The sequence below is a fragment of the uncultured Planococcus sp. genome, from assembly GCF_947501725.1.
Lineage (GTDB): Bacteria > Bacillota > Bacilli > Bacillales_A > Planococcaceae > Planococcus > Planococcus donghaensis_C.
In genome coordinates, this window is the sequence record NZ_CANMXD010000012.1 from 56,134 (window position 1) to 113,804 (window position 57,671).

Annotated in this window: 52 protein-coding genes and 1 other annotated feature (1 of these 53 running past the window's edge); of the genes, 7 read left to right on the forward strand and 45 right to left on the reverse strand. The window is 45.9% G+C overall.

Annotation, left to right across the window (positions count from 1 at the left end; all coding sequences use genetic code 11):
• Nucleotides 1-588: 588 nt before the first annotated feature.
• The 11 genes from Q0785_RS16670 to murB form a co-directional block, all read right to left on the reverse strand.
• On the reverse strand, nt 589-1,410 hold the full coding sequence (locus Q0785_RS16670) for a ChbG/HpnK family deacetylase (RefSeq protein ID WP_298832531.1): 822 nt from the start codon (nt 1,408-1,410) through the stop codon (nt 589-591).
• A complete protein-coding gene (locus tag Q0785_RS16675) occupies nt 1,410-2,177 on the reverse strand; it encodes an alpha/beta hydrolase-fold protein (RefSeq protein ID WP_298832534.1) in 768 nt (255 codons plus the stop codon). The genes Q0785_RS16670 and Q0785_RS16675 overlap by 1 nt, the downstream gene beginning before the upstream one ends.
• 49 nt (nt 2,178-2,226) lie before the next feature.
• Nucleotides 2,227-3,912, reverse strand: a complete 1,686-nt coding sequence (locus Q0785_RS16680) for a hypothetical protein (RefSeq protein ID WP_298832537.1) — start codon at nt 3,910-3,912, stop codon at nt 2,227-2,229.
• A gap of 18 nt (nt 3,913-3,930) precedes the next feature.
• A complete protein-coding gene (locus Q0785_RS16685) occupies nt 3,931-4,863 on the reverse strand; it encodes an alpha/beta hydrolase (protein WP_298832541.1) in 933 nt (310 codons plus the stop codon).
• 30 nt (nt 4,864-4,893) lie between these two features.
• The gene (locus Q0785_RS16690; RefSeq protein WP_298832544.1) at nt 4,894-5,715 is read right to left on the reverse strand and encodes an MBL fold metallo-hydrolase; all 822 of its coding nucleotides are present in this window, start codon (nt 5,713-5,715) and stop codon (nt 4,894-4,896) included.
• Nucleotides 5,716-5,751: 36 nt separating this feature from the next.
• Nucleotides 5,752-7,185, reverse strand: coding sequence for a serine hydrolase (locus Q0785_RS16695; protein ID WP_298832547.1), 1,434 nt, complete (start codon nt 7,183-7,185; stop codon nt 5,752-5,754).
• Nucleotides 7,186-7,247: 62 nt separating this feature from the next.
• Nucleotides 7,248-8,234 carry a carbohydrate kinase family protein gene (locus Q0785_RS16700; protein ID WP_298832550.1) on the reverse strand — a complete coding sequence of 329 codons (987 nt, stop codon included), beginning with the start codon at nt 8,232-8,234 and terminating at the stop codon, nt 7,248-7,250.
• The gene (locus Q0785_RS16705; RefSeq protein WP_298832553.1) at nt 8,224-9,618 is read right to left on the reverse strand and encodes an MFS transporter; all 1,395 of its coding nucleotides are present in this window, start codon (nt 9,616-9,618) and stop codon (nt 8,224-8,226) included. Before Q0785_RS16705 ends, Q0785_RS16700 begins: the two co-directional genes overlap by 11 nt.
• A gap of 219 nt (nt 9,619-9,837) precedes the next feature.
• On the reverse strand, nt 9,838-10,812 hold the full coding sequence (locus Q0785_RS16710) for a LacI family DNA-binding transcriptional regulator (RefSeq protein WP_366522844.1): 975 nt from the start codon (nt 10,810-10,812) through the stop codon (nt 9,838-9,840).
• Nucleotides 10,813-11,182: 370 nt separating this feature from the next.
• Nucleotides 11,183-13,549, reverse strand: coding sequence for a penicillin acylase family protein (locus Q0785_RS16715; protein WP_298832559.1), 2,367 nt, complete (start codon nt 13,547-13,549; stop codon nt 11,183-11,185).
• A gap of 134 nt (nt 13,550-13,683) precedes the next feature.
• The gene (gene murB / locus Q0785_RS16720) at nt 13,684-14,601 is read right to left on the reverse strand and encodes a UDP-N-acetylmuramate dehydrogenase (RefSeq protein ID WP_298832562.1); all 918 of its coding nucleotides are present in this window, start codon (nt 14,599-14,601) and stop codon (nt 13,684-13,686) included.
• A gap of 202 nt (nt 14,602-14,803) precedes the next feature.
• On the opposite strand from murB, the gene Q0785_RS16725 reads away from it, so the two are divergent.
• Nucleotides 14,804-15,325, forward strand: coding sequence for a YceI family protein (locus Q0785_RS16725; RefSeq protein WP_223637012.1), 522 nt, complete (start codon nt 14,804-14,806; stop codon nt 15,323-15,325).
• 375 nt (nt 15,326-15,700) lie between these two features.
• Here Q0785_RS16725 and Q0785_RS16730 read toward each other — a convergent pair whose 3' ends face one another.
• The 4 genes from Q0785_RS16730 to Q0785_RS16745 all read right to left on the reverse strand — a co-directional run bounded on the left by Q0785_RS16730 (nt 15,701) and on the right by Q0785_RS16745 (nt 20,410).
• Nucleotides 15,701-17,254 (reverse strand): FAD-dependent oxidoreductase, encoded by a 1,554-nt coding sequence (locus Q0785_RS16730; protein ID WP_298832567.1) that lies wholly within the window; start codon nt 17,252-17,254, stop codon nt 15,701-15,703.
• A gap of 250 nt (nt 17,255-17,504) precedes the next feature.
• Complete coding sequence (locus Q0785_RS16735) at nt 17,505-18,143, reverse strand: FMN-dependent NADH-azoreductase (RefSeq protein ID WP_223637015.1); 639 nt, start codon at nt 18,141-18,143, stop codon at nt 17,505-17,507.
• Between the two features lie 108 nt (nt 18,144-18,251).
• On the reverse strand, nt 18,252-18,962 hold the full coding sequence (locus Q0785_RS16740; RefSeq protein ID WP_223637018.1) for a DsbA family oxidoreductase: 711 nt from the start codon (nt 18,960-18,962) through the stop codon (nt 18,252-18,254).
• Nucleotides 18,963-19,483: 521 nt separating this feature from the next.
• On the reverse strand, nt 19,484-20,410 hold the full coding sequence (locus tag Q0785_RS16745) for a manganese-dependent inorganic pyrophosphatase (RefSeq protein WP_223637021.1): 927 nt from the start codon (nt 20,408-20,410) through the stop codon (nt 19,484-19,486).
• Nucleotides 20,411-20,619: 209 nt separating this feature from the next.
• Here Q0785_RS16745 and Q0785_RS16750 point away from each other — a divergent pair, with 209 nt between their 5' ends.
• Nucleotides 20,620-21,429, forward strand: a complete 810-nt coding sequence (locus tag Q0785_RS16750; protein WP_223637025.1) for a GNAT family N-acetyltransferase — start codon at nt 20,620-20,622, stop codon at nt 21,427-21,429.
• Between the two features lie 73 nt (nt 21,430-21,502).
• On the opposite strand, the gene Q0785_RS16755 is transcribed toward Q0785_RS16750, so the two are convergent.
• From Q0785_RS16755 to Q0785_RS16860, 21 genes are all read right to left on the reverse strand, one after another.
• Complete coding sequence (locus Q0785_RS16755; RefSeq protein WP_298832574.1) at nt 21,503-22,798, reverse strand: arsenic transporter; 1,296 nt, start codon at nt 22,796-22,798, stop codon at nt 21,503-21,505.
• A gap of 14 nt (nt 22,799-22,812) precedes the next feature.
• Complete coding sequence (locus Q0785_RS16760) at nt 22,813-23,142, reverse strand: metalloregulator ArsR/SmtB family transcription factor (RefSeq protein WP_298832577.1); 330 nt, start codon at nt 23,140-23,142, stop codon at nt 22,813-22,815.
• Between the two features lie 164 nt (nt 23,143-23,306).
• Nucleotides 23,307-23,828, reverse strand: a complete 522-nt coding sequence (locus tag Q0785_RS16765) for a type 1 glutamine amidotransferase domain-containing protein (protein WP_298832580.1) — start codon at nt 23,826-23,828, stop codon at nt 23,307-23,309.
• Between the two features lie 69 nt (nt 23,829-23,897).
• A complete protein-coding gene (locus Q0785_RS16770) occupies nt 23,898-24,488 on the reverse strand; it encodes a DNA-3-methyladenine glycosylase (RefSeq protein WP_223637035.1) in 591 nt (196 codons plus the stop codon).
• Between the two features lie 20 nt (nt 24,489-24,508).
• Nucleotides 24,509-25,279 carry a tryptophan synthase subunit alpha gene (gene trpA / locus Q0785_RS16775; protein WP_223637037.1) on the reverse strand — a complete coding sequence of 257 codons (771 nt, stop codon included), beginning with the start codon at nt 25,277-25,279 and terminating at the stop codon, nt 24,509-24,511.
• Nucleotides 25,276-27,072 carry a tryptophan synthase subunit beta gene (trpB, locus tag Q0785_RS16780; RefSeq protein WP_317851919.1) on the reverse strand — a complete coding sequence of 599 codons (1,797 nt, stop codon included), beginning with the start codon at nt 27,070-27,072 and terminating at the stop codon, nt 25,276-25,278. The genes trpA and trpB overlap by 4 nt, the downstream gene beginning before the upstream one ends.
• Nucleotides 27,069-27,842, reverse strand: a complete 774-nt coding sequence (gene trpC, locus Q0785_RS16790; protein ID WP_298832589.1) for an indole-3-glycerol phosphate synthase TrpC — start codon at nt 27,840-27,842, stop codon at nt 27,069-27,071. Before trpC ends, trpB begins: the two co-directional genes overlap by 4 nt.
• Nucleotides 27,839-28,831 carry an anthranilate phosphoribosyltransferase gene (gene trpD / locus Q0785_RS16795; RefSeq protein ID WP_298832592.1) on the reverse strand — a complete coding sequence of 331 codons (993 nt, stop codon included), beginning with the start codon at nt 28,829-28,831 and terminating at the stop codon, nt 27,839-27,841. The genes trpC and trpD overlap by 4 nt, the downstream gene beginning before the upstream one ends.
• 62 nt (nt 28,832-28,893) lie before the next feature.
• Nucleotides 28,894-29,129, reverse strand: a binding site (T-box leader).
• A gap of 529 nt (nt 29,130-29,658) precedes the next feature.
• Nucleotides 29,659-31,275, reverse strand: a complete 1,617-nt coding sequence (locus Q0785_RS16800) for a long-chain fatty acid--CoA ligase (protein ID WP_223637043.1) — start codon at nt 31,273-31,275, stop codon at nt 29,659-29,661.
• Nucleotides 31,272-32,255 carry a CaiB/BaiF CoA-transferase family protein gene (locus tag Q0785_RS16805; protein ID WP_298832597.1) on the reverse strand — a complete coding sequence of 328 codons (984 nt, stop codon included), beginning with the start codon at nt 32,253-32,255 and terminating at the stop codon, nt 31,272-31,274. The genes Q0785_RS16800 and Q0785_RS16805 overlap by 4 nt, the downstream gene beginning before the upstream one ends.
• Nucleotides 32,256-33,404: an acyl-CoA dehydrogenase family protein gene (locus tag Q0785_RS16810; RefSeq protein WP_298832599.1), complete on the reverse strand. Its 1,149-nt coding sequence runs from the start codon at nt 33,402-33,404 to the stop codon at nt 32,256-32,258. It lies immediately after the preceding gene.
• Nucleotides 33,405-33,418: 14 nt separating this feature from the next.
• Nucleotides 33,419-34,189 carry a 3-hydroxyacyl-CoA dehydrogenase gene (locus Q0785_RS16815; RefSeq protein WP_298832603.1) on the reverse strand — a complete coding sequence of 257 codons (771 nt, stop codon included), beginning with the start codon at nt 34,187-34,189 and terminating at the stop codon, nt 33,419-33,421.
• Between the two features lie 27 nt (nt 34,190-34,216).
• Nucleotides 34,217-35,365 carry a thiolase family protein gene (locus Q0785_RS16820; protein ID WP_298832604.1) on the reverse strand — a complete coding sequence of 383 codons (1,149 nt, stop codon included), beginning with the start codon at nt 35,363-35,365 and terminating at the stop codon, nt 34,217-34,219.
• Nucleotides 35,366-36,087: 722 nt separating this feature from the next.
• Nucleotides 36,088-36,990, reverse strand: a complete 903-nt coding sequence (locus tag Q0785_RS16825; protein WP_298832610.1) for a glycine betaine ABC transporter substrate-binding protein — start codon at nt 36,988-36,990, stop codon at nt 36,088-36,090.
• Between the two features lie 12 nt (nt 36,991-37,002).
• Nucleotides 37,003-37,641, reverse strand: coding sequence for an ABC transporter permease (locus Q0785_RS16830; protein ID WP_298832613.1), 639 nt, complete (start codon nt 37,639-37,641; stop codon nt 37,003-37,005).
• Complete coding sequence (locus tag Q0785_RS16835; protein WP_298832616.1) at nt 37,638-38,606, reverse strand: ABC transporter ATP-binding protein; 969 nt, start codon at nt 38,604-38,606, stop codon at nt 37,638-37,640. The genes Q0785_RS16830 and Q0785_RS16835 overlap by 4 nt, the downstream gene beginning before the upstream one ends.
• 87 nt (nt 38,607-38,693) lie before the next feature.
• Nucleotides 38,694-39,542, reverse strand: a complete 849-nt coding sequence (locus Q0785_RS16840; RefSeq protein WP_298832619.1) for a GNAT family N-acetyltransferase — start codon at nt 39,540-39,542, stop codon at nt 38,694-38,696.
• Between the two features lie 143 nt (nt 39,543-39,685).
• Nucleotides 39,686-40,903 carry an MFS transporter gene (locus Q0785_RS16845; RefSeq protein WP_298832623.1) on the reverse strand — a complete coding sequence of 406 codons (1,218 nt, stop codon included), beginning with the start codon at nt 40,901-40,903 and terminating at the stop codon, nt 39,686-39,688.
• A gap of 150 nt (nt 40,904-41,053) precedes the next feature.
• Nucleotides 41,054-42,001, reverse strand: coding sequence for a DUF4003 family protein (locus Q0785_RS16850; RefSeq protein ID WP_298832626.1), 948 nt, complete (start codon nt 41,999-42,001; stop codon nt 41,054-41,056).
• 53 nt (nt 42,002-42,054) lie between these two features.
• Nucleotides 42,055-42,864 carry a zinc transporter ZupT gene (gene zupT, locus Q0785_RS16855; RefSeq protein ID WP_298832629.1) on the reverse strand — a complete coding sequence of 270 codons (810 nt, stop codon included), beginning with the start codon at nt 42,862-42,864 and terminating at the stop codon, nt 42,055-42,057.
• Nucleotides 42,865-42,964: 100 nt separating this feature from the next.
• Nucleotides 42,965-43,609: a uracil-DNA glycosylase gene (locus Q0785_RS16860; RefSeq protein WP_298832632.1), complete on the reverse strand. Its 645-nt coding sequence runs from the start codon at nt 43,607-43,609 to the stop codon at nt 42,965-42,967.
• Between the two features lie 119 nt (nt 43,610-43,728).
• Here Q0785_RS16860 and Q0785_RS16865 point away from each other — a divergent pair, with 119 nt between their 5' ends.
• Together Q0785_RS16865 and Q0785_RS16870 are read left to right on the forward strand one after the other, a co-directional pair.
• Entirely contained in the window at nt 43,729-44,070 is a 342-nt protein-coding gene (locus Q0785_RS16865; protein ID WP_298832635.1) for a P-II family nitrogen regulator, read from the forward strand.
• A gap of 12 nt (nt 44,071-44,082) precedes the next feature.
• Nucleotides 44,083-45,372 (forward strand): ammonium transporter, encoded by a 1,290-nt coding sequence (locus Q0785_RS16870; protein WP_298832638.1) that lies wholly within the window; start codon nt 44,083-44,085, stop codon nt 45,370-45,372.
• A 27-nt stretch (nt 45,373-45,399) separates the two neighbouring features.
• Here the strand turns inward: Q0785_RS16870 and Q0785_RS16875 are convergent, their stop codons facing one another.
• The 6 genes from Q0785_RS16875 to Q0785_RS16900 form a co-directional block, all read right to left on the reverse strand.
• On the reverse strand, nt 45,400-46,038 hold the full coding sequence (locus Q0785_RS16875; protein WP_298832640.1) for a phosphatase PAP2 family protein: 639 nt from the start codon (nt 46,036-46,038) through the stop codon (nt 45,400-45,402).
• A gap of 239 nt (nt 46,039-46,277) precedes the next feature.
• On the reverse strand, nt 46,278-47,237 hold the full coding sequence (locus tag Q0785_RS16880; RefSeq protein ID WP_298832642.1) for a siderophore ABC transporter substrate-binding protein: 960 nt from the start codon (nt 47,235-47,237) through the stop codon (nt 46,278-46,280).
• 21 nt (nt 47,238-47,258) lie between these two features.
• On the reverse strand, nt 47,259-48,020 hold the full coding sequence (locus Q0785_RS16885; protein WP_146558308.1) for an ATP-binding cassette domain-containing protein: 762 nt from the start codon (nt 48,018-48,020) through the stop codon (nt 47,259-47,261).
• Nucleotides 48,017-48,967, reverse strand: coding sequence for an iron chelate uptake ABC transporter family permease subunit (locus Q0785_RS16890; RefSeq protein ID WP_298832645.1), 951 nt, complete (start codon nt 48,965-48,967; stop codon nt 48,017-48,019). Before Q0785_RS16890 ends, Q0785_RS16885 begins: the two co-directional genes overlap by 4 nt.
• Nucleotides 48,960-49,910, reverse strand: coding sequence for an ABC transporter permease (locus Q0785_RS16895; protein WP_223637098.1), 951 nt, complete (start codon nt 49,908-49,910; stop codon nt 48,960-48,962). The genes Q0785_RS16890 and Q0785_RS16895 overlap by 8 nt, the downstream gene beginning before the upstream one ends.
• 270 nt (nt 49,911-50,180) lie before the next feature.
• Complete coding sequence (locus tag Q0785_RS16900) at nt 50,181-51,044, reverse strand: DUF6612 family protein (protein WP_298832649.1); 864 nt, start codon at nt 51,042-51,044, stop codon at nt 50,181-50,183.
• Between the two features lie 206 nt (nt 51,045-51,250).
• Here Q0785_RS16900 and Q0785_RS16905 point away from each other — a divergent pair, with 206 nt between their 5' ends.
• Nucleotides 51,251-52,975 carry an ABC transporter ATP-binding protein gene (locus Q0785_RS16905; RefSeq protein ID WP_223637104.1) on the forward strand — a complete coding sequence of 575 codons (1,725 nt, stop codon included), beginning with the start codon at nt 51,251-51,253 and terminating at the stop codon, nt 52,973-52,975.
• A gap of 63 nt (nt 52,976-53,038) precedes the next feature.
• The gene (locus Q0785_RS16910; protein ID WP_223637107.1) at nt 53,039-53,296 is read left to right on the forward strand and encodes a hypothetical protein; all 258 of its coding nucleotides are present in this window, start codon (nt 53,039-53,041) and stop codon (nt 53,294-53,296) included.
• Nucleotides 53,297-53,522: 226 nt separating this feature from the next.
• Here the strand turns inward: Q0785_RS16910 and hflX are convergent, their stop codons facing one another.
• Both hflX and Q0785_RS16920 read right to left on the reverse strand, forming a co-directional pair.
• Complete coding sequence (gene hflX / locus Q0785_RS16915) at nt 53,523-54,794, reverse strand: GTPase HflX (protein WP_298832653.1); 1,272 nt, start codon at nt 54,792-54,794, stop codon at nt 53,523-53,525.
• Nucleotides 54,795-54,872: 78 nt separating this feature from the next.
• On the reverse strand, nt 54,873-55,586 hold the full coding sequence (locus Q0785_RS16920; protein WP_298832656.1) for a VOC family protein: 714 nt from the start codon (nt 55,584-55,586) through the stop codon (nt 54,873-54,875).
• A gap of 190 nt (nt 55,587-55,776) precedes the next feature.
• Between Q0785_RS16920 and Q0785_RS16925 the strand changes: the two genes are divergently transcribed.
• Nucleotides 55,777-57,327: a BCCT family transporter gene (locus tag Q0785_RS16925; RefSeq protein WP_298832660.1), complete on the forward strand. Its 1,551-nt coding sequence runs from the start codon at nt 55,777-55,779 to the stop codon at nt 57,325-57,327.
• Between the two features lie 69 nt (nt 57,328-57,396).
• Here the strand turns inward: Q0785_RS16925 and putP are convergent, their stop codons facing one another.
• Nucleotides 57,397-57,671: the 3' portion of a sodium/proline symporter PutP gene (gene putP / locus Q0785_RS16930; RefSeq protein ID WP_298832662.1), read on the reverse strand. Its footprint extends 1,246 nt past the window's final position; the window shows 275 of its 1,521 coding nt (coding positions 1,247-1,521); its start codon lies off the right edge, out of view — the gene reads right to left on this strand; it ends in the stop codon at nt 57,397-57,399.

Sequence of the window (57,671 nt, forward strand, 5' to 3'; positions counted from 1 at the left end):
GCCTTTAAATTATTATAGTAAATTTATATTAAAACCAAAGGAAAGATTTCTCCAGTAAGTAGGAATAATATGGAACCGAATTTAAGCATGTTTTCGGTATACTTTGAAGGTGGATTGCCCTTTTAGCTCTCTTTTTTTTTGCAGCTGTTCATACATTTTTTTAGCACTTAAAAAAAGGAAAACTATTCATAAAAATACACTTTTACCGAAAAAAGAGAAAGAAATCGGCTTTGATTAGCCGCTTCTCTCCCTTGTGTTTAAACAACTTCCGATAATCCCTCATATGTTAACTGTTCATAGAATAAAAATTGCAACCACCAGAGAATTGATTTCTATGTAATTTTCATACAACATCTTCTCCCGGAATAGCACAAAAAGGCCAAAACTCCACAAGGGATAAACGTTTTGGTCTTTTTTGTATATTGGCAGCTAGCAATAGCTACGGAATAGATAGTTAATTAAACATATGGGAAGGTTGAGCATCCATTACTGCTATTCTCCCCAACTATACTAGCCTCTTTTCCTGTAACAGCAACTATCGCATATAGCTCTTAATCCCGCAGCTTCTTTATATCGCTGACAATGCTTTCAAAGATTCAATAACTGCCTCAATGCGTTATTACTTCCAATAGCGACTGCCTCAGAATATCGTAGCACTTGAATATTCCAATTTTTTAACCACTCTTTCCAATTACTAGAAATGACAGATTGGTATTCCAGCTCTCTTTCCTTTTCGACAATGCCGGGCGGAAAATGTTCATTCGATAATAAATGTGTTTCATCACTTTTCTTTGTTGGATGCATGAAATACATATATTGATGATTCTTTTTAAGTGCATTCAACCAAATTTCAATATTTTTGAAGTATGCTTGTTTACTGTCTCCCCAAATAGGCAGAATCGGATCAGCAAAATTGTAATACTTGCTTGCATCTATCAAACCTTTACTGGAAATCCACTCTTCTAATGCCTTTTCAAGCCCAGGGATAAACAGTTCCGGTACCATATGGCTGTCAACATAGTTCACTTTCAATCCCAATTTCGTTAAACGAGCTAATTGTGCTTCGTATTCTACTAATATCTCATCTAATTTGGGTTGTGCTGAAGCCAGTTGCTGCTGCGACTGATAAAAATCACCATTTTTGTTCAGTAACGATGGAATTTTCTCTTTAGGTGCAACTGGTTTCCATTTGATCAAATCCCATTCAGAAATCAATGTCAGATGGAGACCAATATCGATATTCTCACAGTTTTTCAGCAACCGAGCGCCGTCTTCGAGTGCCGGACCTCCAGCCATGCAGGATACATTCTTTATCAAGTATCCGTTTGTCACAGCCTGAAGAATTGCCTGATTTGCTGCTTGGAGGGAACCAAAATCATCTGCGCGTGTTATGACGGAGGGATGTTTCATTATCCTTCCTCTTTAAGAAGGAAATCCACTCCGGAACCCAAGACCTTGTTCCAGTAGACGATATCGTGCAATCCATCTTCTTCTTCGTACTGTACAGGAATCCCGTTTTCTTTCAGCTGGTTGACGAATTTTACAGTAGGTTCATAGACAAGCTCATCCTGTTTTCCGCAGCAGACGAACAGGTCCGGTATGTCTTCGTTCGATTGTTTGGCGTTTATAAACTGAGTTGTCGGATCGTAATTGTCAAAATAATTCTTTTCATTTTCAAAAAGGTGATTGAAGAGACCCCGGGGGAAACCAGGAAACTCAAGTACCTTATTCAAACCGAGCGCAGGAGACATGGTCATAATTTTACTGAATGTCTCTTTATAGCGCATGCCCAGCATCATGGCACCAAAGCCGCCCATGGAAATGCCGCCGATGAATGTATCTTCCCGTTTGTCCGACAGGGGGAATAATTTACGGGTGACTTCCACTAATTCTTCGCCTATCAATTTGCTGTAGTAAGCATTCCATTCCGGCCGGTCCATATAGAAGGAGTTGTCTCCATCAGGCACTACAATAGCAATGCCTTTATAGAGGGACTGCTCCGTCAGATTTATCGCCGTACTTATGTCTGTCGCACTTGCACTGTATCCCGGCAAAAAATATAAAGTCTGGAATGGTGCTGTCTTTTGGGCAAGATTTCCGTCAAAAGGCAAAAACACATTCAATTTTACACTTCTGCCCATACTTGCTGATTGATAATTCATGGTAATAAAAGCCATCTTACGCCTCCCAATAAACCGTTTTTTTTACTGTCGCCTATTCTGCTTTTTAACAATTTTCCGTTTGTATCGTATAGCTGTATTCTTTCAGATTACCTTTCAGGATGGCCTTGCAACTACCATTTTCCCATTGTAACTTTAAGATATGCGGCTCAGATTCCAGTACAGTAAGCTTTGCCCCATACCCGAAAGCAGGACAGGTATTCCTGAATCGAATAAGTTCCAGCTGTTCCAGCACAACCTCTTTTTGGAGATTTTCTTGCACTTGTTCCAGACCGAGATTTGTACGGTTAATTTCTTTATGCCCTCCGGATCCTGCTTTTTCCACTGCCTCGTAATTGTTTTTTCCGACAAAAAGATCCAGATACCAGATCTGCGGTTTTCCTGGCATGAACAGTTGGATGGTGCGAGCCAACAGAAGCTTTTGTTCGTCTTCACCCAATGCACTGAAGTAAGTGGCATTCACTTGGTAGTACATCGTTTTTTGTCCATGAAGATCTTTCACATAGCCGCCTCTGCCTACCACAGTTTTGATAAGGCTCTCTATCTCTTCATCCGATAATAATCCCTTCAGATCAAGAAGCGGTATCCCGTCATGGCTTCCCAGCATATTCACAGTTTGAATCCCTTTTCTCTCGATATCACCGATCCATACAAGTAATTTCTCGTTTGTATTTCGTTCAAACGCATCAATGATTAATCCAGGCAAAAAGAAATCGTAAGTCAAATATCCTTTTTCCGCTATTTTTTCATGGATTTTTTCTTCATATTTCGAGTGGATTTCAGGCAATAGCATAACATCGTGTTCGTCCGCCATTTCCCTGACACGATCCAGAAGTTGCCACGTGCCGGGATCATTAAGAAAGTTCTTTTCCCCGGGCTCCTTGGGCGCATAAGCAAATGCATCCAATCGGACGATTTCTGCCCCGTAGCCTGCCAGTTTTTTCAGCGTATCCGCGTAAAAATCCCATACCAGCGGCGACTTGATATTCAAATCCATCTGTCCCAAGTATTTACGCCGTGATTCGAGTAATTCGATAATATTTTCCTTGTATTCCGTAAACTTTCCAAAGTCTATTTCTGCAGGCCGCTTACCCGCATGAACCGCGCTGTTCACTAAATTGGCAACAGCTTCAGCAGAAGCATATTGAATATCGAAGGTCTTCATCAAGTCCTGGGCATCGACCCTTTCATATTTCACTTCCTGATAAAAAGTGTTCCAGTAAGGAACTTCTTTTCCATCCGGCATTCGCACCATCAGAATTGGAAGTCCGGGCTTTCTGAAGAACATCTCTTTGATCAATCCCGCATTGGGCTCTATATAACCCTCTGGCGTCATCTCTCCATGGCCTTCCCAGAATTGATTCCAGTTGATGAAAAAATCTTTATATTTAGAAACCTCACCGTTTTTCAGAAGATCCTGGAACTGCTTCGAAAGTACGGATGCATGATTTAATATGAAGTCAAACTTAAATCCAAGACCGGCTTCTTTCAATTCCTCTAAATCCTTTAAGGAAGCAAACATCTCATTCAATTCATAGTCGATGACTGAGAAACCTCTGTCCAAATCAGTATTGAAAAGACTCGGCAATATATAAAAGGATTCGAAGGCATCTTTCAGCTGAGGGTACTGTATGAATTCAACCATCCCCTTTAAAGAACCGCCGATACTGTCCGGATATGCATTTAACATGGGACCATTTTTAACCGCTTTTAGTTTTGGAGTGTTTACCAACAATATTTCCTCCTTCCATTAACCTAAGGAAACGGGTTGGGACTTGTCGCTTGTTTTTCTTTTCATAAAATCTGTCAACGCATCCAACGCTTCCATAGCAGTTTTTCTTTTTGCGAATATATGAAAGCCGTGGGAAGCTTCCGCGACAGTGCCGTCATATAACAGCTCTTCATGCTCTACACCTTGACTGTCCAGCTTTTGAATCATTGCCATTGTCTGTGATTTATGAAGCGGATCTACTTCTCCTGAAGTTAAAAATACGGGAGGATAGTTTTCTGTTACATGATGCAGAGGAGAAACCTGACCCGCAAGTGGATATTTTTTAAGGTCAGTTGATCCTGTATATCCCATAATGCTTTCTTTTACTAATGGAAAGCCTGATTCCAGTGCCGTATCAAAATCAAACGCTCCGCAAAAAAGCACCGCTCCTTTTAATTGTTCACGTGTTAACGGGGCTACTGCGTCGATATCTTTCTCCAATTTTTCATTGGTGCAAATGCAGGTGATAAGGCTTGCCAGATGCGCTCCCGCTGATTCGCCGGCCAGGAAAAATTTGTTCGGATCTCCGTTATATCGTGCACAATTCTCTTTTATCCAATCAATCGCAGCAATAATATGATGTAAAGGATCAGGATGTGTATATTTCGGACCCAAACCATAATTTACATTAAAAACGAGGTAGCCACTATCCGCCAGTTTTCGGCAATAACCTCTTGTTGAAGACTTATCGCCGATGACCCACCCGCCACCGTGGATATACACAACGATCGGCAATGGGCCAGAAGCATTTTCAGGATAATGGATATCCAGTTTATAGTGATTGCCCTTAAGATTGGAATAGGATACATTCATTACATCTTTCACACTATTTGAGATGTTGAATTTTCTCGTTGACGGATTCAGAAAAAGCCAAAGGACTTTAGAATATGCTTTTATGAGGTGTAATTTCATTATTGATCCCCCTGTTTTAATTAATTGCCGTTACTTCGCTTTCTCATTTAGATCCGACTCTTTAAAAGCGATGCTTACCCTTTTATGCATGGCCAGATAGCCGCTTCCTAATACACTTTCAGGCAGTGGAACAGCAGCAGCTTCACCGCTCATGATCAAATCTGCACACTCAATATACTCTCTGATATATTCTGCATCAATAGGTACGTCGTGGTGTCCTGGATAGATAGCATCGAATTCATCTTTTCTGCTGTACAGCTTATTTAAGGATTCCTTAAAACTTGCAACAGGTTCAGAATGATTCAGGTGCAGGAGAACTCCTTGCGCACACACCGTATCTGCGCCAAATAACTGACGGTTCTCTTTATCCAACAGGCAAACAGACCCGGTTGAATGTCCGGGAGTCCAGATGGTTTCCAGTTGTCTTTCCCCCAAGTCAAAAATATGGCCTTCTTTTATAAAATGAAGGTTTTTATTTTCCGGAAGAGAGAGCAGTTTTGGGATTGCCGCCTTTACTTCCTCTGAATCAATGTTTCCCAGCAGTTCGGTTATAACCGTTTTTTTGAATTCCAAACTCGTATGCTCTTTGAGTGTTTCTTTGTCCATTTCCGGAATATATACTTTATCGAACAGATAATTCGAGCCTATATGGTCTATATGGCCATGGGTATTCATCACTTGGGCCGGTTTTACCGTTAAGCTGTGGACAAGAGTGTCCAAGCCGTCAAATCCCGTCCCTGTATCGATTAATAATGCCGACTCCGTGCCCTCCACCAGGTACATATAGACTTTTAACGGATCCTCAATCCGCCACGTATGGTCATCAATTTCAACTACTTGAAAATAGCTCATTTCCGCTTTCCCCCATTCCTTCTAATCTTCCTTGCTTCAAGATGAAGTTCCATAAATCAAAATATCCTTATAGGCAATCGGAATGGAACTCAGAGCTCCATTTGCTTCCAAAAGTTTTTTAAGACCGCTGATAATTCTCATCTCAACTGCATCTTCGCTGAATTTGAGTTCGAGCTGTTGTCTATGCGCGGTTTCCGTATAATACACATGGATGACCAGTGTTTCATCATTCTGCCATTCATGAGAAGCGGCATATTTCCACCTTCTGTTTGAACGGTCGAAAAATTTTATAAATGTCACTGGAGCAATTTCACAATCCATCACTCCTTTTTTAAATGACACTTTGGAACTTTCGATTACTTGCGTCTCTCCGATTGAAATTTTCAGGTCACTGCCGCGGAAATCAAAAGTTATGGGCATATCTTTACCAGTGAGACGGATCGTATATACTTTCTCATTCACTCTTCTTTCCATATAAGAAGTTGTGGCATCATATACGAACGGTTTTGACTTATTACTTAACATTCTTGAGAGTTCATCCTGTAAATCACTGTTGGCAAATAAGTTGCTGTCTTTTGCCTTACTGACAATATTTCCGTAGAATGCTGAAAGCAGTTCCTGGGAATCCGCATCTTCGCAAGTCATTACTGCCACAAGGTTTTTATCCGGTGCTATGACACAGAATTGGCCGAATGCACCGTCTGCTCTATACGTATTTTCGCTGCCCCTCCACATTTGAAAACCGTACCCTTGCGCCCAGTCTTCCCGAATCTCAATATTGGATGTCGCTACTTGTTCGGATGATGCCAGTTCTATCCAGGATTCATCAAGGATTCTTTTGCCATTGAACTCGCCTTTATTCAGAAACAGCATGCCCAGTTTCGCAAAATCTTCAGGTTTAATCATCAGACCCCATCCGCCAGTTGTGACCCCGTCCTTGCTGTCCCATTCATAGTCCGTTATCTCCAACGGTTCAAACAGTCTCGGTTTAAGGTACTCTTCCAACGACATACCAGTCGCTTTGGAAATGATCGCCGAAAGCATGAATGTTGCTCCCGAATCATATAGGAATTCGGTCCCCGGCTCGTTTTTTAACGGCGCTTTTATAAATGCTTCTATCCAGTTTTCTTTGTCGGCAATAGTGAAAAGAGAATCCCCGCTATGACCTGTCGCCATCTCAAGAAGATGCTTCACTGTCATCAGGGGGAATTTCGCGTCCATTTCAACATCTTTATATTCAGGAAAAAAGTCGATCACTTTGTCTTCCAGTGTTAATCGTTTTTCGCCCGTCGCAATTCCTACTGCAACAGCAGTAAACGTTTTGCTTCCTGAATGGAGCAGCCTTACCTGCTCCGGCTCATAAGGATAGTGATAGCCTTCTGCGATAACGGCTCCATCTTTCAGGAGAATGAAGGAATGCAGATGGCTCTTGATTTCTTCTGTGGCGTTCAGGAATCTGATAATATCCATAGAACTTATACCATGTTTTTCAGGGACTTCTCTCTCAAAATATTGCATTGATAATCATCCTTTTATACTTGTGTTTTATATAGTTCCTTTATAGTTTCAAGTTTCGGCAAATTCACCAGCGCGCCAACATGTTTTAATTTATAAGCACTTACTGCAAAGCCTAGTGATAGAGCGTCTTTTAATGTATATCCTTTTACAGCAGCCGTATAAAAGCCTGACCAAAAAGCATCTCCTGCCCCAGTCGTATCGGCAATTTCGGTTGCCAGCGTATTGAATTTGATCGTTTCCCGTCCATTAGAGACGATGGCTCCTTCACTTCCTAGGGTCATGATGACAAGTTTTGCGCCAAGCTCGATGAACTTGGCTACTTGATTTTCATGGGTATCCTGGCCAAACAGTCTTTCTGCATCCACTTCGGATGGTTTCACGATATCAACTTTGCTTATCATTGATTTGACATATGAAATTCCATCCTCATCTTTTGGCCAGATTGAATGATGATAATTTGGATCAAAACATACCAAACAATCATTCCTTCTGCCCGTTTCAATAATCTTTTCTATCGTATTCCGAGCGGGCATTCTTGAAACCGGCCAGCAGGAAAAATGAACGATTCTCGATTTCTTTATCGCTTCTTCCAGCTTATCACTATAGGCTAAATGATAATCGGCATCTCTGTAAAAAATAGGGATAGGCGTACTTTTACTTTTCGTGATCATGACCATACTCGTTGAATAATCACTTTGCTGGATAAGATCTGTATCCAAGCCTTCTTTTTTTAATTGATTTATCAGAAATTGCCCTAATCCGTCTTTCCCGACAGTCGCTGCAATCAGCGATTTGCCACCTAATCTGCTTACATTCACCGCAATATTTGCAGGGGCTCCGCCAAAAAACTTGTTATAAGTCTTGCTCTCGAAGCTGTCACTATACTCTGTGGCGATCATGTCAATCAGAAGTTCACCTACCGATAAGACATCCACCTCTTTATTATTAAATGGAATGCTCTTGTTGTAATCAAACAGTTTAGCCACTTCCTTAACGTTCATTTTTTGCCTGCAATCTGCGTTCTGCTAATTCTTCTTGTATTTCCGGATAGATTTTATCCAATTTATAGAACCACAGTAATAAACATGCCAGTGCACCGCATAGCATCGGGATATAATTGTGGCTTATGTTAATAGCCATTAGGGCACTTTGGGATTGCAGAACCGCTATCGGATCATATTGTCCCAGTTCAATCAGCCAACCTATCAGAACAACTGAAAAACCTTGCGCAACTTTTGTCGCAAACGTTAAAGCTGCCATACCCACACCTTCGGATTTGATGCCGCTTTTCCATTCTCCGTAGTCAATGGTATCTGCCACTAAACCATATACACTGCCGGCTGCAACTCCAGCACCGACTCCTTTTAATGCACTAAAGAAGATGATCAATGCCAACGTATCGCCAATAAGTCCTTGCAGTAAACTGGCAACTGTAAGAATTGCCATCCCTGCTAACATGGTATTTCTCTTTCCATACTTTTTGATAAAAATAAACGAAGTTATCAAAGTTAAAAGCTGGGCAATTGTAATGGCGTTTGCAAAGGAAGCATAGTAGGAAGTATCACCGAGCAGCCCTTTTGCATAATACATTCCAGATCCTCCAAGCATACTGGTAGCAAATAAAGCTAAAAACACAACCCCTATAGCGATCAGCCAGTATTGATTGGTGAAAAGTGCTTTTAAAACAGGTTTTACTTCTACCTTTTGCTTATTTTTTAGACTTTCAGGGGTTTCCCCACTTCGCTCTCGTGTAAAGTAAAAGCAAATTAAGTGTCCGATTAGGCCACATAGTGCATAAATCGCTATTACAATCTGCCATGCTGTCGTATCACCGCCAAGTGCTTTCGTGGCGGCATCTATCGTCGATTGAACCAACATCGTACCAATCCCTGCTCCCATCATCGCAAAAATTCCGAGCAATCCTCGCTCATAAGGATTGCTTGTAATATTAACAACCAAGGCATTGAATGGGACGTAAAGTGCAGTCAAAAATATAGAGTTGAAAAGATTGTATGTGATGAATACATAAATATATTGAATAAGTTCTGTAGACCCTGCCGGTACTGTCACCAAAAGAATGCCACTTATCGCAAATGGAACACAGGCACGTATAATCCAAACTCGTGCATTTCCGTGTTTAGAATATGTCCGGTCTACGATGAAACCCATCAAAATGTCAGTTACTCCGTCCAGTAATCGTGAAACCAATATGATTGTTCCGATAATTCCGGCGTTCAGCAATAATACATCGGTATAGTAGAACATAATAAAAGAAGCTACAACCGTGTTAATGAATGCGATACCTATATTCCCGCTCATGTAGGCGCTTCTTTCGACTACACCAAGTTGTGCAGTAGGGTCAGCTGAATTTGTTAAAAGTTTCATTTTGTCCTCCATTCTACTTTTCGTCGTTTCGAAATGTGCAGTTGTATTTGTAAACGCCTTCATTTTTCCAAAATCAGTTCGAAAGCAGAATGAAGTAACCGTTTACATTTCTTAATATGTTAACCGGTTAACATATATGTGTCAACCGGTTAATATAATGAATATTAAAAAATACTTAAGATTTTGAAATCTTAAGTATTTAATATAATTGTATCTTTTTTAAGTGGTTTCTCTTTCCACTAATTCTACAGGCAAAATATTTTCCAAGGTTACTTCCTTGCCCTCTATTTTATTGAGCAATGTTTTCACAGCCAATTCTCCAATTTTTTCAATGTCCTGTTTTATTGTGGTTATCGGAGGAACCGTCATGGCTGCCATGTCAATATCATCATACCCGACAATTTTGATATCTTCGGGAATGCTTTTCCCATTCAATCCGGCGACATGTATCACTGAAGCTGCTATTATGTCACTGCTCGCAAAAACCCCGTCAATCTCCGGATGTTCTTCAAACATTTTGATCACTGTTTTTTTATATTCATCAAACCTGGACAGTTTTGACTCTTCAAGTACACTGTTTATATTTTGTTTTTTCGTTACATTAATAAAAGCCTTGCTCCGATTATTTGCTAAAATATCGATTTCTAAATCACCACATATGTGGGCAATTTTTTTGCAGCCCCGATCTATCAGAAAATTGGTTGCTATTTCTCCGCCATTGTAATGATCCGAAGTAATATAAGGCAAACCATTAATGTTCATATCCAAAGTTACAAGAGGCATGTCCGGCTTAATGTAGTCATCCGAATTGGAAGTATAGATGGCCCCTATAAAACCATCTACCTGGTTACTGCTGATCATCTCTAAGTACTCTCTCTCTTTACCGTTATCGGCATAGGAATTGCAAATTAACACTTTATAACCAGCCTGATAAGCAAAATACTCGATATGGCCTACCAACTCAGAAAAAAATGGATGGGATACGCTTGGAACGATGACCCCTAGAATATTTGATTTTTTTCTGAATAAGGATCTTGATATTTCATTTGGCTTATAGTTCAGCCGTTCCATCGCTTCATAAACCTTTTTTCTGGTTGAATCACTTAAATATCCTCTGTTATTCAAAACCCTTGAAACAGTGGCTACTGCAACTCCAGCTTCTTTAGCTACATCTTTTATAGTCGTCAATAGCATTCTTTCCTTTCGAATTCCTAATTCATTTCATGATAGCCGCCTTTTCGTAAGTTGTCCAAAAAAAATATTATTAGAAATGTTGAGTCGTGACTGTTTATACTTACAATTCATCAATTCATATACAGCAACTAATAAATTTTCTTCATCTTCGATATATTTCAAATCGTAACAGTTGGAAATGAAACTGAATAAGGTTTAATCCATTTTATGTAAAAAAATCAAGAAGAAATAGCGTTCGTTAAAGTACACATTTACGAACGCTTCAAAAAACAACTAAAAAACACAAAAAGAACGTTCGTAAAAGTATCAAAACACTTTACGAACGTTCGCGAGTTTACATAGACGTTTACAAACGATTTTTGAATCTATCTTATTGAGCCTTCAGCGTTAATGTTGATCCTTCCACTTCGTCTTCAATTTCTGTTTCGTGGAAATCGCCCTCCGCCCAATCGTCCACTTGATTATGGAAGTAGTCCGATTTCAAATGTCCGCTCAAACCAGGGCCGACAATGTGATAGGCACTCGATAAATCAGCGAGGTCCGCCACAAACCGCCAGGATGCCCCGTGATTCACATTGCCTTCTGATGTAGACGCGGCTGCTTGTACTGTAATATTGGAGCCTCCGATCGGTACAGGATCCGGGTTCAAGAATTCGGCAAATATCGGGGACGCTCCTGCAAGTGGATGCGGGAAGGTCAATTGATGATGTTCGCCCCATGTCCAGTCGGCCAGGTCGTTTCCTTGCTCATCATCAATTTCGGCGACCGCTGCCTCGAGAGCATCCACAAGCCATTTTTCCACGCCACCGTATTCCGTTACCCACACACCTTCTTCACCAGCGAAAGCACCCCGCATCATTTCATCGGTAATGTGGTTCTTGCCTGACAGCATGTCAAAGACATCCTCCGGAAATTCCTCTGCCAATAACGTCTCAGGCAATTGTTTTATCCATTTATGGAATACCAAAGGTGCGGCCTGTTCTTGGCTGTCGACCTGATCCCACTTCTCCAGCATCGTGAGCACTTCATCATGTTCGTCAGTTTCACTGCGCACAGCTGCAATCATTTCGTCCAAAAATTCCGCTGCATACAAATTCTTCTGATCCATCTGCAAGTCCATCATATCCTGTGCCGTCAAATCGTCCGATGCTTCCAAAACTTCGGCAATCCGTTCGTAGCGATATGGCTGCGCCCAGAAATCTGTGATGTGATACGGATAGGAATCATCGATGACTTCATTGTTCGCAGTGGCAATGAACCCGCTTTCCGGATTGACTGACCGCGGCAATTCATCAAAAGGCACATAGCCCTCCCACCCATATTCCGCCGAATCTCCCGGAACCGGCAGCTGGCCATCTCCGGATTTGCGGATTGGGATGCGGCCATTGGCTTTATAGGCGATGGTTCCATCAGTGGAGGCAAAGACAAAGTTCTGTGCAGGCGCCTGGAAGTCCTCCAGCGCCAATTCGAATTCTTTCCAATTGGATGCTTTATTGAAATTTAGAACCGCCTGCAGCTCTAAAGTCGGCTCGAGAGCCGTCCATTGCATCGAAAACACGGCTCCCGGCTCTTCTTCATCGTATAAGACGTTCGAAACGACAGGGCCATGCCTCGTCACCAGTACTTCAAAGTCTTCCGTTTCTCCGTCCTTGACCTTGATCGGCTCTTCTCTTACCTCTGCCTGTTCCCATTCACCTTCATACCGGAATTGTGTCGGATCTTCCGGATTTGGGGTTTCGATATAGAGATCCTGAACGTCTGGCCCCACATTGGTGACGCCCCACGCGATTTCTTCGTTATGGCCGAGGATGATTCCTGGAATGCCGGCAAAAATGACGCCGCTGACATTTTGTTCAGGGGATTCCAAATGCATCTGATACCAGATGGACGGTGTACTGAGCCCGAGATGCGGATCGTCCGCAAGCAGTGGTTTGCCGCTCGCCGTTTTGTCTCCTGCCACCACCCAGTTGTTGCTGCCATTAAATTCAGGCGGAATGACAGAAGCATCAAACTCACCGGCCACTTGGACGGGCTGCTTTTTGTTCGCCGCCAAAATCGACGGCGCCGTTTCCGGATATTCGATAAACAGCTCACGGGCCTTGTCTTCAGGAAATTCATTTAATGCCCAGTGGCGGACGGCAAGTGTATTCCAATGCCCCCCAAGGTCATAAGCCATAAACTTTCCGATCGTCAAAGAGTCGACAGGCGTCCATTCGGTAGGCTCGTATCCGAGCAAAGCGAATTCGAAGCTGAGGCCGCCATTTTCTTTCGCTTCTTCCATATAGGCATTGACGCCTTCTGCGTACCATTCCAGAACTTGCTTGGCTTCCGCGTCATAGCCATCCCACGACTTTTCAGCAGCATTCCGCAAACTGAAGGTCCGGAAAAACTTATCGGTATCGAGCGCATCCGCTCCAATCACTTCCGCCAATTGCCCGCTGGCCTGCCTACGGGATAAATCCATTTGGAACATGCGATCCTGCGCCTGTACATATCCTTGTGCCCGGTAAAGGTCGGCATCTGTGTCCGCCTGTATATGCGGAACCCCGATGTCGTCACGGATGACGGTAACATCGCTGTCCAGTATCGCAACTGCCGCTTCTCCTTCAATGAGCGGTTTGGACTTCCCTATGTAAACGTTTACAAAAATCAATCCAGCAACCGCAACTGTGACAAGAACACCCAGTACAGCCAGAAGCCATTTCAACCACCTTTTATTTTTCACTTTCCCCCTCATGGTCTTGCCCCCTTTTTCCTAATGATGTTTATTCGACTGGCGAAGGATAAATCCCTTTTTTGAGAATAAAATAATCCCTCTGCCCCTTCCATCCGCATAAAAAAAGATGTCCCAGAGCTGGGACATCTTTCTGATTAAACTTGGTCTTCTCCTACAATCTTCACTTCAAGCTCTAAATCAATTCCGAACTTCTCCTGGACCGCCGCTTTGACCATCTCGATTGTCTGGATATAATCATTCGCGGATGCATTATTTTTATTGACGATAAATCCAGCGTGTTTAGTGGAAACTTCCGCTCCGCCAAATCCGCGTCCCTGCAAACCGCTGTCCTGAATCAATTTACCGGCGAAATTACCAGGCGGACGTTTGAAGACACTTCCTGCAGAAGGAAATTCCAAAGGCTGTTTCGTTTCACGCTGATAAGTCAGTTCACTCATTTTCGCATCAATGACTGTTTGTTTGCCGACTTCCAACTCAAACTCTGCCGACAAGACGTAAAATCCTTTTTTGGTGATGATGCTCTTGCGATAGCCGAGCTCCAAATCTTCTTTGGATAAAATCAGTTTCTCTCCTTCTTTCGAAAGAACTGTCGCTTGTATAATGATGTCTTTAATTTCTCCGCCATAAGCGCCAGCATTCATCGCCATGGCTCCACCGATGGAACCTGGGATTCCACAAGCGAACTCAAATCCGGTCAGTTGTTTCGCTGCAACAGTTTTCGAGACTTTCTTGATGTTCGCCCCGCCTTGCGCATAAACTCTCGTCCCTTCTATTTGAATCGCCTGCAAACTCTTCAAAGTTAGGACGATTCCACGGAATCCTCCGTCACGAACGACCATATTGGATCCATTCCCAAGAAGCAGCAATGGTATATTGTTTTCATATGCGTATTTAACTGTATATGCAGTTTCATCTTCAGTAGTCGGTGTCACAAAAATATCAGCTGGCCCACCCATTTTAGTTAATGTATGAAGGTGTAGCGGTTCATCCATTTTGACGTGATCATCGGTTAAAAAACCGCGCAAATCCGTCAGCCATTGTTCTTTCGTCATTCAAAGCAAATCCCTTCTAAACTTTTAACTTCTACTAGTATCCGATTTTCATCCCGATTTGACAAGCAATATAACGTTCTTCGGTACAAAAGTCCAATAAATTATTATCTCGAATTCGAGAATTATTAATTAATAACTATTGACATCGAGATTTCATCTTGTTATATTAGGTGCAGAACAACATATCTAGGAGGAATTTAACATGAAAAAATGGACAGTAGACACAGCACACTCGGAAGTCGGATTCTCAGTAAAACACATGATGATTTCAAAAGTAAAAGGCTCTTTCTCATCATACGAAGCAACCGTTGAAGCAAATGAAGAAGATCTGCAAGGCGCATTGATCGACTTCAAAATCGATGTAGCAAGCATCAATACGAATAACACAGATCGCGACAATCACCTTCGCTCTGCTGATTTCTTTGACGCTGAGCAATTCCCATACATCACATTCAAAGCGAATGACATCGTTAAAAAAGGCGACGAATACGAATTGACTGGCGACCTGACGATGAAAGGCGTTACCCGTCCTACTACGTTTGAAGTGGAGTACGGCGGCAAAGCAACAAACCCATGGGGCGTTGAAGTCGTTGCATTCAATGTAGAAGGCAAAGTAAACCGTAAAGATTTCGGCCTTACATGGAACCAGGCACTTGAAACAGGCGGCGTAATGGTCGGCGAAGACATCAAAATCACTTTGGAATTAGAAGGCAACCCAGCCTAATCAAGAAAAGTGGAAATGGCTGTTCTATCAGCCAACAAGAAAGTCAAAAAAGCAGTGCGAGGAAAAATCCTCGCACTGCTTTTTTTATTGTCCAGCTTCCGCTGTCCGATTCTAGGGTCATAAGTCACTCCAGGTGTCTAGTTCAGTGCCTAGCTCTTCGGGATGTAAGCCGATCCGGTTGTGCGGCTGAAAACATGCCGTTTCGCCAGCTCATCTTACACCTGTCAGAGCTGAACAGGCACTTCTACTTTTCTTATTGTCCAGCTTCAGCTGCCAGATTCTAGGCTCATAAGTCAACCCAGCTATGCGGTTGAGGAAACACCGCTTCGCCGGAGCGTCTTATGCCCGTCAAATCTAAACGGCAGCTTCCGCATTTCAGTATTCCTGTTCTATCTTCTTCAACGGTTTAACAGCCGGACCATTCAACACTTCTCCGGTATGGGAGAAACGGGAACCGTGGCATGGACAGTCCCAGGAACGCTCCGCGTCATTCCAGTTAACTTCGCATCCCATGTGGGTGCAGGTCGTATCTACCAGATGCACCTGTCCGTATTCATCGCGATAACCGCCGGCTTTCTTCTTGCCGACTTTGACCAATGCACCTTCGTCTTTGCCAAGATCATCGACTGTTTTGGAAGCCCTTTTCAGTTTTCCTTTGACCAATTCCTTGGCAACCGATGCGTTGTCTTTCGCAAAACTTGCGGCGTCTACCGCCTTCATTTTCGAACGGGTCGGACTGAAGACTGGTGCATAGCGGTTTTCCTTGCCCAAAATCTGATCTGTCAGCATCATGCCGGCTAATGCCCCATTCGACATTCCCCATTTATGGAAACCGGTAGCCACCAGGATATTGTCATATCCTGCAGTGACGGTCCCGATGTAAGGGATTTGATCGAGCGTCGTCATGTCCTGTGCAGACCAGCGATACGGAATTTCCTGAATGCCGAAATGCTCGTCTCCAAATTTCTCGAGGTTGTGGTAATGTTCCATGGTTTCGCTGGAACTTTTGCCTGTCGCATGGCCATCGCCCCCGATCAGCAGCAGCTTTTCTCCGTTTTCATCTGTTGCATAGCGCAAGGAACGGGAAGGCATATCCCCACTGATGTACATATCATTCGGAATCTTGCCGTTTACTTTGGCCGCGATGATATACGAACGGTTGACAGAGAGACGGGAAAAGTACATCCCGTCAAAATCATTGAATGGGTAATGCGTCGCTACGATGACTTTATTGCACGATAAATGCGAAAGGTTTTCGGTTTGGATGACCGGATCATTTTTACTGAGGATTTTCATCGCACGGGTTTGTTCATAAATCGTACCGCCCAATCGCTCAATCTCTTTTACCAGCCCTGCCAGGAATTTCACCGGATGAAACTGCGCCTGGTTGCGCATGACCACCGCTTCTTTCACCTGGAACGGCAATTCAACTTCATCTTTCGCCAACTCGCCATCAATGCCCAGCTGCTGATAGGTCTCCGCTTCTTTCTCCACCAATTTCGCCCCTGCCGCAGTATTGGCATAGACAAATGCATTATGATGCGAAAAGTCACAATCGATGCCAAGCTCTTCGGCAGTTTCTTCAATGAACTTTAAGCCATCCATATTCGCCTGGTAATACAGCTTCGCCTGCTCTTCTCCCACAAGCTTGACCAGCGGATAATAAAACAACCCGTGTTGCGCCGTAATTTTGGCAGTCGTATAGCCTGTCACTCCATCCACTAATTTTCCGGCATCAATCAAGGTTACTTTTTTTCCGGCTTTGGCCAATAGGTAGGCACTGATGATCCCAACCATCCCTCCACCAACAACCGCAATATCTGTCGACTCATTTGCCTGTAAAGCGGGATAGCTTGGAATATCTTTGTACTCTCGCCAATATGACTTCTGCACTTCTGGAACCCGACTCACGTTATCACTCTGCACCATGCCGTTCCTCCTCAAGAAAGCTTTTAGTAAATGTCTACCCCCATAGAAAAATCCTAATCAGGTTCTCGCTTTTAGCGCCAAATTTCCCAGTTATTTGGACATACTGTCCGAAACGGCTGAAATACTGTCCAAATCTCAGAAATACTGTCCAATCGAGGTGGTTTACTGTCCACTCCGGCAGATTTACTGTCCAAACGCCTTTTAAAGCAAAAAAAGGACCGCCCTTTAAGGGCAGTCCTTCATTAAAAACTTATGCGTATACTTTTACTAATGAATTTGCAGATTGCTCGACGCGTTTCATGCCATCAGCAATGATTTCTTCAGCGCGATCCGGGTACATATTATGTCCTTCGATGATCACTTCTTCAATATCAGTAATGCCGAAGAAGTCCATGATCAAGCGGATATAGTTGACGCTCATTTCAGCAGGAGCCATTTCAGGTGTTGAATAAACTCCGCCGCGAGCGTTCAAGATGATGACTTTTTTCTCAGGAACAAGACCGACTGGGCCTTCAGCCGTATATTTGAACGTAACGCCTGCACGGTAAACGTAATCGATGAACGTCTGTAATGGTGCAGGAATTGTTTTATTCCATAATGGGAATGCGAATACAACAACGTCAGCATCCATGAATGCATCCATTGCTTTGTTGGCAGCAGTCAAAATGCGTTGCTCCAGTTCCGTCATTTCTTCAGCCTGCGCTGATTTTTGCATAGCATCAAAGAAATCCTGGCCGAAATACGGCATATCTTCTTTAAATACATCGAAAGTATTTACGTTAAGCTCTGTACCCATGCCGATTGAATCCATGAATACTTCGTACATCTTGCTTGAAACCCCTTCAGATGCAGGGCGGTTATTTGCTTTTACTACTAAAACGTTAGTCATTAGGTTAAAACTCCTTCTTTAATTATATTAAAATTATTTATCTCAAATTAAAAGCACTTTCTTATCATAAGAAAAGGCAGAGTATAAGTCAATTACTCTGCCTCGGTCTTATACTCCATCACAGGAATCTCCTGTGCAATAACTGGTTTTCTTCTTACCCATCGGCTTAAGCTTTGGACGGATGCCTTCTTCTTCAGCAATCTGCTCCAATGCTTCCACAAATGCATCCAACGGCTGTGCACCGGAAAGCGCATATTTGCGGTTGACTACAAAAAACGGTACACCTTGTACGCCAATTTGGCCGGCTTCAGCGATATCAACCTGGACCTGTGCCATAAATTGATCCGATTCCAATACTTGCTTCGCTTCATCGCGAGGCAAACCGACCGCTTCTGCAATGGTCAATAAAATATCATGACTGCCAACATTTTTCGCTTCTACAAAATACTGGTGCATAAGCTGTTCAGTCAGTTCTGCATCCTTGTTTTTAGTTTCAGCCCATTTCACCAAACGATGAGCAGCCAAGGTATTGGCTTCCACCATGTTATCGAAATCATATTCCAAACCAACCGAGCGGGCATGCTGCGCCACTCCCTTAGTCATCTCTTTCGCCTGTTCCACTGTTTGCCCCAATTTCTTCGCTAAACTTTCATACGTCGGGACAGTAGAATCAATGGGCGTATTCGGATCCAGTTGATAGGCCTTAAACGAAATCTCCGCCTGGCTTTCAAAACCTGATTGAACCAATGCCTGTTCCAAAGTTCGCTTGCCTATATAACAGAATGGGCACACATAATCTGACCAAACTTCAATTTTCATATTATCCACCTCGCCATTAACTATAGCAACGAAAACAACAGCGCTCAATTTTTTTGCCTGTAGAAGGAAAAGCGGAGGCGCCCGTGTAGCTATGCCGGGCATAAGACAGACCAGCAGTGTGGCGCTTTTTGCCACGCAGCTGGGTTGGCTTATGACCCAAAGAGCTGGGCGCCGGAGTCTAGACAAAGAAAAGCGGAAGCAGCCCAACAGCAGAAGCTAACCTAAGAGCGCGATATCGTGTCGCACCGGTTAGCTGACCCGCATCCTGCAGGCCTCCGACAAGCGCTGGAAGCCTTGCCGGTAATGGCGTTCTTCAGCTACATTGTCGAAGGGACTTATGACCCGAAGAGCTAGGCACTTGCAACTGGACAACAAGAAAAGCGCAGGCGCCTGTCCTGAATCGACGGGCTTAAGGCCGATCGTCGAAGCGGCGCTTTTTGCCGCATAGACGGAATGACTTAAGACCCCGAGATTCAAGGGGCCGAAGCTGGACAAAAAAAAAACTGACTCCCAAGAGGGAATCAGCTTAATGCTTCTGTAATGACTGGTACAATCTGCTTTTTGCGTGATACGACGCCCGGCAACAGGACACGGTTATCAACTACGCTTGATTTAAAGGCGCTTTCGATGATGCCGGCTCTTTGGCCAAGAACGATGGCGACTGAATTATTGTTGAGGATATCGGTAACAGCAAATACGAAAAGATCGAGTTTTTTAGCAGAGATGGTATCAGCCATCAATACTTCAAGTTCTTTTTGGCGAATCATGACTTCCTCTACATCGATCGCATTGACTTGCGCAACTTCAAATCGGTGCTCGCCTGCTTCGAACTCTTTCGAATCCAATGAAATCAGGTCTTCCAATGTTTTATTGCTCAAATCGGCTCCGGCTTTCAATAGATCAAGGCCATAGCTTTGCGCATCCACATCCGCGATTTCCGCCAATTCAGCAGCAGCTTTCACATCTTGGTCTGTGCAGGTCGGTGATTTGAAAAGAAGTGAATCCGAAATAATAGCAGAAAGCATCAAACCTGCAATGTTCGGTGGTACTTCTATGCCGTTTTCTTTAAACAGCTTTAAGATGATGGTCGTCGTGCACCCAACCGGTTCCGCACGGAAGTATAACGGATCGGTCGTTTCAAAGTTGGCGATACGGTGATGGTCCACCACTTCAATCACTTGGACCTCGTTGATGTCTTCAGCACTTTGCTGGCGTTCGTTGTGATCCACCAGAATCACTTGTTCGGCTTCTTTGGCAACATGCGTCACCAATCTTGGCTGGTCGAATTTGAAAGTCTCTAAAGCGAATATGGTTTCGTTGTTCACTTCACCTAAGCGGATCGGTTCAGCAACCATGCCCATTTCATTTTTTAAATAGGCATATGAGATGGCCGAACAAATTGAATCGGTGTCCGGATTTTTGTGACCCAATACTAAAACATTTGACATGAATGATAGCCTCCTGGATAACTTAGTTTCTGTGCTTATTCTATCACAAGTACCCCAATTGAAAAAACCAAACTCCAAGAACCAAATAAATAAAACTAAAGATGGGTAAGTTTATAGAATTATCAGTATTTTTAAAATTCATTGTGTACTTTAGCATATGCGAATGGTATAATATGACTAACTAATTCAAAGTTAGGTGGAAGGAAGAGATGTCTGTGACTATTTTACTGGAAAAGAAATACATTCCTCTGGCTGATTATTTCTCCGGAGCGACGAATTCTTCAATAAAGTTAACATTTTCCGAAATTGAACAAATCATGGGACAGAATTTGCCTAATGCTGCCTACTTAAACAAAAGTTGGTGGAAAAAGACAAAAGCGCCGGCCAAACATTTTCACGCGTGGGTGGATGCCGGTTATTTCGTCAGCGATGTTGAACCAGATCGCTTTGTTGTCTTCGAGAGAGCGGATCTTTCAAATGGAAAAGGTTCGGCTAACGATGACGAAGACCAGGATATTTTATTGATCCGAACTGCAGAGCATGGGGACGCACGCTCCCTGGCCGCTTTACAGAAAACAGTGGAATCCGAATCTGACTTTATGCTATACGCTAAAGATGAACGGACCCAATCCACACAGAAAGTCCGAAAGCAAATCATCGAATGGAAACAAAGTGGCCATTCGACCATCATCATCGCCATCCTCAATGGCCAGCATGTCGGTTATTTGATGATTATGGGCAATGCAGCCAAACGGGCCGCTCACCGTGCCTCGATTGACCTCGGTCTCCAAAAGGATGCACAAGGCAAAGGAATCGCAAAATCCCTGCTCCAAAAAGCAGAGGAATGGTCCAAGGAAAAGGGCATCACCCGACTGGAATTGACGGTCGTCGAAGAAAATGAACCTGCCCGCAAATTATATGAAAAAGCCGGGTTCGAATCTGAAGGCATCCGACAAAAGTCCATGATGATTAACGACGAACCCCATAACGAAATTTACTTGGCCAAGTTTCTGGATTAGAAAAGCACATCACACATTTTCATAACCTAGACAAAAAAGGAGCATACCACTGGCATGCTCCTTTTTTGTCGATTTAATTTAAAATTGTCAGCCATAAGTACAAGCCGGTCAAGGTGATGAACAAAGTCGGAACCGTCAGGATGATACCGATTTTGAAATAATAACCCCATGTAATTTCTACGCCTTTCACCTTCAGTACGTGCAGCCACAATAAAGTCGCCAGTGAACCGATCGGCGTGATTTTCGGCCCTAAATCTGACCCAATCACATTGGCGTAGATTAACGCCTCCCTCACGACTCCAGTTGTCTCGGTTTCCGCGATAGCCAAGGCATCAATCATGACAGTCGGCATATTGTTCATAACAGACGACAGAATTGCTGCGATGAAGCCCATTCCAATGGTGGCTGAATATAAACCATGGCTTGCTGTCCATTCAATTGCTGTTGCCAGCACCGATGTCAGCCCCACATTTCTCAAACCATACACCACGACATACATGCCGATGGAGAAAAAGACGATGGCCCATGGCGCCCCTCTTAAAACAGTCATTGTTTCAACTGATTTACTTCTTCGTGCAATCGCCAGGAAGATGATGGCGACCGATCCAGCGATAAAGGAAACTGGAATATTCAATGCTTCGCTGCTGAAATAACCAATCAGCAAAATCACCAGTACTGCCCACGACAAACGAAAAATCTTGATATCTTTTATTGCCGATGCCGGCGTTTTCAAGACACTGTCATCAAAATGTTTCGGAATATCTTTCCGGAAATACAGGTACAATACCAGCATACTTGCCGCGATGCTGAACAAGTTCGGTACAGCCATGCGGATTGCGTATTCGGTAAAGCCGATGCCGAAGAAATCTGCAGAGACAATATTGACCAGGTTGCTGACTACAAAAGGCAGTGACGCCGTATCAGCGATAAATCCACAAGCCATGATAAACGGCAAAATCATTGCGTCTTTGAATTTCAGTGCCCGGACCATCGCCAAAACAATCGGCGTCAAGATCAATGCCGCCCCGTCATTCGCAAACAACGCCGCTACGACTGCCCCCAGCATGATGACCAGGAAGAACATCCGCAATCCACTGCCTTTGGCAAAACGCGCCATATGTAAAGCGGCCCATTCGAAAAAGCCGATTTCATCCAAAATCAATGAAATGATGATCAATGCAACAAATGTCAATGTCGCATTCCAGACAATGCCGGTCACGTCCCAGACATCGCCGAAATCAACAACCCCAAACAGCAACGCAACAACTGCCCCCACAATGGCGGACCAGCCGATCGACAAGCCTCTCGGCTGCCAAATAACAAATATCAATGTGACGATAAAAATAAAACTCGCTAAAAATACATCCACGTTCATCCAACTCCCTATTCACAATTCACTTTTTTCCCTTCCGCAATCAAGCGGCCAATTGAGCGGCGAGGTTCCGGCAATAGATCCAATAAATGAATCAACACCGAGTACTGCATATGCTGCGTGTTCAAGGACCAAATCGTCCAACGTCCGCGCTTTTCTTCCCAAACCAGTCCAGCATGTTTCAATTTGCGCATATGCTGGCTGATGGCCGGCTGCGTCATTTCCAGAAGATCTGTGAATTCACAGATGCATAAAGCCTCTTTGGCCAGGAATTTTAAAATCAGCAATCTTTTCTGATCACCAATTGCTTTTAAATACGTCTCCATTTGATCATATTCCATATCTTCACCTTCTTTTACAGCACTTCACCCATTATATAAGCAACCACTTATGTATTCAAGAGAGAATGTGAAAACCTCGAACTATTGCTCCTCAAAACCTTCATCCGTAATTTCTCACACAAAAAAACCCGAACCAGCAATGCTGATTCGGGTTCTGCTCTTTATTACGCGAGTTGCTCAAGGACACGCAATGATTCACGGTTAAACGCCGGGATATCATCCGGCTGGCGGCTGGTGACCAATTGGTCCTGGCACACGGCCACTTCTTCGTCCACTACAGTGGCGCCAGCATATTCCATATCGACTTGAATCGACTTATAGCCTGTGGCTTTGCGGCCTTCCAATGCTTTCGCCGTAATCAATAATTGAGGTCCATGACAAATGGCAAAGACAGGTTTTTTCGCATCCATGAAAGCTTTTGTAAACTCTACAAAACGATCATCGGCACGCAATTGATCCGGAGAAAATCCTCCCGGCAGGAACAAAGCATCATAATCATCGGCGCTGACTTCGTCAATGCCTTTATCGATGGTGACAACCGCTTCTCCCTGTTTGCCGGTAACTTCTTTGCCTGCTTCTTTTTCGATAGTGAAAACTTCGTGACCTGCATCATTAAATGCTTTCGACGGATCAGTATATTCCACATCTTCGAACATGTCTGTAATCAACGTTGCAATTTTTGCCACTATCTTCCACTCCTTCTGTTTAATCATTCCCTTTCAGTATTCCACAAAAAGATGGGATTAAACACCGAACTAGCGAAATTTCGAGACAAATGGATTTTCCGACTCCCAAAAACGATAAGGATAATGAACCGCTTCGAGTGAATTTCCGATCCCTACCCGCGGTCCGACCGATACGGCATGGACGGGGTCTCCCTCGGCGATATAAAGCGGTTTTTCCGTAAAATGATGGCCATAATGATCCATCGTGATGGCCATCGCCTTGGTCAGCTTCCCTGGTCCACTGGTCCACTGTTTAATCGGCATATGCTTACCGCGCAGTTCAGCCATCAGGTCTATGCCTTCCACCGGTTCGACTGCACGGATTAAAATCGCCCGCGGGGTGTCTTCCGGCCCGCTGACGACATTGATCAATGTATGGGTATGCATTTGATAAGTATAAACGAGTCCGGGTTTTCCGAACATGATTTCTGTACGCTTCGTGCGCCGATTGCCAAAGCTGTGGGCAGCGCGATCTTCCGCACCCATATAGGCTTCCGTTTCTACGATGCGCCCCGCAACGATGCCGTCCGGCAATTCATGGACCAGGATCTGGCCCAGCAGACTGCGGGACAGTTCCAGTGTCGGAGCATCGAAAAAATCAGCAGAGACTGGTGTAAACATAAAATCCCCTCCTGCCTCTATTATATCGAATGGGAGGCAGTCACTGCATGGATAAGCGGTTCGATTTCCTGAATTCTGTCGTCGTTGAAAGCTTCGACGATTGCACTTCCCACAATAAATCCATCCACATCATCCCGCAGCATCTCGACGTGGCTGCTCTTCGAAATTCCGAAGCCGGCATAAACCGGAACCGGGCTTTTCTCCCGGACTTTGCGCATGAACGCTTTGACTTCTTCCGACATTTCATCACGTGAACCGGTTATGCCTTTGACGGTTACAGCGTAAACGAAGCCTTCCGCTTCGCTTAAAATATCGTTCAGCCGGGCGTCAGTCGTCGTCAACGTCACCAACTGGATCAACTTGATGCCTTCCTTATCGACATAAGGCTGTACAAGCTGCTTGTGTTCAAAAGGAAGATCCGGGATGATGACGCCTGAAACGCCAGCTTTGCCGCATTCAGTAGCAAAACGTTCCACACCGAATTTCAGCACCGGATTCAAATACGTCATCACCAGCAAAGGAATCTCAACCTGAAAAGTCCAACTCTGCAGTTCTTCCAATACTTTCTGAAGAGTGACGCCCTGCTTCAACGCACGGTTGCCCGCTGCTTCGATTGTCGGGCCATCCGCCACCGGATCCGAAAAAGGGATACCGATTTCAATGGCCGTTACACCCGCTGTCTGCAGGTACTGCACTTGTTCTTTCAAGCGGTCAAGCCCGCCGTCTCCCGCCATGATGTAAGCGACAAACGCTTTGTTTCCTGTACTTTTCAGTTGCTCCAGTCGATTCATGACAGTCCCTCCAGTTTCTCGGCATATGTTGCCATGTCTTTATCGCCACGGCCTGACACGCAAATGACCAAAATCTGATCGGCAGTCATCGTTTTTGCCTGCTTTTCAGCTTCCGCAATGGCATGAGCGGACTCCAGTGCCGGAATGATCCCTTCAAGACGGGACATGCTGATGACCGCAGCCAAGGCTTCCTCGTCCGTAATCGACCGGTATTCAACGCGGCCGATATCCGCCAAATAGGCATGCTCCGGCCCAATCCCCGGATAATCAAGGCCTGCAGAAATCGAATGCGCTTCCTGCACCTGGCCTGCATCGTCCTGCAATAATTTCATCAACGCCCCATGAAGGACACCTTCAGTTCCCTTGGTTAAGGTTGCAGCATGCTTGTCCGTATCGACACCTTCACCGGCTGCTTCAACACCGATCAACTGAACATCTTTGTCTTTAATAAATGGATAGAACATGCCGATGGCGTTGCTGCCGCCGCCCACACATGCCAATATGGCATCAGGCAAGCGACCTTCTTTATCAAGAATCTGGCGTTTCGTTTCTTCCCCGATGACGCTTTGGAAATCGCGGACCATCGTTGGGAATGGATGCGGTCCTAAAGCCGAGCCGATCAGGTAATGCGTATCTTCCACATTGGACACCCAGTAGCGCAGTGCTTCATTGACGGCATCTTTTAACGTTGCACTGCCTTTGGTGACACTTTCCACACGCGCCCCTAGAAGCTTCATGCGGAAAACGTTCAATTGCTGGCGCTTAATGTCTTCTTCGCCCATGAAAATAACACATTCCAAATCGAAAAGCGCACAGATTGTCGCTGTCGCAACCCCATGCTGTCCCGCTCCGGTTTCCGCTACGATTTTACGTTTGCCCATGCGCATGGCAAGCAGCGCCTGGCCGATCGCATTATTCACTTTATGGGCACCGGTATGATTCAAGTCTTCCCGTTTTAAATAGATTTTCGGACCACCCAATGCTTCCGTCATCCGTTTTGCGAATGTCAGCGGCTGTTCACGCCCTACATATTCGGATAAATAATGATGATATTCTTTATGGAATTCAGGATCTTCTTTTACTGCCTCATAGGCATCTTCCAATTCTTTGACGGCTTTCATCAAGGTTTCCGGCACAAATTGTCCACCGTACTTGCCGAAAAATCCTGTTTTCTCTATTGTCTGTTCCATCGAATCATCCTTTACCTGTTTTATGAACTCCTGTATTTTCGCTGTATCTTTACGTCCATCCGTTTCAACTCCGCTGGAAACGTCTACCATATAAGGAGCAGTCTGACCGATTGCCGCATGGACATTTCCAGGATTCAAGCCGCCCGCCACAATCAGACGGGATGGATCGATATCGGCTCCATCGAGTAAAGACCAATCGAATACATTGCCGCTGCCCCCTCGGTATTCAGTACCCGGGGCATCCACTAATATGTAATCAGCCTGCGACTTCTTCAATTTCCCTACATCTTCTTTCGTGCGGATTGAAAAAGCTTGGATTACGGGAACTTGGATTGCCTGCACCAGTTCGTCCGGCTCATCCCCATGCAGCTGAACCATCGTTAATGGAACGCCCGCGATAGTGTCTTCAATTTCCTTCAAGGAAGCATTGACAAAAACGCCGATTTTATCTGTATCTGCGGGAATGTGTTTAGCCAACTCAGCTGCCTGCTCAATCGTCACCTGACGCTTGCTCGGAGCAAAGACAAATCCAATGGCATCTGCCCGCTTCGCCGCTTTGACATGTTGTTCTTCCTTCAAACCACAGATCTTCACTTTGGTCATTGGATTGCCTCCTCACTCGTCGCCTGTCGAATCCAGCTCCCCGGATCTTCTGAGCGCATTAACGCTTCCCCCACTAAAATACCGGAAGCTCCGTTTGCATAAGCGAATTTCGCATCTTCCTTTGTATGCATTCCACTTTCGCTGATGAGCACCCGCTCGCCATCAAATGGAAATTTCTCAGCCAATTGCGCGGTTCGTTCAATCGATACATCGAAGGTCTTCAAATCCCGATTATTGACGCCGATCAGTTTTGCATCCAATTGGAGTGCCGCCTGCAATTCCTCTTCGTCGTGGACTTCCACCAAAACTTCCAGCCCTTTAGAAAGGGCATACTGATAAAGGTTCTCCAGCTGCTGTTTTTCAAGTGCTGCGACAATCAACAGAATGATGGTGCCGCCTGCATTTTGCGCACGGTCAATCTGAATTTCACTGACCATGAAATCTTTACATAGCACTGGAATTGAAACAGCTTGCGCCACTTTCCGCAGGTCGTCGATCGATCCCTTAAAATAGGTTTCATCCGTCAGCACCGAAATTGCGGCAGCTCCCGCTTCTTCATACTTTTTGGCTTGCCCCACAATATCCACTTCGGTCTGGATATCACCTTTCGACGGAGACGCCCGCTTAATCTCTGAAATGACACCATTCTTTTCCTGCAGATGTGGAAGCAGCTTTGATTTTTCAGGAAAAGCGTTATTTTCGGGCTGTACCGGTTTATAGGTTTTTATTTCTTCATATTTTGTCGCAATGATTTTATCCAATATCGTCATGCAAATACCCCCGCTGCTAACCGGTGCAAGTCAAAGACGCGCGCGGTTTCGCCAGATTTGAGTGATGCTTTCGCCTGCTGCACCCCTTCTTTCACTGTTTTCGCTTTGCCGCTGATATACAATACAGTACCTGCGTTCAAAGCAATCGTGTCCAGATAAGGGCTGTCGGCTCCAGATAATACATCCATAAAAATTTCTGCATTGCGTTCAGGGTCTCCTCCACGAATCGCTTCGATTGGGGCGACCTCTAAACCGACTTCGTTCGGGTGAATGGTCATTTCCCGCTTGCCCAGTTCATCAAAAACGATCAGTTCATTGGTGCCGGCAAGCGATAATTCGTCTAATCCGCCCGCTCCGTGGACCAAAGCTCCTTTTTTCCGCCCCAGCCGGATCAAGGCATCTGCCATCGGCTCCAGCATGTCACGGCGGTAAACCCCGGTCATCTGAACCGTAATCGGAAGAGGATTCGCCAAAGGTCCAACTAAATTGAAGATCGTCGGCGTACCGATGTCTTTACGAATCTGGCGCAGGCCCCCAAGTGCAGGATGGATGGCTGGTGCAAAGAGTAGCGCAATTCCCGTCTGGTCCAGCATTGTCGGAATCGCTGCAACGTCCGTTTCCGTTGAAATACCCAGTGCTTCCAAAACATCTGAACTACCAGTTTTGCTGGAAACACTGCGGTTGCCGTGCTTTGCAACCGTTAAGCCGCAGCCTGCCAGCACAAAAGCCGTCAATGTGCTGATGTTGAAGCTGTAAGAACGATCCCCGCCGGTTCCGCAAACATCGACCAGTTCCCCTTCCACTGCTGGAAGTTTCACGGCTTTTTCACGCATCGCCTTGACCAGCCCCACCAGTTCATCTGCGGTCTCGCCTTTTTCATGCAATCCGGATAAAAAGTTTTTTACCTGTTGTTCATCTATTGTGCCGTTCAAAATCTCCAATGATCTTTCATACATCGTTTGTTCGTTCATATTCTCTACTCTGCTCATCTCAATCTCTCCTCGTCTCGTTTTTGAATACAAAAATCCCCGCAACCAGATAGTTATCTGATTGCGGGGACGGGTTGAAACCGCGGTACCACCACGCATTAATGCAATGAATTTCTGCACTCACTTAAACAGGCTCTTCGCCTTTCCCTTTAACGCAGGGCTTACGTCTCCCTTACTCGCTTCCGCTTTCAGGCCAGCTCTCCTAAGTCCATTCGCGCAGTTCATCCAATCAGCTTGCACCAGCCGCTGACTCTCTAAATGGAGCTCCCTGCCTACTCGTCTCAATCCTCGATTTATACACTCTTCTATTCTCGTCTTCACTGGGCTCTTCTCTCAAAAGGACTTGCTTCTCGTACAACAAGTTGACCCTTATCTTAAAAGGTTTTGTTTATTCTGTCAAGTAAAAGAAAAGCGGAAGTAGCCGTCTAGCCTCGACAAGCGCTGGAAGTCCTGCTGGTAATGGCGCTCTTTGCCAGTGCTGGCAGGACTGAAGCGACTCGAGAGGCTGGCTGCTGGAGCTGGACAAAGAAAAGCGGAAATGGCCATGTAGGTCCGACGGCATAAGACAGACCGGCAAAGCGACATCTTTTCAGTCGCAAAGCCGGGTTGGCTTATGACCCTAGGACCTGGCCGTTGGAGTCTGGACAATAAGAAAAGCGGAGGCGCCCATGTAGATTCGACGGTCATAAGACGACCCAGCAGAGTGGCGCTCTTTACCACGCCGCTGGGTCGGCTTAAGAAAAGCAGAAGCAGCCATCTAGCCTCGACAATGAAAAAAACGCAAACAGCCAGAGTCTCCCCGCCGCTTGCGCTCCGTTAAATAATAATCACTGATAGTAACCATCCAATTCTTTTCGCAAAGCCGCTTTCAGGAATTTCCCGACCGAGGTCTTCGGCACTTCTTTCAAAAAGACCACATCGTCCGGCACCCACCATTTGGCAAATTGACTTTCCAGATAAGTCAGCAATTCGGATTTCGTCGCCTCGTCTTCCGTATAGCCTTCTTTCAGGACCACACAGGCGAGCGGCCGCTCCATCCACTTTTCATGTGGAATTGCGACAACTGCCGCTTCAAAAACCGCATCATGGGTCATCAATGAATTTTCCAGGTCGACGGATGAAATCCATTCGCCGCCGCTCTTAATCAGGTCTTTCGTCCGATCTGTCAGTTTAATGTAGCCATCCGGTTCGATGACGGCGATGTCGCCCGTATAAAGCCAGCCGTCCCTAAAGGCATCTGCGGTCCGTTCGTCTTTATAATATTCATCGGCGATCCATGCACCTTTAACATTCAGTTCACCCATCGTTTCGCCATCCCATGGGGCTTCGCCGTTTTCATTGACGATCCGCACTTCCAATCCCGGCATCGGCAAGCCCGCCATAGACCGGCGCTCAATGCGCTCATCCATCGTCATATCAGCCATCGCCGAAGTAGTGATGGCCAAACTGACAAGCGGAGCCGTTTCTGTCATCCCGTAGCCAGTCACAAACGGCACATGATATTTTTCTTCAAACGCCCGGATCAAGCCCTTCGGTGAAGCCGATCCACCACAGATGATCATTCGAAGGGTTTCGATATTGCGCGGGTTCGCTTCCAATTCTTTCAGTACGCCCATCCAAATGGTCGGAACGCCAGCAGTCAGTGTAACTTTTTCTGATTCAATCAAATCCAGCAGCATGCCTGGAGCAAAGCCCGGCCCCGGCAGCACTTGCGTAGTGCCGAACAAGACGCAGGCAAATGGCAAGCCCCATGCGTTGGCATGAAACATTGGAACAATCGACAAAGCGATGTCACGTTCCGACAAGCCCATGGCATCGGCCATGCCCAGCGCGTAGCTGTGGAGCACCAGGCCGCGGTGTGTATAGACGACACCTTTCGGGTTGCCGGTTGTCGCCGATGTGTAGCACATGCCGGCCGGCGTGTTTTCGTCCAGATCTTCCGGAAATTCAAAGCTGCCATCTTCAGCAACCAGCAGTTCTTCATAGGAGTAAACATTTTCAAGCGTGGTTTCGGGTAAATCCGTTCCATCTTTCATGATGACGAAATGCTTAACCGATTTCAGCATGGGCGCGAGTTTTTCGATTAGCGGGAACAAATCGTGATCAACCAACAGAATTTCATCTTCGGCATGATTGATGACATAGGCGATATGTTCCGGAGACAGGCGGATATTGATCATGTGCAGAATGGCACCGGCACCCGGCACACCAAAATACAGTTCCAGGTGGCGATGATGATTCCAGGCAAAACTTCCGACTTTCGTTCCCCGCTCCATACCGATTTTCGTCAAAGCAGCAGCCAATTTGCGGGTTCTTACCGCAAACTCTTTATAGGGAATGCGGTGGACCATGTTTTCACCAGTCCGCGAAATGATCAATTTTTCAGGAAAATAACGCTCTGCTCTTTTTACAAAAGAAGATAATAATAACGGCGATTCCATCATGTGACATCCGACTCCTTTTTCGCTCTATTTTTTTCAATGAAAAACGGGTGCTCGTGCCGTTCATACGCTTTTAAGACAGGCGCCAGGCAGGCATCCACCTGCAAGGAAATTTGGTACCACTCCTGCCAATCCTTCGAGTAGAAAAAATCAGCGACTTGCTGATGCTCCGGACCCCCCACCGACTTTTCTCCCCATTCCAGCCACTGGGGCTGTCCGGCAAATTCACAAAACGCCCGCCAAAATTTCTCTTCCAGCGCTCCTAAAGTCATATAACGTCCGTCTTTTGTTTCATAGATGGCGTAGCTGATCCGCGCGCCCCCGATTTCCGGGACCCCTCTTTCCGACACACCCGCCGCATGGTAGACATCATGATTTCCGAGAAATTCCGCCATCACTTCAACCAGAGCAATATCCAGGTATTCCCCTTGCCCCGTACGGAATTTTTTAAATAAAGCGGCTATCAGCTGTTCAGATGCCAACAGTCCACCCGTAAAATCAGCAAATGTATTTGTCGGATGGACCGGCCGGCCCGATGCATCCCTCAATTGGTCCAAAGCACCCGACAAAGCCATATAGTTCAAATCATGGCTTCCCAATCCAGCCATTTCACCCCTTTGTCCATAACCCGACAGGGAACAATAAACCAGGTCCGGCTTTACCTGCTTCAAGCTGTCATAATCCAACCCTAACTTTTTCATGACACCGGGCCGGAATGTTTCTATAAGTGCATCAGCACTCTTCACCAATTCCAGCATTTCCAGGTGGCCTTCAGGTGATTTCAAGTCGATATGGACAATTTTTTTACCCCGGTTATTCGCCTCGTGGACATGCCCTCCGCTCATATAGCGCGCCGGATCGCCGGCCGGCGGTTCAACTTTGATGACTTCCGCACCCAGTTCAGCAAGCCGCATGCCCGCATACGGCCCCGGCACGTAATAAGTGACATCCAATATGCGCACGCCTTTCAACGCATCTTTCATCTATAGGCCCATCCGCTTGGCAATGATGGTCTTCATGATTTCGTTGGAACCGGCGTAAATCGCTGCCACTGGAATATCGCGGTACCGGCGTGCAATTTTATATTCTTCCATATAGCCGTACCCTCCGTGCAATTGCATGCATTCACCGGAAATCTTTTTGGCCGTATCGGTCAACCAAAACTTCGCCATCGACACTTTGGACACAATGTCTTTTCCAGCCATATGGTCTTCAATGAGCGATTCCAAAAATGAATGGCCCAATTCGATTTCCGTCGCCATCTCCACCAATTTAAATTGGGAATTCTGGAACGAACCGATCGGCTTGCCAAAAGCCTTTCTTGACTTCACATATTCCAAGGTCATTTCCAGCATATCCTCTGAAGCCACTTGTGCAGCCATTGCGACCACCAGGCGTTCCTGCTGCAGTTTTTCCATCAAATAAGTAAAGCCTTTGTTTTCTTCGCCGATTAAATTGGCGGCTGGGACAACGCAATCCTCGAAGTACAATTCCGAAGTATCTTGTGCATGAAGGCCAACTTTATCGAGCTTGCGCCCTTTCTCAAAGCCCGGCGTTCCTTCTTCCACCATCAATAAGGAAATCCCCCGGTGCTTCGGTTCCGCTTTCGGGTCGGTTTTTACCACCACCAGCACCAATGTTGAATTGATGCCGTTGGTGATGAAGGTCTTCTGGCCATTGACTATGTAATTATCGCCATTCCGAACGGCAGTGGTTGATATATTGGCAAGGTCAGACCCTGCTCCCGGCTCTGTCATAGCGATCGCTGTAATATGATCGCCAGAAACGCAGCCTGGCAGCCAGCGCTGTTTCTGCTCTTCGTTTCCGTAGGCTTCAATATAAGGTACGGTAATGTCATTATGCAGACCCACCCCTGTCAAACTGGCACCGACACGTTCCATTTCTTCCCCAATAACAACTGCGTATCGGAAATCAAGACCGAGACCGCCGTATTGTTCCTCAACCTGAGGGCTTAAAAAACCCATATCCCCAAGTTTTTTCCAGAATGATTTCGGAATGAGGTGATCTTTTTCCCATTGGTCATAATTCGGTACTGCTTCCTTCTCCAAAAACTTCCGTAACGATTTACGGAACATCACCTGTTCTTCTTCTTCAAAACGATATTTCCCCATCCTCTTCGTCCCCCTTATTTCGGCTGCATGCGGATTGCTCCGTCAAGTCGGATCGTTTCCCCATTCAACATCGGATTTGCCGTTATACTTTCCACTAATTGCGCATATTCAGCAGGCTTCCCGAGACGCGCCGGAAATGGTACAGCTGCCGACAATGAAGCAATGGCTGCATCCGGCAGCCCTTCCACCATCGGCGTCTCCATTAATCCAGGTGCAATTGCCATGACGCGGATTCCGTCTCTTGCCAGTTCCCGTGCTATCGGCAACGTCATCGATACCACCCCGCCTTTTGATGCACTATAGGCCGCCTGCCCAATTTGACCTTCGTATGCGGCTACTGATGCCGTTGAAATAATGACTCCGCGCTCCCCTTCTTCATTCGGTTCATTTTTCTGCATAGCTGCCGCGGCAACCCGGATTACATTGAAACTGCCGATCAAGTTCACTTTGATGACTTTTTCGAATTGATCCAATGCTATCGGTGTGCTTTTGGATAACACTTTCCCCGGTGTGCCGATTCCTGCGCAATTGACGACCAAATCAATGCTGCCGAACTGTTCAAGTGTTTCACTTATATTCTGTTCGACCTGCGTCGCGTTCGTCACATCGGTTTCTTTGTAGATGACCGATTCTTCCCCCAGTTCTTCAATCAACTTTTTCGCGCGTTCCGCATTCAAATCAAAAATAGCTGCTTTCCCGCCACTTTCTGCAATGCGGCGCACCGTCGCTTCCCCAAGCCCGGAAGCTCCCCCCGTAATTACTGCTCTAACCTTCGAAAATTCCATTGTCATCCCCCTTAGTTTTCAAAAAATCTATAGTTTCTCAATGATTGTGGCATTTGCCATTCCCATGCCTTCACAAATTGCCAGCAGACCATAACGCCCATTTATCCGCTCCAGTTCATGCAGCAGCGATACCAGTAATTTGGTTCCAGTTGCCCCAAGCGGGTGGCCAAGCGCAATCGCGCCGCCGTTGACATTCAATTTTTCAGGGTCTCCACCGATATCATTCAGCCAAGCAAGCGGAACTGGCGCAAACGCTTCATTGACTTCATAACGATCCATATCGCCAATTTCGAGCCCTGCTTTTTTAAGGACTTTCTTCGTTGCCGCAATCGGCCCCGTCAGCATCAACGTTGGATCGGAACCGACCACAACACGCGCCAATATCCGCGCTTTCGGCTTTAAGCCAAGTTCCTGCGCTTTCTCTGCTGACATCAATAGGACCGCAGAAGCACCATCACTCATTTGGCTGGCGTTGCCTGCAGTGATGACGCCATTCTCATCAAAGGCTGTTTTCAACCCGCCGAGAACTTCCTGGGTCGTTCCAGGGCGCGGCCCCTCATCAATTGCAACGGTTTGTTTTTCCCCGTCTGGTCCCTGTGTTTCAATCGGCACAATTTCACGCTCGTAATGGCCTGCCTGAATGGCATTTTGCGCCCGTTCATGGCTTTGCACTGCATAAGCATCAAGCTGATCTCGGGTGAATCCCCATTTTCCAGCAATTCGTTCTGCCGACAATCCCTGGTTGATGATTTCGTATTGATCGGTCAACTTTTCGCTTAGCTCCGACCCTTGCATATTGGAAAACATCGGTACGCGCGTCATGCTTTCCACTCCGCCCGCAATGACGATATCCATATCTCCCGCTAAAATCGCCTGCGCTCCGAAATGCACTGCCTGCTGGCTCGAACCACATTGGCGGTCGATGGTCACTCCAGGCACATAATCTGGAAAACCGGCAATCAACGCCGCAGTTCGTGCAATATTGCTGCCCTGTTCTCCCGCTTGGGAAACACAGCCTAGAATAATATCTTCTACTTCACTTTTTTCTACACCTGCACGCGTCACCAACTCTTCCAGCACTAAAGCTGCCAATTCATCCGGACGTTGATTGGCAAACTGTCCTTTTCTCCGCCCTACCGGCGAACGCACCCCTTCTACAATGACAACTTCTCTCATACCCTTCACCCCATTATAATTATTGAAATCGCTCTCATTTAGCAGAATTGAATGACTATTCACTCATTGAATCTATTGTACAAGAACCTTTTCCCAAATGCTACAAGAAAAGCGGAAGCACCCGTCTAGCTCTGCCGGGCGTAAGACAGATCAGCAGTGTGGCGTACTTTGCCGAAGAACTTATCGCTGAAATCTAGAAAACAAGCTGTTGCCGTAAATAAAAAACTCCACTGCTTAGGCAGTGGAGTTGAGCTTGTAGACAAAAGAATATTGATGTCATTTAAAGCATGAATACACATTACATCCTGTTTAAACCGGATCCTGCGCTTCAGGCGGACGCTTTCCACGGGCTCGCGCCGAACTAACTCGGACTGGCGCCCGAGTGGATTTCGGCACTTCACTGTTCCCGCAGGAGTCGCCGCCTGGCGCTCCGGATCCTTGAGTGAAAGATTTACCAGGTTTGTAGAGACGACATTTCCTGATATTGACTAGCAAGCTTCTCTCTTTGATTGAAGCAACACACTTCCAAGCGGGCTGGCCACGAAGACTCCTGTGGGACAGCGAAAGCTGAAGACCCCGCAGGAACGCAGTGACGAGGAGGCTGAAGCTGAGCCCACGGAACGCGAAGTGGCCGGACCGGTTGGGGATTAGGCACCGCTATACATTTTGGTCAGACTTTGTCTACAGTCTGACATCCACTGCTTAGGCAGCGGTTTTTTCATTTACTCTTCGATTAATCCTTTTTCAATCAGGAACTCGCGGGCTACGTCACTTGCAGCTTCCTGGTCTACATCAATGCGTGAATTCATGGCCAGCATCTCTTCTTCGCTGATTTGCCCAGCCAGTCCGCTCAATACTTCTTCAAGTTCCGGATACTCTTCAAGTGTTTCCATCCGCACAACAGGAACTGCATCGTATTTCGGGAAAAATGACAGATCATCTTCTGTTGTTTCAAGATCGAATAATCCGATGCGGCTATCTGTTGTGAAAGCTGGAATGACATCTACCTCTCCACTTTGGACTGCCTCATACATGATGGCCGGATCGAAACTTTCCGTTGCAGAAAACTCAAATGGATAGGTCGCGACCAGGTCGTCATAACCATCTCCCTGGCGTTCATAGAACGGATGAGGTGCACCAAAACGCATCCCTTCCGATTGTGAAATCTCTGCCAAATCCGAATAGGTTTCAGCCTCATAGCCACTGTCTTTTGAATAGGCTAAAGTATAGCCATTTTCAAAACCGAGCGGTTCAAGCCAAGTTGCCTCCAATTCTTCTTCATAGCCGGCTCTGACAATCTCCAGCACTTCTTCTGAAGATTGGCCAGGCACCGATTCTTCCTTCAACACGTCTTTCAATCCCGTTCCCGTATATTCTACGTACATGTCGATATCTCCCTGTTCCAAGGCAGGCGTTAAAATCGATACTTCCCCGAGACCATCTTCGTACTCTACTGTGTACTCTGAATTTGCTTCAATGTATTGCCCAAGAATATGAGGAAGAATGTACTGTTCTGTCCATGGCTTACCGCCGATTACAAGTGGATCCGATGCATCTCCGCCTGATCCGCAACCCGCAATCACTGTGGTTCCAGCCAATAAAATACCAAACGCTATTTTTTTCATGCTCATTTCCTCCTATGTTTTTAAGCCTTTTGGCGTTGCTCTCTTTTCGATCCACTTCAATATCTGGTCAAACCCGATGGCAAGCAGCGCAACTGGAAGGGCTCCTGCAAGAACCAACGCATTATTATACGATTGCAGGCCGCGGTAGATGATATCCCCCAAACCGCCAGCCCCGACGAATGTCGCAAGTGTAGCGATACCGACAGTCAAGACGGTCGCCGTTCGTATCCCCGCCATGATGAAGGGCAATGCGAGCGGCAATTCGATCTGCCGCAATATCTGTGTCCGGGTCATGCCCATCCCCCGCCCCGCTTCAATCGTGGAACCGTCGACACCTACAATTCCGGCATAGGTATTCCGCAGAATCGGCAGCAGGGCATAGATGATGAGTGCAATTAAAGCCGTCGGCGAACCGATGCCCAGTATAGGAACCAAAAAGCCGAACAGCGCAAGACTTGGGATGGTTTGGAAAACAGCCGTCACACCAATAATCGGTTCAGCGTATCGCCGGTAGCGTGTAATGACAATTCCAAGCGGCAATGCAATCGCAATGCCGATTGCAACAGCTACGAATGATAGGTAAATATGCTCCAGAAGCGCGCTGATGATCATATCCTGCCGGTTGACGAGTGTATCGAAAAAATTCCTCATACCAATACCCCCGATTCCTTAACAAGAGCAGCTTTCAATAAATCACGGTCATTCGCATAAGCCACGACCTTTCCATCTTCAACGATCGCCAAATAGTCCTGATTGCTGTTATCCAGTTGATTGAAAGCCGCTTCAATTGTGGAGTCAGCAGAGATATTCTCGGCATCGCCTGCCCAGTCCCTTGTAAATAAATCCAGAAACTCCACCAATCTCTTTTCCCCGAAGGTCCGCTTCTGATTGATGCGTTCTACACCGATAAAATTACGGACAAACTCATTTGCGGGATCGTCGATCAATTGCTGGGGCGTTCCAGTCTGTTCGACTTGGCCGTCACGCATTACGATGATGGAATCTGCAATTTTCAGTGCTTCATCCATGTCATGTGTAACGAAGACAATGGTTTTGTTGATGGTTTGTTGAAGATTTCGGAGTTCGTCCTGCAATTGTTCCCGGCTGATGGGATCAAGCGCTGAAAACGGTTCATCCATTAAGACGATGTTCGGGTCTCCAGCCAAGGCACGCACTACTCCTACGCGCTGCTGCTGTCCTCCACTCAACTCGAGGGGATAGCGGTCCATATAGATTTCGGGATCCAAGCCGACCAACTGGAGCAACTCGCGTACCCGTTCTTCTTTTCTGGCTTTTGGCCATTCCAGCAGTTTCGGAACCAGTGCCACATTGTCCGAAATGGTCATGTGAGGAAATAATCCAATACGCTGAATAACATAGCCGATTGAACGGCGTAGTTGGACTTCATCCATTCCATTAATGGGCTTTTCATCGATATAGATACTCCCATCAGTCGGTTTTTCCAGTTTATTGATCATTTTCATCAAAGTGGTTTTACCGCATCCACTGGGGCCGATGATGGCAGTCAATTCATGAGTGGGAAGTACGAGTGAAATGTCTTTTAATGCTTCCGTTCCATCCGGAAAGCGCTTTGTGACATTTTCAAATCGAATCATAGCCTCCGCTCCCTTCTGTTTCTTTCAGCCTAACTTTTTTATACCCTCTGCCAGCTCTTTATACTCCCTAAAATTTTCAAGCGCAAATTACTGCTCTTCAAAAACAAGGTGAACCGGATTGGCGATCTGCTCATAGCCGATTTCCTTGTAGATTTTATTGGCCGTGGTGTTATCAAGGTCCGTATAAAGCATCACAAAATCGTACTCCAACAGCAGCTCATCTGTAACTTCAGCGACCAGCGACCGTGCGTATCCCCTGCCCCGCTGGCCCTTCGGAGTATATACAAATGAAACCGTTATGCCGTTTTTTGAAGGACGTGATTTCTTCATACAGGAGACGGCCACTCCATCGACTTCCCACACATAGACTTCCTTCCTTTCCAGAAAGTCAGCAATCCGACGCGTAGCTTCCGCTTGAGTAGAATGACGGCCTATTCCCGTTTCCTGTTCGAAAAGCCGATACCATTCCTCCAAAATTTCCGCATCTTTTTTACTGGCGACCCGCCATGTCCCTTCACTTTTCTTCAGCCCTTTAGAGACCGCATCTATCCGGTACAGGCCTTGGTTCATCAATACCTTTATCTGCTCTCCCGTATGGCGGGTCCACGCTTCCGCAAAGAGACGGGACGTTTCCTGTTCCCCGACAATCCCGCTGACTTCAACCCCAAGATTCTGCAAGTGCCCAGCTATCACTTGTTCAATTTCAGGGAAATGCCGAAAAACAACCAATTGCAAGGCATGCGGAGGCGTCATCAGACAAGCCGCTGCAATCTCGCCTTCCTTTTCTGCGAGCGCCAGGAAATAATCTTCGTATTGATTTGCTTGAATTTGTCCAAGCACGCCCAAGAACAAACTATGAATGTCTTCGTTCCGGTACAGCAACGGCGACACTTTTTCCGAAAAAACTGCTGAATCCGAATAGATAAGCAATTCCATTTCCCCACGTCCATTTCTGTTGTAATTCCTATTCATAAGGTATTAGCTATATTATGGAAAATCTCCTGCATATATCCGCTATTTCTTTATTTAAAAAACAACGTACTCCGAAAGTGTATCGGCTACGTTGTTTTTAAGCTGTGCTATTCCAATTCCATCTGTTTTGTTTCAGTTCCAAGAAATGCGACGGCCATCGCTCCGATGAGGATGGAGACACAGAAAATCCCGAAGATTATATTGATGCCGATTCCAGCTGTCAGCATCGAACCGACCAATAGCGGTCCAAGCACTCCGCCTACCCGTCCAAAAGATGCAGCCATGCCTGTACCGGTACCTCGGATGACTGTTGGGTACTGTTCTGGGGAATACGCATACAATGCCCCCCAGGCTCCCAGGTTGAAGAAGGACAGGAAAGCCCCCGCAACGATCAATAGGGTGATAGTATCCGCATTACCGAACGCCAAAGCGCTGGCAGCTGTTCCGATTAAATACGTAACCAATACGAATTTCCGCCCAACACGCTCGATAAGCCAAGCAGCCGAAAAGTAGCCGGGCAATTGAGCCAGGGTCATGATCAAGACATACTGGAAGCTTTGAATGAGCGTAAACCCTTTCAGCACCATTACACTCGGCAGCCACAGGAACATTCCGTAGTACGAAAAGACGACGGTAAACCAGACGATCCACAGCATTAAAGTAGGACGTCTGTATTTTTTGGACCAGACGTCTTTAATATTGGTGGAAATCGACCGCAATACATCCTTTTTAGCGGAAAACTGGGGTGAATCCGGCAAATTGATGCGCAGGTAAAGTGCGTAAAGCGCCGGCAATGCCGTCAGCAGCAGCGCAATTCGCCAGCCGAAAGACGGGATGATGAAGTACGAAATAACTGCCGCAACCAGCCAGCCGGCTGCCCAAAAACTTTCCAGCAGGACGACGACGCGCCCGCGCTCTCTTGCTGGCACACTTTCTGATACCAGCGTAGAAGCCACCGGCAGTTCTCCGCCCAGTCCCATTCCGACAAAAAACCGCAGGATCATAAACGCTGCGAGCGTCGTAGTAAAGGCCGAAAGTCCGCTCGCTATGGAAAACAGCAGCAAAGTAATGATGAAGATCTTCTTTCTGCCAACGCGGTCTGCATAGATGCCGAAGACGAACGCCCCAACCGCCATCCCGATTGAATTGACACTGCCGATCCACCCCATTTGATTGGAGGTCAGTCCCCAGTCCTCATGCAATGCCGCAATTACGAAAGATAGAATCCCAACATCCATCGCATCAAAGAGCCAGCCCAATCCGGCGACCCATAATAGTTTATTTCTTGAAATAGAACCTGAATTTTTCTCAGCTACAGTCGACATTGCCATTCTCCTTGTCTTTACACATGTACAGTAGTGTCTTTACACAACTATACGCTGAAGGCCGTTTGGTGACAAGTCGTGAAAGGAAATCTGTTTTTTCCAACAACTTAAGGTCAGGCGGCACGAAGCAACCAAAATCATCCCTGCCATTTAACTGGAAGAATTATTTGTCGACGATATAATCGCTGCGTTCATGCTGACCATCATTGCAGCTTGCTGTGCTTGCATCAAGGTCTCCAACGAGGTCGAAAAAGTCATTGCAGCTATGTCCTGGGCGTCAATACTGTCAGTCATCGCCTGTTGGACAGCCGTAGAAAAAGCCATATCCTTATACCATCGGAAAATTTTATGTTTTTCCAACTCACGTGTATTTGATGCAATCCCACTTAACGCTTCACCATCCACTCGCGTTACCGCTAAAAAACCAAGAGTCGGGTATTGGGCAGTACGGATTTTTATTTTTTCCTCTTTGAAGAATTGATGGATCGCTAAAACCCGACCCACCATTTCCGGGTCATAGGCCGAGGAATCGAAAGTCATGATTTGAGATAGCCATTGAAGATCGTTGCCCATCGTGAAGCCCTGTTCGCGAAGGTCGCGGTAATACATATTCATGGTTGTTGCCCGTTCTTCAAGATTCCCTTCCCTGCTCGCCAATAAAGCTGCATACGGAATGTCTTCGTTTGATGTCAGAAACTTATGGTGCTTCTTCATTTCTTCGTATAATTTTCTTGTCCGTTCCGCTTCTTCCGGCTGCTTCATCAACAGAGCTGCCAGATACGTGTAGGAAGTTTTCCAAAATCCAGCGTTGTTAAGCTCTTTCTGATTTTGATTGACCAACTTCAACGAATTTTCTACACCTTCTTCTTTGATCACCATGAAAGCTGCCGCGATATGGAGCAAGTGTGAGCGGAGAGGCGAAGTCCAGCCCTCATTCTTTTTGATGGTTTCGACCGCCGCCTCGTGTGCCTTGCCATCAAAAATTCGGCCGCGGGATAAGTAAACATTTGTGACAGCCAATACAATCCGCTTATCTACTGCCCAGCCCGCTATTTTCGATATTTCCGAGAAAGTCTGTTCAATGCGTTTGATGTCCATAGAAAAAGCCTCCTTTCTCTTTACTACGAGAACAGGAGGCAAAAGTTTCATGATTAAACGATCAACACCAGACTGACAGCCATCACTGCCATGCCGGCCACCAATCCGTAGATGGACAGATGCGCTTCGTCATAGCGTTTCGCTGCTGGCAATAATTCATCAAGCGAAATGAAGACCATGATGCCAGCTACGCCGGCAAATATGATTCCGAACAATGTGTCGCTGAGAAAAGGCATCAGGAACAACCAGGCAGCAATTGCTCCGATCGGTTCTGAAATCCCGGAGAGAAAGCTGTATTGAAAAGCTTTTATCCGGCTGCCGGTTGCATAGTAAATCGGTACGGATACAGCGATTCCCTCTGGAATGTTATGAATGGCTACGGCAATTGCAATAGCTACCCCAAGTGCAGGATCCTGTATAGCCGACATGAAAGTGGCAATCCCTTCCGGAAAGTTGTGGATACCGATTGCTAAAGCAGTAAAGATCCCCATCTTCCGAAGCCTGGCATACTCGTCATTGGTTGGTCCTTCATCCATATCTTCCACTGTTTTGACTTCATGCGGATTTCCCAGTTGAGGCAGAATCCGATCCAACGCCGCCATGAAAATCATTCCGCCGAAAAACCCAGCGAGAGTCAGCCAATAGCCCATCGTTTCACCATGGGCATTCGTCAAGGAATCTTTTGCTTTAAAGAAGATTTCAATCATGGAGACATAAATCATGACGCCAGCTGAAAACCCTAAAGAAATCGACAGGAATTTTGTATTGGTACGGGATGCAAAAAATGCGATTAAACTGCCAATCCCTGTGGCCAGTCCAGCAAAAAGAGTTAGTCCAAGTGCGAATAAGACTGTACTATCCATAGTCATGCCTTCTTTCCAATTCTAGTGAATATGGTTATTGTACAGTTAAAGTTTCCTTAGTGCAACTTTTTTTAACTAAGAAAGATTTCCCATTATTCGTTCACTTCAATTCACCAAGCAAACTTTTCAATTTTTGCCAATCAGCATCCTTTAACGTCCGAACAGGCGGATTATAAAAAACGCTGGCTGGATGAAAGGTAGGAAAAATGTGGTAAATTTCAGCCGTCTCTTTGAAATGGCCATCTTCATCATCCCAATATAGAATCGGCGTCTCCATCAGCACTCCATGAAGTTCCATGACTTTCGCTTTGGGACCGATCAATCTCTGCAACCCGACATTCCCTAAAGTTACAATCAGCGGCGGACGGACGTCCCGAATCTCGGTATCCAAAATAGGCGCATGGGCGATTATTTCTTTTTTGGTCGGTGGCCGGTTGTACTTTCTTTCGATGATTTCTCCGTTGCGCTGTTTTTTGGTCCCCCATTTATAAGGTCTGCTTCTTACCGCACTGGTGATATAAACATCCTCCCTTGCCAAACCGACACTTTGCAGGGAAGCCATCAATTCTTTTCCTGCCCGCCCTGTAAACGGGATGCCTGTTTCCACTTCATTTTCTCCGGGCGCTTCCCCTACGAGCATAATCGCCGGATTTTTCGGACCGCTTCCCCATACAAAGCCATCAACCGGATGTCCCTCAATCCGCTTTTTTCCCATTGCAGCTACTTCTTCTGAAATTCTATACATCAAAATCACCTCTACTTTTATTTCATGTCAGAAAACCTAACATTAATTCAAAAAACTCTTGCATTATCAGAAAATATAAACTAATATGTTAACAAACCTAACATCAAGGAGGAGATAACATGAAAAAGATTGAAACGATTATTCGGCCATCCGTTTTCGCAGACGTTCGCCAAGCTTTGGCACTTGAAGGAATAGACGGTTTGAGTGTAACGGAAATTGCCGGAATCGGAAAGCAGGAAGGCCGAGTAGGATTGTTCCGCGGTAATGCCTACACAATGGAATTTTCTCCGAAATTGAAACTGGAGATGGTGGTGGAGGACCACAAGGTCGAAGATATTATTCAAGCTTTGTTGGACTACGCTTCAACCGGCCAGGTTGGGGATGGGAAAATTTTTATTTTACCGGTTGAGGAAGCAATACGGATCAGAACAAAAGAACGCGGCACAGTCGCAATTGGATAAGGAGGAGATTGGATGGAAGCAGTTCAAAGTTCAGTAGATATGATATGGGTGATGCTCGGGGCTATGCTGGTATTTTTCATGCATGCAGGATTCGCAATGGTGGAGTCAGGATTTACACGTTCTAAAAACACCTTGAATATTTTAATGAAGAACATGATCACCGTTTCACTTGGCTCGATTCTTTTCTTTGTTGTGGGATACGCTCTAATGTTCGGCCCTTCTTCTTTCGGATTGATCGGCACTGAAGGATTTGCTCTTTCAGGCGTCGAAGATATTGGATTCTTTGTTTTCCAGGCAGTTTTCGCCGCCACTTGTGCAACGATCATTTCCGGTGCGGTGGCTGAACGGATGAACTTATCCGCATACATTCTGCTGACCATCGCTATGACCGCCATCATCTATCCGATTGTCGGACACTGGGTATGGGGCGGCGGCTGGCTGTCACAGATCGGCTTCATCGATTTTGCAGGTTCCACTGTAGTGCATTTAACAGGTGCGGTGGCTGCATTTGTAGCAGCATGGAAAATCGGTCCACGCCTTGGCAAGTACAGCGGAAAATCGGTCAATACAATTCCTGGCCACAGTCTACCGCTTGGCGCATTAGGCGTCTTCATCCTTTGGCTGGGATGGTTCGGATTTAATGGAGGCAGCACCTTGGCAGCCGATCCTGCCCTCGTGCCTCCAGTAATCGCCAATACCTTATTGGCAGCTTCAGCCGGGGTTATCGCTACTGCTGGATATACACGGTTGCGCTATGGCCGCATCGATGCTTCCCTGACGATGAACGGCGCGCTTGCCGGCCTCGTCGGCATTACCGCAGGGGCAGCGAACGTCTCTCTTGTCGGCGCTCTTGCTATCGGGTTGATAGCCGGAGTTGTCATGACCGAAGCGATCCGCTTGCTTGACTCTAAAATTCGCGTCGATGATCCAGTCGGAGCTATTTCCGTTCACGGTATTGCAGGTATCTGGGGGACGCTTGCAATCGGCTTATTTGATACTACGGGTGGACTCCTTTACGGAGGCGGAGCAGAAATTCTCGGCATCCAGACAGTCGGCGTTCTCGCCGTAATTGCATGGGCTTCGGTTTCAACAGGCTTGGTGCTCTTCGCCATCGGCAGCATCGTGCCACTAAGGGTTACAGCAGAAGACGAAGAAGCAGGCCTGGACTTTTCAGAACACGGCTCACAAGCATATTCGATGCAGGATGTTCTGCAGGGTTCACCGACTGGACGCAACGATTCGTTTGCCCACCGGTTGAATCAATTGGGAGAGACACCCTCATCCCATAAATCAATCTCCTGAACAAAGCAAAAGAAGAGGAATTCCTGTCTAGTCCAGGAATTCCTCTTCTTTTTCAATGCTTGTCTTTTTACGATACAGCCGCTCACGTAGTTCATACCAGACAGCCACTCCAACAAACCACGCATATCCAGCAAACAGCCCAGCAATTACATCAGAAAAATAATGCTCTCCGCCTGCCACTCTTGATAAGGCGACAGTCACTGACAACACGACAGCCACCAGCCAGACCACTACTTTCGATGTCCGGGAAGCACTCCATTCAGAAACAAAATAAGCCAACGTAAAGAGATACAGCAAACCGACCATCGCATGGTTCGACGGGAAACTGAAGGACTCCAAAGCAACCGGCAATTCCGGTCGCGGACGCTCGAACCAGCTCTTCATTAACTGATTCAGGACATTCCCCACACCAACCGCAAAAAAGACAAACAACATTGCCCGATAGTTTTTTTGGAACAACCAAAGATAGACGAGCAATAAGAGGCTGACAGAAATGATCATCCAAGGATCTCCTAAAAATGACATGCTGTCGAGCAGCGTCCTGCCACCGAGCAACTCTCCTGCCGACCGATCGATCCGAATAATGGACTCACTTGAGTAATTTACGAGTATGGCAAAAAAGCCAAGCAAAGCCGCTACTGCCAACGGATAAAAAAGACGCTTCAAGACATCCACCCTCTTTCATCAATACCTATATTTTAACATATGCAAAACAAAAAGCCCGCCTGCCCTATTGGCAAACGGACTCGATGTCATTCAGCTCACTGCAGTTCAAGCACACCATCAACCATTTTAAAAATTTCAGAACACCTTCATTTGTCAGAACCAAGGGCTGCCCATCGTCGAAGCGTACAAACAGAAAATCAGCGGGAATCTTCTTGATTCCCACTGATTTTTATTGTTTTTTATTCGAATGCAGATTCTATGTCTGTTACCATTTGAGCGACAGACTGCAATCCGCCACCTGACAAGTACCAGAAATCCGGGTCCAAGTAGATGATTTTATCGTTTTTGTAAGCATTCGTTTTTTCAACCAATTCGTTTTCAAGAGATTCTGCAGCACTTGTACCGCTATCGACTACAGCATTGCGGTCAACCACGAACATGATGTCCGGGTTTGTTTCCAGAATGTATTCAAATGAAACGCTTTGGCCATGAGTTGAAGCTTCGATGCCTTCATCTGCTTGTTTTACACCGAACACATCATGGATGATGCCGAAACGTGAAGCTGCGCCATAAGCACTTACTTTGCCTTCGTTGGCAAGAGTGATCAATGCTTTTTCATCTGATCCGCTTACTGTTGCTTTTACAGATTCAATTTGCTCATCAATTGCTGCCAACTCTTCAACGATTTGATCTTCTTTACCGAAGATTTCACCAAGAGTGGTCATGTTTGATTCGAATGATCCCATGTAATCTGCAGTATCTACAGCCATATGGATAGTTGGGGCGATGTCAGAAAACTCTTCGTACATTTCAGCCTGGCGTCCAGAGATGATGATCAAGTCAGGCTCCATAGCATTGATTGCTTCAAAGTCCGCTTCTTTTAACGTACCGACGTTTTCGTACTTCTCAGCATCAGCATATTTTTCAAGGTAAGCCGGCAAAGATTCCTGCGGAACTCCAGCAACGGCTTCAACGCCTAATTTGTCGATTGAATCAAGAACACCAAAGTCGAATACCACTACTTTTTCAGGGTTCTTGTCAAAAGTTGTTTCACCAAGCTCATGTGTAACTGTCATTTCTTCTTTTTCTTCCGCCTCAGCAGTTGCTGTATCGGATTCCGTTGTTTCTTCAGTGGATCCGCAAGCTGCAAGGAAAGCCACCATCATAAGGGTAAATGCTACCAATAACCATTTCTTCATATCGTTTCGAGCTCCTCTTTTTTAAGAATTGAAGTATACGCAAATCCGGCAATTGTTCATCTGCTGAATCGGGATATCCATATCGTAGATTTCTTTTAATGCAGCACTTTGGATAATTTCTTCTGTTGTACCATCTTTGACCACCCGGCCATTTTTCAAGGCTACGATGCGGTCGGAATAGACAGATGCGAAGTTGATGTCATGAAGGACAATGACCACAGTTTTGCCGAGATCGTCGACCAAACGGCGCAGAATCTTCATGATTTGAACAGAGTGTTTCATATCCAGGTTATTCAAAGGCTCGTCCAATAAAATATAATCGGTGTCCTGTGCAATGACCATCGCGATGAATGCGCGTTGGCGCTGACCGCCTGAAAGTTCATCCAGATATGAGTTCTCCATTTCCTTCAAATCCATGTAATCGATTGACTGGTCCACCATTTTTTCATCTTCATCATTGAGACGGCCTTTTGAATAAGGAAAACGGCCGAAAGAGACAAGCTCGCGAATTGTTAAACGGACATTCATATAGTTGGACTGCTTTAAGATCGATACACGTTTTGAGAACTCATTGGATTTCAACTTTTTGGTATTGGTTGAATCAATGAGGACTTCTCCGGTATCGGCATCCAAAAGACGGCTGACCATAGAAAGCAATGTGGATTTCCCAGCACCGTTCGGTCCGATAAAGGACGTAATCTGTCCGCGCTGGATGTCAACAGAGACATTTTCCACAACTTGTTTCTTGCCGTATAGCTTTGTCAATTCACGAACTTGGATCATTTAGATCGACTCTCCTTTAATAGTAGATAGATGAAGTAAACTCCACCGATGAAATTGATGATGACGCTCAATGTCGTATTGAAAGTGAAGAGCCGCTCCACCACCCACTGGCCACCGATTAAGGCGACTACACTGATGACAATAGATCCTGTCAATAAGACCGAATGTTTATATGACGTGAAGAATTGATAGGATAAGTTTGCGACGATCAAACCGAAAAACGTAATCGGTCCGACCAGAGCCGTGGCAATTGCAATCAAGACAGCCGACAGAACTAGCATCTGTTTTACCAATGCGTCGTAGTTTACACCGAGATTGATCGCTGTATCGCGCCCCAGCGTCAGGACATCCAAAGATGAATTTTGTTTCCAGGCGAATGCAATCAGCAAAGTGATGATGGCCAGTGAGGTCCACACCAAATCAGAATTGACATTGTTGAAGCTGGCAAACATCCGGTCCTGAATGATCGAAAATTCGTTGGGGTCGATCAGCACTTGGAGGAAAGTCGTAATACTGCTGAAAAACGTTCCGCAAATGATGCCGACCAATAAGAGAAAGTAGATCGGCCGATCGTTCTTTTTAAAGAGCAAGCGGTAGAATAACAAGGCGAAGATCACCATTACAGCAATCGACAGCAAGAAATTCACTTGCTTGTTTACGATTGTAAAATGATCTGAACCCAGGAAAAAGATCAGCACAGTCTGGAGCAGCATATACAGTGAATCCAAGCCCATAATGCTCGGCGTCAATATCCGATTATGGGTGATGGTCTGAAAGACAACCGTCGCATACGCGATGGCGACTCCCGTCAAAACCATGGCAAACACTTTTACTCCGCGTCTCGGCAATGCATAATCGAAACTCCCGTTCAGGTCCTGAAACAGATAAATTCCACAAGCCGCTAAAGCTAAAGCGACTAATATAAGCATCTTATGTAGGTCACGCATACGATTTCCTCCTAAACAATAAGAAGAGGAAAATAAAGCTTCCGATAACGCCGACCATCAGGCTAATGGAAATCTCATACGGATAAATCAGCACTCTTCCCAAGATATCGCACATCAGCAAGAAAATAGCTCCAAGCATTGCAGTATGCGGCAATGTTTTTTGTAGATGATCTCCTTTGAAGATCGACACGATGTTCGGAATGATCAACCCAAGGAATGGGATAACCCCCACCGTCAAAACGACCGTCGCCGTAATCAAAGCTACGAGTGTCAAACCGATGTTGACGACACTCCGGTACTTCATCCCCAAATTTTTAGAGAAATCTTCGCCCATACCCGCTACCGTAAATCGGTTGGCGTATAGATAAGCGATGACAAAGACCGGAACGCTGATGTAGAGAAGTTCATAACTCCCCTTCATGACCATCGAAAAGTCACCTTGCAGCCAAGCGGACATGTTCTGGATAACGTCCGCCCGGTAGGCGAAAAATGTTGTAATGGACGACAGGATGTTCCCGAACATCAAACCGACTAAAGGAATGAATATGGCATCTTTGAATTTGATGCGATTTAGAATTTGCATGAAAAGGAAAGTACCGGCAAGCGCAAAGGCGAAAGCCACTGTCATTTTTTCCAGCATCGATGCATTGGCAAACATCAGCATCGACACCAGAATCCCAAGCCGAGTGGCGTCCAATGTACCTGCCGTCGTCGGAGACACGAACTTATTGCGGCTTAACTGCTGCATGATGAGTCCTGCCATACTCATCCCTGCACCCGCCAGCAAAATCGCGACCAGCCTTGGCAGACGGCTGATCAGGAATATCTGTGTCTCTTCCGATTGGAAATCAAGCAAATCAACAATGCTGATACTGCTGACTCCGACAAACAAGGAAATGATTGACAGTATGATTAATGTTGGTATTAAATAACGTTTCTTCATTACTGTCCCTCATCTGTCCTCAATAAAACATTATTGATTATTCGATAGTGATAATCATTATCACTACTTACAGATTTCAGTATAGCACGCTGAGAACCAGAGTCAATGAATAATTGAGAATAATTTTCATTTAGATGAGAATTATGAGCATTTGTCAAAAGTTCGTCAAATAGTCAGAACAGAAGACAAAGAGCACACCAATATGGCGTGCTCTTTGCTTTCTTATCTCTTCATCCTTATTGAACGCTTAATTTTTCAACCAGTATACTATCACCCTGCTATTTCCTGTGCCTGCTCCACTACTTCAGCTGGTATAGTGATGGCTTCGATTTCATTGTACTGGCTGTAATCAGCCTGTACATCCGACTTGATGTTCATCATCTCGCCTTCTATATTCATATCCATGTCCATTTGCATATTCATGCTGTTTGTCAGGAAAGTTTCTTTATCGATCATGAGGATGTAGTTCACTGAATGGATGGTCATGTCTTCAAGTGCCATTTGCGCTTCAATTTCCATTTGGCCTAAAGTTTTCTCCAACTGCTGATCCATCAATTCTTTGAATTTTTCTCCAGAAGCATCGAGTGTCAAGATATACTCATCTGCTGTCTGTTCAAATGTAAAATCTTCCTGGAATTCCGCCAATTCTTCAAGCTGTTGAGAAGGGTCGGCTGTCTGTTGATCAGCCAAGCCTTTCAGGTCATCGATGCTTTCATCTGGCATCTTCAGCCAAGTCGCCATTGTTTCTTCATACATGTACATTCCTTGTTCTGTGAAATACATTTCCATAGTCATCGGATTTGTATTGTCGATATCCTCAGACACAATGGAAGTTTCTGCCGTCTGGTGGAAAGCCAGCGGTTCAGCCGTCATGTCCATGGCAGAATCCACTTTCATATTGATCACCATGCCATCAGGCTGCATCGCCATAACCTGATCCGTTTCAATATCTGCATGAAGACTGTTAATGCCCTCAGAAGCCTCTACCGATTTGGTATACACCTCTTTTGCCGTCAAATCGCTGTTTTCACCTTTTGCCGTTACATCTCCAGACGCCGGTTCCGCTGTTTCTCCACAAGCGGAGAGGCCAATCGCCAAAGTAGCTGTGCTCATAAACAATATCCATTTCTTCAAAGTATTCGCCCCCTTGTTGGTTTTTATCCTTCTTTCCGATTTTGCCGTTCAATGGAGTGTATTGAAAAATAGCCCATTGTTTTTAGTTGTTTCTATACTTACGTAAGCCCTTGAAAAAGGTTCCATATTCATTATATACCCAAATACCATTCGTCTATTTCTCCATTTTCGATTATACTTTTCATTGTGAGAAAAAAACGAGGTGGATGTTTTTGAAATTAAAACAATTTTTTAAGTACTACAAGCCGCATAAACGGCTGTTTATCATTGATTTTTCCAGCGCCGTCTTTGTGGCTATTTTGGAACTGGCATTTCCGGTCGCTGTCCAATGGTTCATCGACGACCTGCTTCCAAGTGGAAACTGGGGAACGATCACTACTGTCAGCTTCCTGTTGTTGGCCGTCTTCCTATTAAGTACGTTATTACAGTATATCGTCAGCTATCTGGGCCATAAACTGGGCATCAATATCGAAACCGATATGAGGGAAGAGCTGTTTACCCACGTCCAACGACAGTCTTTCCGCTTCTTCGATAACACCAAGACCGGCCACATCATGAGCCGCGTGACCAACGACCTGTTCGACATTGGCGAACTCGCCCACCACGGACCGGAAGACTTTTTTATCGCCATCATGACATTTTTCGGGGCTTTCGGCATCATGTTCTGGATAAACCCGAAACTGGCATTGGTCACATTAATCGTCATTCCGTTCCTGATCTGGCTCATTACGTTCTGTAATATCAAGATGAACCAAGCCTGGGGCAACATGTATGGAAAAATCGCTGACGTCAACGGCCGCGTGGAAGACAGCGTCTCTGGAGCACGTGTAGTCCAATCGTTTACAAATGAAGAGTTTGAAATCGAACGCTTCAAATCAGACAATGACCGTTTCCGCCTGGCGAAGATGGTCGCTTACAAAGTCATGGCAGCAACACATTCCAGCATCTATATGATGACCCGTCTGTTGACTCTGGTTGTCTTGGTTTATGGAGCCTGGCTTAATTTTCAAGGTGAATTATCGTACGGGGAACTTGTCAGTTTTGTGCTGTTCCTGAATGTTTTGATCAAACCGATCGACAAAATCAGTGCATTGCTTGAACTTTATCCGAAAGGCATGGCAGGTTTCAGCCGTTTCCGTGATTTGATCGAACAGGCACCCGACATCAATGACCGGAAAGATGCCGTTGCCGTTGAAGGATTAAATGGAGACATCCGTTTTGATAATGTCCATTTCGGCTATGACGACAACAAACCTGTTTTATCAGGGATTGATTTGAAATTGCGCGCCGGAGAGACCGTTGCGTTTGTCGGGCCATCAGGTGCCGGAAAAACGACGATTTGTTCATTGATCCCCCGATTCTACGATATCCAGCAAGGTTCCATTTCCATCGATGGCATGGATATCCGGGATATGACCATGCATTCCCTGCGCTCGCAGATCGGCATCGTCCAGCAGGATGTTTTCCTGTTTACCGGAACGATCCGCGAGAACATCGCTTACGGCAAGCGGCATGCCACTGAAGACGAAATTCTTGCTGCTGCCAAAAAAGCGCATTTAGAGGATTTCGTCCAAAAATTGCCGCATGGCTATGATACACAGATCGGGGAACGCGGCTTGAAATTGTCAGGCGGCCAAAAACAGCGCCTGGCTATCGCCCGCATGTTCCTGAAAAATCCGCCGATCCTCATATTGGACGAAGCCACTTCTGCACTCGATACCCAAACAGAGCGTGTCATCCAGGAAGCTTTGGCAGCGCTCGCTGAAAACCGGACGACTTTGATCATCGCCCATCGCCTGGCCACAATCCGTGATGCAGATCGTGTGATCGTCGTTACGGAAGACGGCATTGCCGAACAGGGTGGCTACAGCGAATTACTGGAAACTGACGGCATTTTTGCAAATCTGCACCGCATTCAGTTTCAGCAATAAGAAATCACACCAACAAGTAAAAATAGAGGCTGTCCGATTCATTTATGAGAGGTGTATTGCGTCATGCGTGACTGGAATTACCGCCGGGGAATGTGGCGTATCAGAATTTGTGGCCATTGTGATCCGGCCGCTCATCTCGATGCATTGGTGCATTACCATCCCTTGGCCAAAACGACCATGAGCAAGTGGGAATTCACTGGAACTCATTCCACTACTACCGCCTCCAAGATGTTGAAATCGGCAAATATGCCATTCGCCGGGAGTTATAAAGATCGAATATATCCCATTTCTGAACTTTTTGAAGGCATGGAAAGTATTTAGAGCTTATTAGAAAGTATTCAGCCGTTTACGGAAAGTATTTGAACCCAAACAGAAAGTATTTTATCCAACTTGGATAGTAAGCTCTATTAATGGAACAAAACCATTCTTTTTTTCAAATAAAACCCCCAAAAACTGCATACAAAGCAAAAACCGCTGGAGAAAAATCAATGATTTTTCTCCAGCGGTTTTAGTTTAGGGACTTATGGGACAGCCCCTTTTTGACTTTCTATTTCCCGATGACAAACTCTTGGTAGCGGTCATAATCCGCATGGCTCATTTCCACTTTCAGCAAAGTGCCTTCTTCTTCGTATTCCGTTTCCAGAATACTTGCTTGTTCGTTCAGATAAGCGACGACATCTCCTCGATCGAATGGAATGACCATCCGGCAAGTGACATAATCTGCAAAAATTCGTTTTTTGATGACTTCCAGCAGTTCATCCAGACCCTTGCCTTCTTTTGCCGCAATCCATAAGCCATCCCCATTTACGGTCGGGTAACGGACGCCAGCCAGATCTGATTTATTGTAGACATACAGAGTTGGCACATTCTCCACTCCAACAGCCTGCAGCGTCAAATTGGTCACTTCCATCATATAGCGGTGCTCTTCGTTTGAAACATCGACAACATGCAACAGCAGGTCCGCATTCCGAGCTTCCTCTAATGTGGAGCGGAAAGCTTTTACCAGGTGATGCGGCAGTTTACTGACAAATCCGACCGTATCCGTCAGCAGGAAGCTTTTATTGTCCTCAAGGCGGATCTGGCGGACAGAAGTCTCGAGCGTGGCAAACAGCATATCTTTTTCAAATACCTGCTTTTCTTCATTCTGTCCGGTTTTCGCCAATAAGCCATTCATGACAGTTGATTTTCCGGCATTTGTGTAGCCGACCAGAGATACGACTGGCATGCCTTTTTTGGTGCGTTGCTTGCGCTGCGTGACGCGCTGGTCCTTGATATGCTCCAGCTCTTTATGCAGCTTCGAAATCTGGTCTTCAATTTTCCGGCGGTCCAGCTCAAGTTTCGTCTCCCCGGCTCCACGGTTGGCTACGCCACCGCTGCTGCTGCCTCCTTGGCGGCCAAGCGATGCACGCAGACCAACCAAACGCGGCAGCATATATTGAAGCTGCGCCAATTCCACTTGCACCTGTGCTTCACGTGTTTTCGCACGCCGCGAGAAGATATCCAAAATCAGCATGGTCCGGTCAATAACTTTACATTCCAGATCTTCTTCCAAATTCCGGATCTGCGAGGGTGATAGTTCATCGTTGAAAATCACCAAGTTTGCGTCCGCTTCTTCATAGAAGGCTTTAATTTCTTCCACTTTTCCGCTCCCCACGTAATGCGAAGGATTGATGCGATCCAGGTTTTGTGTAACTTCTCCGACCACTTCCACATTGCAGGCTTCTGCCAAGTTATGCAGTTCTTCCATTCCGTAAGTGAAGTGCAGATCTTTTTGGAGCTGGACACCGACAATGACCGCTCTTTCTTGTAATTCATCCATTTATGTTGTCCTCCTATTTCAGGAAAGGAAAATTCCTATTCGATTCCTCCATTTTACCACAGTTTCCTTGCTGCCCCACTACAGACGGGGCAGCCAGTACTGGCCATGCTCAAATTCCACTTTATTTTCGCCGTCCACAAAATGCACTTCTTCCAGACGTTCCTGCGGCTGATCGGTTTTTCTGAATTCAATGCGGCAATTCTCCAATTCCAGGCTGCCGCCGAGAATCTTGCTCCACTCAGCTGCGGTTTCTTCCGGATCCCTTACTCCAAATACGCAACGGTCCATAACCAATATTTCATTTGATGCTTCAATAGCTCCAGTATCCCGTAATTTTCTGTAGCGTTGTTCATCTGTTTCCTGCCATTCAATGAAAAACGGATAAGGCAGCCGTGCGGATATCTCTTCTTCAATGAACAGCATCTTCCACTTGATCAGCTGTCCCGCTTCCGTTCGGCGCTCCGCATCCAGCACTCCTGACGTCTTGACCCCTCGGTCTCGCAGGTCTTCATCCAGCTTTTTGATAGCGGCCGTACGTACACAAATCGTGCCAAATCCTACTTGGTCGTGCAGCAGCAATCGGGTGAGCGGATGATTTGCCTGAGACGCAACCTCTGCCTTTTCCACTGCCAGCCATTCAATATAGCAGTCTTTCAAATACAGCAGCGCATTATAAGTTCCCCATTTTTCGTGCTGGCCGCCAATAGCCGCATGAAATCCTTTCTGCTGCCACTCGGCTGTCGCCTTTTGGGGAGTTTGGCGGACAAAATGAACAATGTGATCCAATTCCATAAAGCACCTCACTTTTTCTTTTATAACCGTTCGCTATTGTTGCTTCTCTTCCCTTTTTACCGGAAAAGGAAAACCAAATATTAAGTTTTCTGATTATTCAAACGATTAATTTGATTTTTTTACCAAAATGGGTGGTATTTTTTCTGAATATTCGGTAGTGTAACTATATAAAAGTTTATAGGAGGTCATGATGGATAAAAAACTGTTTTTAAATCCTGTATTCATAGTATCGACCGCCGTCATTATTATACTTGTTATCTTCGGCGCGGTCACACCCATTCAATTTGGAGATGTCGCAGGAAGCCTATTCAGTTTCACAACCCTGAATTTCGGATGGTTCTATTTACTCGCTATCTTTATCATTACACTTTTCCTCATTATCATCGCTATATCCAAATATGGGAGCATCCGTCTTGGCGCCGACAATGACCGGCCGGAATTCCCATTCTTTACATGGGTCGGCATGTTGTTTTCTGCCGGCTTCGGAGCTGGCCTTGTGTTTTGGGGCGTAGCTGAACCGATGAGCCATTTTTTCACCACCCCTTTCGGCGCTGAAGCACAGACGCCGGAAGCAGCAAGAGTTGCCATGGGCTATTCGTTTTTCCATTGGGGCATCAGCCAGTGGTCGGTTTTCGCCATTGTCGGCCTCGTCATCGGCTTTCTCCAGTTTCGGAAAGAGAAACCGGGCTTGGTCTCTACAGCCCTCGAACCGGTACTCGGCAGAAAGCCCTTAGTGAAACACTCGATTGATTCCCTTGCCGTTATTGCAACAGTCATGGGGATTGCCACATCTCTCGGCTTGGGCGTGCTTCAAATGAACGGTGGGCTAAATGCGGTATTCGGCATTGAAAACGCATTCCCGATACAATTAGGGATTATCGTTGTCATGTTCATCGCTTATACCATATCTTCTTCCACCGGCCTAAAAAAGGGTATTGCGTACTTAAGTAACTTAAACCTTGGTTTGGCTTTGGTCCTTATGATATTCGTCTTTATTGCAGGGCCGACCGTCTTCATCATGGAGACTTTCACTTTAGCGACCGGAGACTACATCACCAAATTCATTTCCTACAGTTTGCGCCTTGAGCCTTATGAAAATGGCGAATGGGTTCAGGGCTGGACCATCTTCTATTGGGCCTGGTCGACTGCCTGGTCTCCGTTTGTCGGTGCGTTTGTTGCACGCGTATCCAAAGGGCGGACCATCCGCGAATTTGTCGTGGGGGTTCTTGTCATTCCACCGGCCATTGCCTGCGTCTGGATCGCAGTCTTTGGCGGCACGGCACTTTGGTACGATTTGAATCAGGGCACAGGAATTGCCGAAGCCGTCAATAACGATCTGACATCGGCGTTGTTCCAAACTTTCGAAGTACTGCCATTTACACCGATCATGTCCATTCTTGCAATCTTGCTGATCTTTACCTTCCTCGTGACTTCTGCCGACTCCGCTACGTATATTCTGGCGTCGATGACTAGTTACGGAAGCCTGAATCCACCTACAATCTTTAAAGTTGTTTGGGGTGTGCTGATGGCTGCAATTGCGGCAGTTTTGCTGTATGCAGGTGGACTGGGAGCCCTGCAAACCGCTTCCCTGATATCCGCCCTGCCGTTCACGGTATTGCTGATAATCATGCTGTGGTCCTTCACTAAAATCATCCGTAAAGAATCACTGCCTATTCGGGAATCCGATTTACAGCGATTCAAGCTCATGGAAAAAGAGAACAAAAAACAAAACGATAAATAAACGGATGACCGACAAAAGGCGTACAGCCCTTCCATTTGGAAAGGGCTGTACGCCTTTTTGCTCGGAGAATTATTTGTCTTCGTTGATCAAACGAACTGTTTCGTCAAATTCTTTCTCAATCTGTGCATCCGGTTTGTATGTAACAAGGCTAACTAACCAAGTAACTAGCAAACACAGGAAGAATCCTGGAATGATTTCATAGACACTGCCGATGAAATTCGTTGTTTCAGTAGCACCAGGATCCTCTGCAGCTGTACCGATCAAATCCCATATAATGACTGTTACAGCACCGACGATCATTCCAGCTAAAGCACCTTTTGAAGTCAGTTTGCGCCAGAACAAGG

Coding starts and splice junctions, on each gene's coding strand:
- Q0785_RS16670 (WP_298832531.1), bottom strand. CDS start 1,410: ATGAAACATCCCTCCGTCATAACACGCGCAGATGATTTTGGTTCCCTC.
- Q0785_RS16675 (WP_298832534.1), bottom strand. CDS start 2,177: ATGGCTTTTATTACCATGAATTATCAATCAGCAAGTATGGGCAGAAGT.
- Q0785_RS16685 (WP_298832541.1), bottom strand. CDS start 4,863: ATGAAATTACACCTCATAAAAGCATATTCTAAAGTCCTTTGGCTTTTT.
- Q0785_RS16690 (WP_298832544.1), bottom strand. CDS start 5,715: ATGAGCTATTTTCAAGTAGTTGAAATTGATGACCATACGTGGCGGATT.
- Q0785_RS16695 (WP_298832547.1), bottom strand. CDS start 7,185: ATGGATATTATCAGATTCCTGAACGCCACAGAAGAAATCAAGAGCCAT.
- Q0785_RS16700 (WP_298832550.1), bottom strand. CDS start 8,234: ATGAACGTTAAGGAAGTGGCTAAACTGTTTGATTACAACAAGAGCATT.
- Q0785_RS16705 (WP_298832553.1), bottom strand. CDS start 9,618: ATGAAACTTTTAACAAATTCAGCTGACCCTACTGCACAACTTGGTGTA.
- Q0785_RS16710 (WP_366522844.1), bottom strand. CDS start 10,812: ATGCTATTGACGACTATAAAAGATGTAGCTAAAGAAGCTGGAGTTGCA.
- Q0785_RS16715 (WP_298832559.1), bottom strand. CDS start 13,549: ATGAGGGGGAAAGTGAAAAATAAAAGGTGGTTGAAATGGCTTCTGGCT.
- murB (WP_298832562.1), bottom strand. CDS start 14,601: ATGACGAAAGAACAATGGCTGACGGATTTGCGCGGTTTTTTAACCGAT.
- Q0785_RS16725 (WP_223637012.1), top strand. CDS start 14,804: ATGAAAAAATGGACAGTAGACACAGCACACTCGGAAGTCGGATTCTCA.
- Q0785_RS16730 (WP_298832567.1), bottom strand. CDS start 17,254: ATGGTGCAGAGTGATAACGTGAGTCGGGTTCCAGAAGTGCAGAAGTCA.
- Q0785_RS16735 (WP_223637015.1), bottom strand. CDS start 18,143: ATGACTAACGTTTTAGTAGTAAAAGCAAATAACCGCCCTGCATCTGAA.
- Q0785_RS16740 (WP_223637018.1), bottom strand. CDS start 18,962: ATGAAAATTGAAGTTTGGTCAGATTATGTGTGCCCATTCTGTTATATA.
- Q0785_RS16745 (WP_223637021.1), bottom strand. CDS start 20,410: ATGTCAAATGTTTTAGTATTGGGTCACAAAAATCCGGACACCGATTCA.
- Q0785_RS16750 (WP_223637025.1), top strand. CDS start 20,620: ATGTCTGTGACTATTTTACTGGAAAAGAAATACATTCCTCTGGCTGAT.
- Q0785_RS16760 (WP_298832577.1), bottom strand. CDS start 23,142: ATGGAATATGATCAAATGGAGACGTATTTAAAAGCAATTGGTGATCAG.
- Q0785_RS16770 (WP_223637035.1), bottom strand. CDS start 24,488: ATGTTTACACCAGTCTCTGCTGATTTTTTCGATGCTCCGACACTGGAA.
- trpA (WP_223637037.1), bottom strand. CDS start 25,279: ATGAATCGACTGGAGCAACTGAAAAGTACAGGAAACAAAGCGTTTGTC.
- trpB (WP_317851919.1), bottom strand. CDS start 27,072: ATGACCAAAGTGAAGATCTGTGGTTTGAAGGAAGAACAACATGTCAAA.
- trpC (WP_298832589.1), bottom strand. CDS start 27,842: ATGACGATATTGGATAAAATCATTGCGACAAAATATGAAGAAATAAAA.
- trpD (WP_298832592.1), bottom strand. CDS start 28,831: ATGAGCAGAGTAGAGAATATGAACGAACAAACGATGTATGAAAGATCA.
- Q0785_RS16800 (WP_223637043.1), bottom strand. CDS start 31,275: ATGATGGAATCGCCGTTATTATTATCTTCTTTTGTAAAAAGAGCAGAG.
- Q0785_RS16805 (WP_298832597.1), bottom strand. CDS start 32,255: ATGAAAGATGCGTTGAAAGGCGTGCGCATATTGGATGTCACTTATTAC.
- Q0785_RS16810 (WP_298832599.1), bottom strand. CDS start 33,404: ATGGGGAAATATCGTTTTGAAGAAGAAGAACAGGTGATGTTCCGTAAA.
- Q0785_RS16815 (WP_298832603.1), bottom strand. CDS start 34,189: ATGGAATTTTCGAAGGTTAGAGCAGTAATTACGGGGGGAGCTTCCGGG.
- Q0785_RS16820 (WP_298832604.1), bottom strand. CDS start 35,365: ATGAGAGAAGTTGTCATTGTAGAAGGGGTGCGTTCGCCGGTAGGGCGG.
- Q0785_RS16825 (WP_298832610.1), bottom strand. CDS start 36,990: ATGAAAAAAATAGCGTTTGGTATTTTATTGGCTGGAACCACAGTGATT.
- Q0785_RS16830 (WP_298832613.1), bottom strand. CDS start 37,641: ATGAGGAATTTTTTCGATACACTCGTCAACCGGCAGGATATGATCATC.
- Q0785_RS16835 (WP_298832616.1), bottom strand. CDS start 38,606: ATGATTCGATTTGAAAATGTCACAAAGCGCTTTCCGGATGGAACGGAA.
- Q0785_RS16840 (WP_298832619.1), bottom strand. CDS start 39,542: ATGGAATTGCTTATCTATTCGGATTCAGCAGTTTTTTCGGAAAAAGTG.
- Q0785_RS16845 (WP_298832623.1), bottom strand. CDS start 40,903: ATGTCGACTGTAGCTGAGAAAAATTCAGGTTCTATTTCAAGAAATAAA.
- Q0785_RS16850 (WP_298832626.1), bottom strand. CDS start 42,001: ATGGACATCAAACGCATTGAACAGACTTTCTCGGAAATATCGAAAATA.
- zupT (WP_298832629.1), bottom strand. CDS start 42,864: ATGGATAGTACAGTCTTATTCGCACTTGGACTAACTCTTTTTGCTGGA.
- Q0785_RS16860 (WP_298832632.1), bottom strand. CDS start 43,609: ATGTATAGAATTTCAGAAGAAGTAGCTGCAATGGGAAAAAAGCGGATT.
- Q0785_RS16865 (WP_298832635.1), top strand. CDS start 43,729: ATGAAAAAGATTGAAACGATTATTCGGCCATCCGTTTTCGCAGACGTT.
- Q0785_RS16870 (WP_298832638.1), top strand. CDS start 44,083: ATGGAAGCAGTTCAAAGTTCAGTAGATATGATATGGGTGATGCTCGGG.
- Q0785_RS16880 (WP_298832642.1), bottom strand. CDS start 47,237: ATGAAGAAATGGTTATTGGTAGCATTTACCCTTATGATGGTGGCTTTC.
- Q0785_RS16885 (WP_146558308.1), bottom strand. CDS start 48,020: ATGATCCAAGTTCGTGAATTGACAAAGCTATACGGCAAGAAACAAGTT.
- Q0785_RS16890 (WP_298832645.1), bottom strand. CDS start 48,967: ATGCGTGACCTACATAAGATGCTTATATTAGTCGCTTTAGCTTTAGCG.
- Q0785_RS16895 (WP_223637098.1), bottom strand. CDS start 49,910: ATGAAGAAACGTTATTTAATACCAACATTAATCATACTGTCAATCATT.
- Q0785_RS16905 (WP_223637104.1), top strand. CDS start 51,251: ATGTTTTTGAAATTAAAACAATTTTTTAAGTACTACAAGCCGCATAAA.
- Q0785_RS16910 (WP_223637107.1), top strand. CDS start 53,039: ATGCGTGACTGGAATTACCGCCGGGGAATGTGGCGTATCAGAATTTGT.
- hflX (WP_298832653.1), bottom strand. CDS start 54,794: ATGGATGAATTACAAGAAAGAGCGGTCATTGTCGGTGTCCAGCTCCAA.
- Q0785_RS16920 (WP_298832656.1), bottom strand. CDS start 55,586: ATGGAATTGGATCACATTGTTCATTTTGTCCGCCAAACTCCCCAAAAG.
- Q0785_RS16925 (WP_298832660.1), top strand. CDS start 55,777: ATGGATAAAAAACTGTTTTTAAATCCTGTATTCATAGTATCGACCGCC.